59 protein-coding genes (2 of these 59 cut by a window edge) are annotated in these 57,671 nt (G+C 33.6%); 28 read left to right on the forward strand and 31 right to left on the reverse strand.

Going from position 1 to position 57,671, the window contains the following annotated elements; translation table 11 throughout:
• From rpsC to rpsL, 11 genes are all read right to left on the reverse strand, one after another.
• A protein-coding gene (gene rpsC, locus FN795_RS18635; protein ID WP_007803635.1) for a 30S ribosomal protein S3 crosses the window boundary here: on the reverse strand, window positions 1-457 show its 5' portion. The gene continues 305 nt to the left of window position 1, outside the view; 457 of the gene's 762 nt are visible here — the first part of the coding sequence; it begins with the start codon at window positions 455-457; its stop codon lies off the left edge, out of view.
• A gap of 5 nt (window positions 458-462) precedes the next feature.
• A complete protein-coding gene (gene rplV, locus FN795_RS18640) occupies window positions 463-876 on the reverse strand; it encodes a 50S ribosomal protein L22 (protein ID WP_007803631.1) in 414 nt (137 codons plus the stop codon).
• Window positions 877-882: 6 nt separating this feature from the next.
• Window positions 883-1,161 carry a 30S ribosomal protein S19 gene (rpsS, locus tag FN795_RS18645; RefSeq protein ID WP_008464288.1) on the reverse strand — a complete coding sequence of 93 codons (279 nt, stop codon included), beginning with the start codon at window positions 1,159-1,161 and terminating at the stop codon, window positions 883-885.
• A 6-nt stretch (window positions 1,162-1,167) separates the two neighbouring features.
• On the reverse strand, window positions 1,168-1,992 hold the full coding sequence (gene rplB, locus FN795_RS18650) for a 50S ribosomal protein L2 (protein WP_035650459.1): 825 nt from the start codon (window positions 1,990-1,992) through the stop codon (window positions 1,168-1,170).
• A 9-nt stretch (window positions 1,993-2,001) separates the two neighbouring features.
• Window positions 2,002-2,292 (reverse strand): 50S ribosomal protein L23, encoded by a 291-nt coding sequence (gene rplW / locus FN795_RS18655; protein WP_012022489.1) that lies wholly within the window; start codon window positions 2,290-2,292, stop codon window positions 2,002-2,004.
• 7 nt (window positions 2,293-2,299) lie between these two features.
• Window positions 2,300-2,929 carry a 50S ribosomal protein L4 gene (gene rplD / locus FN795_RS18660; protein WP_115889868.1) on the reverse strand — a complete coding sequence of 210 codons (630 nt, stop codon included), beginning with the start codon at window positions 2,927-2,929 and terminating at the stop codon, window positions 2,300-2,302.
• On the reverse strand, window positions 2,929-3,546 hold the full coding sequence (gene rplC, locus FN795_RS18665) for a 50S ribosomal protein L3 (protein ID WP_035650463.1): 618 nt from the start codon (window positions 3,544-3,546) through the stop codon (window positions 2,929-2,931). Before rplC ends, rplD begins: the two co-directional genes overlap by 1 nt.
• A gap of 406 nt (window positions 3,547-3,952) precedes the next feature.
• A complete protein-coding gene (rpsJ, locus tag FN795_RS18670; protein WP_007803605.1) occupies window positions 3,953-4,258 on the reverse strand; it encodes a 30S ribosomal protein S10 in 306 nt (101 codons plus the stop codon).
• Window positions 4,259-4,269: 11 nt separating this feature from the next.
• Window positions 4,270-6,426, reverse strand: a complete 2,157-nt coding sequence (gene fusA / locus FN795_RS18675) for an elongation factor G (RefSeq protein WP_035650464.1) — start codon at window positions 6,424-6,426, stop codon at window positions 4,270-4,272.
• A 10-nt stretch (window positions 6,427-6,436) separates the two neighbouring features.
• Window positions 6,437-6,913 (reverse strand): 30S ribosomal protein S7, encoded by a 477-nt coding sequence (gene rpsG, locus FN795_RS18680; protein WP_026727879.1) that lies wholly within the window; start codon window positions 6,911-6,913, stop codon window positions 6,437-6,439.
• A gap of 23 nt (window positions 6,914-6,936) precedes the next feature.
• On the reverse strand, window positions 6,937-7,320 hold the full coding sequence (rpsL, locus tag FN795_RS18685; RefSeq protein WP_007136570.1) for a 30S ribosomal protein S12: 384 nt from the start codon (window positions 7,318-7,320) through the stop codon (window positions 6,937-6,939).
• Window positions 7,321-7,487: 167 nt separating this feature from the next.
• Between rpsL and FN795_RS18690 the strand changes: the two genes are divergently transcribed.
• From FN795_RS18690 to FN795_RS18710, 5 genes are all read left to right on the forward strand, one after another.
• Window positions 7,488-9,206, forward strand: a complete 1,719-nt coding sequence (locus tag FN795_RS18690) for a BamA/TamA family outer membrane protein (RefSeq protein ID WP_142452008.1) — start codon at window positions 7,488-7,490, stop codon at window positions 9,204-9,206.
• Between the two features lie 85 nt (window positions 9,207-9,291).
• Window positions 9,292-12,537, forward strand: coding sequence for a SusC/RagA family TonB-linked outer membrane protein (locus FN795_RS18695; protein ID WP_142452009.1), 3,246 nt, complete (start codon window positions 9,292-9,294; stop codon window positions 12,535-12,537).
• 11 nt (window positions 12,538-12,548) lie between these two features.
• On the forward strand, window positions 12,549-13,994 hold the full coding sequence (locus FN795_RS18700; RefSeq protein ID WP_142452010.1) for a SusD/RagB family nutrient-binding outer membrane lipoprotein: 1,446 nt from the start codon (window positions 12,549-12,551) through the stop codon (window positions 13,992-13,994).
• 86 nt (window positions 13,995-14,080) lie between these two features.
• Entirely contained in the window at window positions 14,081-14,815 is a 735-nt protein-coding gene (gene rlmB / locus FN795_RS18705; RefSeq protein WP_142452011.1) for a 23S rRNA (guanosine(2251)-2'-O)-methyltransferase RlmB, read from the forward strand.
• Between the two features lie 44 nt (window positions 14,816-14,859).
• Complete coding sequence (locus tag FN795_RS18710; protein WP_142452012.1) at window positions 14,860-15,660, forward strand: DUF2490 domain-containing protein; 801 nt, start codon at window positions 14,860-14,862, stop codon at window positions 15,658-15,660.
• Between the two features lie 3 nt (window positions 15,661-15,663).
• On the opposite strand, the gene FN795_RS18715 is transcribed toward FN795_RS18710, so the two are convergent.
• Window positions 15,664-16,170 carry a hypothetical protein gene (locus FN795_RS18715; protein WP_142452013.1) on the reverse strand — a complete coding sequence of 169 codons (507 nt, stop codon included), beginning with the start codon at window positions 16,168-16,170 and terminating at the stop codon, window positions 15,664-15,666.
• Window positions 16,171-16,237: 67 nt separating this feature from the next.
• Window positions 16,238-17,002: a rhomboid family intramembrane serine protease gene (locus FN795_RS18720; protein ID WP_142452014.1), complete on the reverse strand. Its 765-nt coding sequence runs from the start codon at window positions 17,000-17,002 to the stop codon at window positions 16,238-16,240.
• 170 nt (window positions 17,003-17,172) lie between these two features.
• On the opposite strand from FN795_RS18720, the gene FN795_RS18725 reads away from it, so the two are divergent.
• Window positions 17,173-18,450 carry a replication-associated recombination protein A gene (locus FN795_RS18725; RefSeq protein WP_142452015.1) on the forward strand — a complete coding sequence of 426 codons (1,278 nt, stop codon included), beginning with the start codon at window positions 17,173-17,175 and terminating at the stop codon, window positions 18,448-18,450.
• A 15-nt stretch (window positions 18,451-18,465) separates the two neighbouring features.
• Here the strand turns inward: FN795_RS18725 and FN795_RS18730 are convergent, their stop codons facing one another.
• The 6 genes from FN795_RS18730 to FN795_RS18755 form a co-directional block, all read right to left on the reverse strand.
• Complete coding sequence (locus FN795_RS18730) at window positions 18,466-19,221, reverse strand: hypothetical protein (protein ID WP_142452093.1); 756 nt, start codon at window positions 19,219-19,221, stop codon at window positions 18,466-18,468.
• 2 nt (window positions 19,222-19,223) lie between these two features.
• On the reverse strand, window positions 19,224-19,910 hold the full coding sequence (locus FN795_RS18735) for a YjjG family noncanonical pyrimidine nucleotidase (protein WP_142452016.1): 687 nt from the start codon (window positions 19,908-19,910) through the stop codon (window positions 19,224-19,226).
• A gap of 3 nt (window positions 19,911-19,913) precedes the next feature.
• Window positions 19,914-20,603, reverse strand: coding sequence for a RadC family protein (radC, locus tag FN795_RS18740; protein ID WP_142452017.1), 690 nt, complete (start codon window positions 20,601-20,603; stop codon window positions 19,914-19,916).
• A gap of 126 nt (window positions 20,604-20,729) precedes the next feature.
• Window positions 20,730-22,085, reverse strand: a complete 1,356-nt coding sequence (locus FN795_RS18745) for a UDP-N-acetylmuramate--L-alanine ligase (RefSeq protein WP_142452018.1) — start codon at window positions 22,083-22,085, stop codon at window positions 20,730-20,732.
• Window positions 22,086-22,155: 70 nt separating this feature from the next.
• Complete coding sequence (locus FN795_RS18750) at window positions 22,156-22,842, reverse strand: tetratricopeptide repeat protein (RefSeq protein WP_142452019.1); 687 nt, start codon at window positions 22,840-22,842, stop codon at window positions 22,156-22,158.
• Between the two features lie 84 nt (window positions 22,843-22,926).
• Window positions 22,927-25,071 carry a S46 family peptidase gene (locus FN795_RS18755; protein ID WP_142452020.1) on the reverse strand — a complete coding sequence of 715 codons (2,145 nt, stop codon included), beginning with the start codon at window positions 25,069-25,071 and terminating at the stop codon, window positions 22,927-22,929.
• 312 nt (window positions 25,072-25,383) lie between these two features.
• On the opposite strand from FN795_RS18755, the gene FN795_RS18760 reads away from it, so the two are divergent.
• Window positions 25,384-25,914, forward strand: a complete 531-nt coding sequence (locus FN795_RS18760) for an outer membrane beta-barrel protein (protein ID WP_142452021.1) — start codon at window positions 25,384-25,386, stop codon at window positions 25,912-25,914.
• 118 nt (window positions 25,915-26,032) lie between these two features.
• Here the strand turns inward: FN795_RS18760 and obgE are convergent, their stop codons facing one another.
• The 4 genes from obgE to hpt form a co-directional block, all read right to left on the reverse strand.
• A complete protein-coding gene (obgE, locus tag FN795_RS18765; protein WP_035650497.1) occupies window positions 26,033-27,034 on the reverse strand; it encodes a GTPase ObgE in 1,002 nt (333 codons plus the stop codon).
• Window positions 27,035-27,096: 62 nt separating this feature from the next.
• A complete protein-coding gene (locus tag FN795_RS18770; RefSeq protein WP_142452022.1) occupies window positions 27,097-28,371 on the reverse strand; it encodes a hemolysin family protein in 1,275 nt (424 codons plus the stop codon).
• Window positions 28,372-28,468: 97 nt separating this feature from the next.
• The gene (locus FN795_RS18775) at window positions 28,469-29,041 is read right to left on the reverse strand and encodes an adenylate kinase (RefSeq protein WP_035650501.1); all 573 of its coding nucleotides are present in this window, start codon (window positions 29,039-29,041) and stop codon (window positions 28,469-28,471) included.
• Window positions 29,042-29,114: 73 nt separating this feature from the next.
• Entirely contained in the window at window positions 29,115-29,645 is a 531-nt protein-coding gene (gene hpt, locus FN795_RS18780; protein WP_142452023.1) for a hypoxanthine phosphoribosyltransferase, read from the reverse strand.
• 166 nt (window positions 29,646-29,811) lie between these two features.
• Between hpt and FN795_RS18785 the strand changes: the two genes are divergently transcribed.
• The 9 genes from FN795_RS18785 to FN795_RS18825 all read left to right on the forward strand — a co-directional run bounded on the left by FN795_RS18785 (window position 29,812) and on the right by FN795_RS18825 (window position 39,366).
• Window positions 29,812-31,083, forward strand: coding sequence for a PQQ-dependent sugar dehydrogenase (locus tag FN795_RS18785; RefSeq protein ID WP_142452024.1), 1,272 nt, complete (start codon window positions 29,812-29,814; stop codon window positions 31,081-31,083).
• Window positions 31,084-31,279: 196 nt separating this feature from the next.
• Complete coding sequence (locus tag FN795_RS18790) at window positions 31,280-33,382, forward strand: TonB-dependent receptor (protein WP_142452025.1); 2,103 nt, start codon at window positions 31,280-31,282, stop codon at window positions 33,380-33,382.
• Between the two features lie 19 nt (window positions 33,383-33,401).
• On the forward strand, window positions 33,402-33,956 hold the full coding sequence (locus FN795_RS18795; protein WP_244290005.1) for a hypothetical protein: 555 nt from the start codon (window positions 33,402-33,404) through the stop codon (window positions 33,954-33,956).
• 164 nt (window positions 33,957-34,120) lie between these two features.
• On the forward strand, window positions 34,121-35,269 hold the full coding sequence (locus tag FN795_RS18800) for a 5-(carboxyamino)imidazole ribonucleotide synthase (RefSeq protein WP_142452026.1): 1,149 nt from the start codon (window positions 34,121-34,123) through the stop codon (window positions 35,267-35,269).
• Between the two features lie 90 nt (window positions 35,270-35,359).
• Window positions 35,360-35,845 carry a 5-(carboxyamino)imidazole ribonucleotide mutase gene (purE, locus tag FN795_RS18805; RefSeq protein WP_012022518.1) on the forward strand — a complete coding sequence of 162 codons (486 nt, stop codon included), beginning with the start codon at window positions 35,360-35,362 and terminating at the stop codon, window positions 35,843-35,845.
• 150 nt (window positions 35,846-35,995) lie between these two features.
• Window positions 35,996-36,223, forward strand: a complete 228-nt coding sequence (locus tag FN795_RS18810) for a hypothetical protein (protein ID WP_142452027.1) — start codon at window positions 35,996-35,998, stop codon at window positions 36,221-36,223.
• Window positions 36,223-36,510: a type II toxin-antitoxin system RelE/ParE family toxin gene (locus FN795_RS18815; RefSeq protein ID WP_142452028.1), complete on the forward strand. Its 288-nt coding sequence runs from the start codon at window positions 36,223-36,225 to the stop codon at window positions 36,508-36,510. The genes FN795_RS18810 and FN795_RS18815 overlap by 1 nt, the downstream gene beginning before the upstream one ends.
• A 36-nt stretch (window positions 36,511-36,546) precedes the next feature.
• The gene (locus tag FN795_RS18820) at window positions 36,547-38,574 is read left to right on the forward strand and encodes a M3 family metallopeptidase (protein WP_142452029.1); all 2,028 of its coding nucleotides are present in this window, start codon (window positions 36,547-36,549) and stop codon (window positions 38,572-38,574) included.
• A 132-nt stretch (window positions 38,575-38,706) separates the two neighbouring features.
• Window positions 38,707-39,366 (forward strand): SanA/YdcF family protein, encoded by a 660-nt coding sequence (locus tag FN795_RS18825; protein WP_142452030.1) that lies wholly within the window; start codon window positions 38,707-38,709, stop codon window positions 39,364-39,366.
• Window positions 39,367-39,464: 98 nt separating this feature from the next.
• Here the strand turns inward: FN795_RS18825 and FN795_RS18830 are convergent, their stop codons facing one another.
• Window positions 39,465-40,727: a cation:proton antiporter gene (locus FN795_RS18830; protein WP_142452031.1), complete on the reverse strand. Its 1,263-nt coding sequence runs from the start codon at window positions 40,725-40,727 to the stop codon at window positions 39,465-39,467.
• Between the two features lie 138 nt (window positions 40,728-40,865).
• Here FN795_RS18830 and FN795_RS18835 point away from each other — a divergent pair, with 138 nt between their 5' ends.
• The 6 genes from FN795_RS18835 to FN795_RS18860 all read left to right on the forward strand — a co-directional run bounded on the left by FN795_RS18835 (window position 40,866) and on the right by FN795_RS18860 (window position 44,826).
• Entirely contained in the window at window positions 40,866-41,369 is a 504-nt protein-coding gene (locus tag FN795_RS18835; protein ID WP_035650528.1) for a GbsR/MarR family transcriptional regulator, read from the forward strand.
• 388 nt (window positions 41,370-41,757) lie between these two features.
• Entirely contained in the window at window positions 41,758-42,111 is a 354-nt protein-coding gene (locus FN795_RS18840) for a hypothetical protein (RefSeq protein ID WP_142452032.1), read from the forward strand.
• A gap of 5 nt (window positions 42,112-42,116) precedes the next feature.
• Window positions 42,117-42,503, forward strand: coding sequence for a hypothetical protein (locus FN795_RS18845; protein ID WP_142452033.1), 387 nt, complete (start codon window positions 42,117-42,119; stop codon window positions 42,501-42,503).
• 11 nt (window positions 42,504-42,514) lie between these two features.
• Entirely contained in the window at window positions 42,515-43,336 is an 822-nt protein-coding gene (locus FN795_RS18850; RefSeq protein ID WP_142452034.1) for a thiol-disulfide oxidoreductase DCC family protein, read from the forward strand.
• 1 nt (window position 43,337) lies between these two features.
• Entirely contained in the window at window positions 43,338-44,243 is a 906-nt protein-coding gene (locus tag FN795_RS18855) for a TIGR01777 family oxidoreductase (RefSeq protein WP_142452035.1), read from the forward strand.
• Window positions 44,244-44,376: 133 nt separating this feature from the next.
• Entirely contained in the window at window positions 44,377-44,826 is a 450-nt protein-coding gene (locus tag FN795_RS18860) for an SRPBCC family protein (RefSeq protein ID WP_142452036.1), read from the forward strand.
• A gap of 163 nt (window positions 44,827-44,989) precedes the next feature.
• On the opposite strand, the gene FN795_RS18865 is transcribed toward FN795_RS18860, so the two are convergent.
• A complete protein-coding gene (locus FN795_RS18865) occupies window positions 44,990-45,796 on the reverse strand; it encodes a UbiA prenyltransferase family protein (protein WP_142452037.1) in 807 nt (268 codons plus the stop codon).
• Window positions 45,797-45,992: 196 nt separating this feature from the next.
• Between FN795_RS18865 and gcvP the strand changes: the two genes are divergently transcribed.
• From gcvP to FN795_RS18895, 6 genes are all read left to right on the forward strand, one after another.
• Entirely contained in the window at window positions 45,993-48,842 is a 2,850-nt protein-coding gene (gene gcvP / locus FN795_RS18870) for an aminomethyl-transferring glycine dehydrogenase (RefSeq protein ID WP_142452038.1), read from the forward strand.
• Window positions 48,843-49,151: 309 nt separating this feature from the next.
• Window positions 49,152-50,210 (forward strand): 3-oxoacyl-ACP synthase III family protein, encoded by a 1,059-nt coding sequence (locus FN795_RS18875; protein WP_142452039.1) that lies wholly within the window; start codon window positions 49,152-49,154, stop codon window positions 50,208-50,210.
• Window positions 50,211-50,355: 145 nt separating this feature from the next.
• Window positions 50,356-50,883: a methyltransferase gene (locus FN795_RS18880; RefSeq protein WP_142452095.1), complete on the forward strand. Its 528-nt coding sequence runs from the start codon at window positions 50,356-50,358 to the stop codon at window positions 50,881-50,883.
• Window positions 50,884-50,967: 84 nt separating this feature from the next.
• Window positions 50,968-51,816 carry a glycosyltransferase gene (locus FN795_RS18885; RefSeq protein ID WP_142452040.1) on the forward strand — a complete coding sequence of 283 codons (849 nt, stop codon included), beginning with the start codon at window positions 50,968-50,970 and terminating at the stop codon, window positions 51,814-51,816.
• A gap of 81 nt (window positions 51,817-51,897) precedes the next feature.
• Window positions 51,898-52,644, forward strand: coding sequence for an MlaE family ABC transporter permease (locus FN795_RS18890; RefSeq protein WP_026727919.1), 747 nt, complete (start codon window positions 51,898-51,900; stop codon window positions 52,642-52,644).
• A complete protein-coding gene (locus tag FN795_RS18895) occupies window positions 52,644-53,405 on the forward strand; it encodes an ABC transporter ATP-binding protein (protein WP_035650552.1) in 762 nt (253 codons plus the stop codon). The genes FN795_RS18890 and FN795_RS18895 overlap by 1 nt, the downstream gene beginning before the upstream one ends.
• A gap of 71 nt (window positions 53,406-53,476) precedes the next feature.
• Here the strand turns inward: FN795_RS18895 and FN795_RS18900 are convergent, their stop codons facing one another.
• From FN795_RS18900 to FN795_RS18925, 6 genes are all read right to left on the reverse strand, one after another.
• A complete protein-coding gene (locus FN795_RS18900; protein WP_142452041.1) occupies window positions 53,477-54,082 on the reverse strand; it encodes a hypothetical protein in 606 nt (201 codons plus the stop codon).
• 163 nt (window positions 54,083-54,245) lie between these two features.
• Entirely contained in the window at window positions 54,246-54,842 is a 597-nt protein-coding gene (locus FN795_RS18905) for a SprT-like domain-containing protein (protein WP_142452042.1), read from the reverse strand.
• 94 nt (window positions 54,843-54,936) lie between these two features.
• Window positions 54,937-55,614 (reverse strand): SDR family NAD(P)-dependent oxidoreductase, encoded by a 678-nt coding sequence (locus FN795_RS18910; protein ID WP_142452043.1) that lies wholly within the window; start codon window positions 55,612-55,614, stop codon window positions 54,937-54,939.
• Window positions 55,615-55,649: 35 nt separating this feature from the next.
• A complete protein-coding gene (locus FN795_RS18915) occupies window positions 55,650-56,594 on the reverse strand; it encodes a M20/M25/M40 family metallo-hydrolase (protein WP_142452044.1) in 945 nt (314 codons plus the stop codon).
• Between the two features lie 27 nt (window positions 56,595-56,621).
• Window positions 56,622-57,284 (reverse strand): hypothetical protein, encoded by a 663-nt coding sequence (locus tag FN795_RS18920; protein ID WP_142452045.1) that lies wholly within the window; start codon window positions 57,282-57,284, stop codon window positions 56,622-56,624.
• Between the two features lie 3 nt (window positions 57,285-57,287).
• Window positions 57,288-57,671, reverse strand: partial view of an ATP-grasp domain-containing protein gene (locus tag FN795_RS18925; protein ID WP_142452046.1) — the final stretch only. The gene runs 651 nt beyond the window's last position; only the last 384 of its 1,035 coding nucleotides appear in the window; the start codon falls outside the window, past its right edge; the stop codon is at window positions 57,288-57,290.

Raw genomic sequence — 57,671 nt, forward strand, 5'->3', positions numbered from 1 at the left:
AAATCAAAACTTTGATACCTTCAGCGTTCATACGCATAGAAGCAGCAATAGCCATTTTGATTGCACGTCTGTAAGAAATACGGCTTTCGATTTGACGAGCGATGCTTGTCGCCACAAGATAAGCATCTAACTCAGGTCTTTTGATTTCAAAGATGTTGATTTGAACCTCTTTGTCAGTAACTTTCTTAAGTTCTTCTTTTAACTTGTCTACCTCTTGTCCACCTTTTCCGATAATGATACCAGGTCTAGCAGTAGTGATAGTAACGGTTACAAGTTTCAAAGTTCTCTCGATGATTACTTTTGATACACTAGCTTTTGATAAACGAGCATGGATATACTTTCTGATTTTGTGATCTTCGGCTAATTTATCACCGTAATCATTTCCACCATACCAGTTTGAGTCCCATCCTCTGATGATACCAAGTCTATTTCCAATTGGATTTGTCTTTTGTCCCATGCTGCTTAAGAATTGCTTTGTGTGTTATTGATAGCTCCAAGCACGATTGTTACGTGATTAGAACGTTTTCTGATCCTGTGTGCACGACCTTGTGGAGCTGGACGAAGTCTTTTTAACATCATTCCACCATCTACTCTGATCTCTTTAACAAATAATCCAGCTTCTTCTAAATTACCTTCACTATTTTTTTGCTCCCAGTTGTTGATTGCAGATAATAATAGTTTTTCTAATTTTCTTGAAGCTTCTTTAGAACTGAATCTTAAAATGTTAAGTGCTCTTTCTACCTTCTGACCTCTTACCAAGTCCGCTACTAAGCGCATTTTTCTAGGTGAAGTAGGGCAGTTATTCAATTTTGCGAAAGCAATAGACTTATTAGCCTCTTTTCTCGCATCTGCTGTTTCTCTTTTACGAACTCCCATTGCTTCTTATTTTTTACCTTTATTTTTTGCTCCAGCATGACCTCTAAAAGATCTAGTTGGTGAAAACTCTCCTAATTTGTGACCTACCATGTTTTCTGTTACGTAAACTGGTACAAATTGACGACCGTTATGAACTGCGATAGTTTGTCCAACGAAATCTGGAGTAATCATTGAAGCTCTAGACCAAGTCTTAACAACTGCATTTTTACCACTTTCTACGTTTTCCTGAACTTTCTTGTCTAATTTATAATGAACGAAAGGTCCTTTTTTTAATGAACGTGCCATATCTTATTATTTCTTTCTACGTTCTACGATATACTTGTTACTCGGGTTTTTCTTAGAACGAGTTCTGTAACCTTTAGCTGGCAATCCGTTTCTTGAACGTGGGTGCCCTCCAGAAGAACGTCCTTCACCACCTCCCATAGGGTGATCAACTGGGTTCATCGCTACTGGTCTAGTTCTAGGTCTTCTTCCTAACCATCTTGTTCTACCTGCTTTACCAGACACAACTAATTGGTGGTCAGAGTTAGAAACAGCTCCAATTGTAGCCGAACAAGTTAACAAGATCAATCTTGTTTCACCAGATGGCATTTTAATTGTTGCGTATTTCCCGTCTCTTGCCATTAACTGAGCAAAAGTTCCAGCTGAACGAGCAATAACAGCTCCTTGTCCTGGACGTAACTCAATACAAGATATAACAGTTCCAAGAGGAATTCTGCTTAAAGGTAATGTATTACCAATTTCAGGTTGAGATTCTGGACCAGAAACTAATTTCTGACCAACTTTCAATCCGTTTTGAGCAATTACATAAGTTTTCTCTCCATCAGCATAAGCTAATAAAGCGATAAATGCAGTACGATTTGGATCGTATTCGATTGATTTCACTGTAGCCGGAATTCCGTCTTTAGTTCTTTTGAAATCAATAATACGATATCTCTGCTTGTGACCACCACCCGTATAACGCATGGTCATCTTTCCTTGACTATTTCTACCTCCAGAGTTTTTTATCGGCGCTATCAAAGAGCGTTCCGGCTTATCAGTTGTAATGGCGTCATAACCATTCACAACTCTAAATCGCTGACCTGGGGTAATAGGTTTTAATTTTCTTACTGACATTTTTCTATCTTAGATATTGTTGTAAAAATCAATTGTTTCTCCTTCTTGTACTTGAACAATCGCTTTTTTAATTGCATTTGTCTTTCCACTGATTAAACCACTTTTAGTGTATTTAGTAGATCTATCTGGTCTCACATTCATAGTGTTAACAGAAACGATAGTTACTCCATAAGCAGCTTCAACAGCTTTCTTAATCTGAACTTTGTTCGCTTTTTTGTCAACAACGAATCCAAAACGGTTTAGAACTTCACTTTCTTTGGTTACTTTTTCCGTTACTATAGGTCTGATAATGATGCTCATATTCCTATTATTTACTTAAATTTTCTTCAATTAACTCTAAAGAACCTTCCAAAAGCACTAAATTATTAGCGTTTAATATCGCGTAAGTGCTTAATTCCGAGCTAGTTACGACGTTTGAAGCCTTTAAATTACGTGACGACAAATATACGTTTTTATTTGACTCACCCAATACAAATAGAGATTTTTTATTTTCTAACCCTAAAGCTTTCAAAACGTTAATGAAATTTTTAGTGTTTGGCGCTTCAAAATTAAAGTCTTCAAGAACAACAATATTTGCTTCTTTTGCTTTAATTGAGAAAGCTGATTTTCTAGCCAATCTTTTTAAGCTTTTATTCAATTTGAATGAATAACTTCTTGGTCTTGGTCCGAAAACTGTTCCACCACCTTTAAACAAAGGATTCTTAACACTTCCTGCACGAGCAGTACCAGTTCCTTTTTGTTTTTTAATCTTACGCGTACTTCCAGTTACTTCAGCTCTTTCTTTAGCCTTGTGAGTACCTTGTCTTTGATTAGCAAGATATTGCTTAACATCAAGATATACTGCGTGATTGTTTGGTTCAATTGCGAATACTGAATCAGAAAGTTGAACTTTTCTTCCAGTATCTTTTCCGTTGAAATCTAATACTTTTACTTCCATTACTTCTGAATGATTACGTAAGAGTTTTTGTGTCCAGGAATACACCCTTTAACAACAAGTAGATTCTTTTCAGCCACTACTTTTAAAACTCTAAGGTTTTGAACTTTTACATTTTCTCCTCCCATTCTTCCAGCCATACGCATTCCTTTGAATACTCTAGATGGATAAGAAGAAGCTCCTACAGAACCTGGCGCTCTTAAACGGTTGTGCTGACCATGAGTAGCTTGTCCAACCCCACCAAAACCGTGACGTTTAACAACACCCTGGAAACCTTTACCTTTAGATACACCTTGTACATCTACAAATTCTCCTTCTTCAAAAATAGAAACATCAATAAGATCTCCTAATTTTTGTTCAGTTGCGAAATCTTGGAATTCAACGACTTTTTTCTTAGCAACAGTTCCAGCTTTTTTAAAGTGCCCTAAAGCAGCTTTAGTAGAATGTTTCTCGTTTTTGTCATCGAAACCAAGTTGCAACGCTTCGTACCCGTCAACACCTTTGGTTCTGACTTGGGTAACAACGCATGGACCAGCTTCGATTACTGTACAAGGAATGTTTTTCCCGTTTTCATCGAAAATACTTGTCATGCCGATTTTCTTACCAATTAACCCAGACATAAATATTAATTATTAATTACTAAAATTCCCTTCAATTTGAAAATAACAGAAATTTCCAAACAGGGAGTGCAAAAGTAGATATTAAAATTGAATATACCAAACAGTTACAAAAATTAAATCGCTCATAATCAAAATCCAAGCTCCAAAATGGTAGTAAAAACAACTTTACATATCTCAAAATTTAAAACATTTTTTTTAATCTTAAGACAATTCAGACTTAACAATTACTTAATAAAATTGAAACAAAAAACTTTCGCACCGCCTTAAAACAAAGGCGTTTACACAAAACCAAAAGACTACCAAAATCGTAAAACACTCAAAAAATAAGCAAATCAAAATCATCTTTCAAAAACAAAAAAAGCGAGACAGGAATGTCTCGCTTTTTATATAAAAAAATATAAAAAAATTATACTTTTATCTCTACTTCTACTCCACTTGGCAATTCAAGCTTCATTAAAGCATCAATAGTTTTAGATGAAGATGAATAAATATCAATCAATCTCTTGTATGACATTACTTCAAATTGCTCTCTCGCTTTTTTATTAACGTGCGGAGAACGCAATACAGTGAAAAGTTTTTTGTGAGTTGGCAACGGAATTGGACCTGTTACAACTGCTCCAGTAGTTTTTACTGTTTTCACGATCTTTTCAGCAGATTTATCTACCAACATGTGATCGTAAGATTTTAGTTTTATTCTGATTTTTTGACTCATTTTCTTAAGAATTAAGCGTTACCTTTTGCTTTTTTAATTACCGCTTCCGAAATATTAGAAGGCGTCTCTGCATAGTGAGAAAACTCCATTGTTGAAGTTGCTCTACCAGAAGATAATGTTCTTAATGTTGTTACATAACCAAACATTTCTGATAAAGGCACATCAGCCTTGATAGTTTTAGCTCCATTTCTATCACCCATATCATTAACCTGACCTCTACGACGGTTCAAGTCACCTACGATATCACCCATATTTTCTTCTGGAGTAATAACTTCGATTTTCATGATTGGCTCAAGAATAACAGCTCCAGCAGCACGTCCAGATTCTTTATAACCCATTCTTGCAGCTAACTCAAAAGATAATGCATCAGAATCCACAGGGTGGAAAGATCCATCAGTTAAAGTTACTTTCAAACTATCCACAGCATATCCTGCTAATGGACCAGTTTTCATAGCCTCTCTAAATCCTTTTTCAACAGCAGGGATATATTCTTTAGGAACGTTACCACCTTTTACAGCATTGATAAATTGTAATCCAACTGGAACTTTACCATCAACTTCATCAGCAGGCTCAATTGTAAATACGATATCACCGAATTTACCACGACCTCCAGATTGTTTCTTGTAAGTCTCTCTATGTGTTGCAGATCTTGTAAACGCTTCTTTGTATTCAACTTGAGGTTCACCTTGGTTTACTTCAACTTTAAACTCACGTTTCATACGATCTACTAAGATATCTAAGTGAAGCTCACCCATACCTGAAATAATAGTTTGACCAGAAGCCTCATCAGTTCTAACTGTAAATGTTGGATCCTCTTCAGCTAATTTAGCTAAAGCCATACCCATTTTATCAACGTCAGCTTTTGTTTTTGGCTCAATAGCAATACCAATTACAGGATCTGGGAATTTCATAGATTCCAAGATAATTGGATTCTTTTCATCACAAAGAGTATCTCCAGTTTTGATATCTTTAAACCCTACAGCAGCTCCAATATCTCCAGCCTCAATAAATTCGATTGGATTTTGTTTGTTAGCGTGCATTTGGTAGATACGAGAAATTCTTTCTTTGTTACCAGAACGAGTATTTAAAACGTAAGAACCAGCATCTAAACGTCCAGAGTAAGCACGGAAGAAAGCTAAACGACCAACGAATGGATCAGTAGCAATTTTAAATGCTAAAGCCGCGAATGGCTCCTTAACATCTGGCTTACGCAAGATTTTAGTTTGATCTTCTTCTAATAAATCAGCATCATCAGGGTGAATTCCTTCGATACCTTCTTTATCTAACGGAGATGGCAAATACTTACAAACTGCATCCAACATAAATTGAACACCTTTGTTTTTGAAAGACGAACCAGCAAGCATTGGGATAATTGCCATATCAATAGTAGCAGCTCTTAATGCATTGTTGATTTCTTCCTCTGTGATAGAGTTTTCATCTTCCATGTATTTATCCAAAAGATTCTCGTCGTAAGTAGCAATCTCTTCGATAAGAATAGAACGATATTGTCTAACTTCGTCTACCATATCAGCAGGAATATCAACAATATCAAAAGTAGCTCCTTGAGTTTCATCATGCCATACAATAGCTTGATTTTTAACTAAGTCAACAATACCTTTAAAATCTGCTTCATCACCAATAGGCAAAGTAATTGCAACTGCATTCGATTTCAACATATCTTTAACCTGTCCGCATACTCCTAAAAAGTTAGCACCTTGACGGTCCATTTTGTTTACGAATCCCATACGAGGAACTCTATATTGATCAGCAAGTCTCCAGTTAGTTTCTGATTGTGGCTCAACACCATCAACAGCACTAAACAAGAAAACCAAACCATCAAGTACACGTAAAGAACGGTTTACCTCTACAGTAAAGTCAACGTGCCCAGGAGTATCAATAATATTAAAGTGATAAGGTAATGATTCCGGAAGAGTCTTACCTTGCTCAGTTGGAAAATTCCAAGTACAAGTTGTAGCAGCAGAAGTAATTGTAATACCTCTTTCTTGCTCTTGCGCCATCCAGTCCATTGTTGCAGCACCATCGTGCACCTCACCAATTTTGTGTGACTTTCCAGTATAAAAAAGAATACGCTCAGTTGTTGTTGTTTTACCAGCATCAATATGAGCAGCAATCCCGATATTTCTTGTATATTTTAAATCTCTAGCCATTTCTTACGAATTAAAATCTAAAGTGAGAGAATGCTTTGTTAGCTTCTGCCATTTTGTGAGTATCCATTCTTTTCTTAACTGCAGCACCTTCTTCTTTAGCAGCAGCTAAACATTCTGACGCTAAACGTTGTGCCATAGATTTTTCATTTCTCCTTCTAGAATAAAGTATCAACCACTTCATTGCCATAGAAATTTTTCTGTCTGGACGAATCTGCATTGGAATTTGGAATGTAGCTCCACCAACTCTACGGCTACGTACTTCTACGTGAGGCATAACGTTTGTTAAAGCATCTTTCCAGATCTCTAATGAAGTCTTCTCATCATTTTGCTTTTTAGTTTCAATGATATCAATTGCATCATAAAATACTTTAAAAGCTGTAGATTTCTTACCATCCCACATTAAGTTATTCACAAAACGCGTTACTAATTGGTCGTTAAACCTTGGATCCGGTAAAAGTGGTCTTTTCTTTGCCGCTCTTTTTCTCATGTCTTTTTCTTAAAAGTTTTAAATTACTTTTTTGCTTCTTTTGGGCGTTTAGCACCGTACTTAGATCTTCTTTGCGTTCTTCCTGCAACTCCTGACGTGTCAAGCGCTCCACGAACGATATGATATCTAACACCTGGTAAATCTTTTACCCTTCCACCTCGCACTAATACTATCGAGTGCTCTTGTAGATTATGTCCTTCTCCAGGGATGTAAGCATTCACTTCATTACCATTTGTCAAACGCACACGCGCAACTTTACGCATTGCAGAGTTTGGTTTTTTTGGTGTAGTAGTGTAAACACGCGTACAAACCCCTCTTCTTTGAGGACAAGAATCTAAAGCAACCGATTTACTCTTCTTAGTGATCTGAGTTCTTCCTGTTCTTACTAATTGTTGAATTGTTGGCATAATTAATACTAAAAATTATTATGTTTATTAAATTCCCGCTTTTTACGGGGTTGCAAATGTATAAAATATTTTTCACTATACAAACGTTAAATCATTAATTTTCAAGAACATTATTTAACCTTATGTTTTTACAAACAAACAATAGATATTTGCAATACTATTAACAAATGAAAAAACAGCTTTTGAAACTCTTATTAAAAATATTCCTTCTTTACCTAATAAGCTTTTCAAGCTATGCCCAAAATTTCCATCTAACAATAAAGGGAGCAAACAAAACTGAAACTCAAATCATTGACTCTTTAAACTACAAAAAAGATCACCTAAATATAAAATCGCTATCTGAAGAAGCAAAAAGCACATCCGAAAAGCTATCTAAAATTGGTTATTTAGAAAACAATATTCAAAGCACAACCCAAATAAATGACAGCACTTACAAAACAGAAATTGATTTAAAAGACCAGACAAAATATATACATATATATATAGGTAGAAATAATTCTTTTTTTTATTCGGAAGAAACAAAAAATGATACCATAATTCTTCCTTACACTAAAGTTGAAAATTATTTAAACCAAAAAATTATCGATGCTGAAAAACAAGGCTACGCACTTAGCAAAATCAAACTTGAAAATATTCAAAAAAAGAAATCTATAATTTATGCGGACTTAAATTTCAAATCAGAAAAAAAAAGAACCATAAATTCAATTATACTTAATTATGTAAATTCAAAAGGAAAAGATTTTTTCCCACAAGGACATTTAAAACAACTCAATAAAAAATACCTAAACAAAACATTCAATCAAGAAACAACTCAACAACTCTACGAAGACATAAACAGTTATGAATTTATTTCACAAACAAAATATCCCGAAATACTATTCACAACCGATTCAACCAAAATTTATACCTATATAGAAAAAAGAAAAGCAAACACTTTTGATGGTTACATTGGATTCTCGAACGACGACGAGAACAAAATGAATATAAATGGATATATAGATATTACATTATTAAACACACTTCATGCCGGCGAACAATTTTCTTTGTACTGGAAGAGCGATGGAAATCAGCAAAAAACGTTCAATTCAAAATTAGAGATTCCGTACATTTTCAAATCTCCGCTAGGAATAAAAGCTCAATTGAACATATTCAAACAAGACAGTACATTTCAAAATACAAAAACTGCTATTGACTTAGGATATTACTTAAATTACAATTCCAAAATTTACGCCGGATATCAATCAACCGAATCTAGCGATATCCAAAACATAAACAATTCACAAATCAGCGATTTTAAAAATGCATTTTTCACATCAAGCTTCGACTATAAACAAATTGACTACAAGAATAATCTTCTTCCTCGAAAAGCACTTGTAAACTGGATAATTGGTTACGGAAAAAGAAACACCAACAACGATCCCGAAACAGCCGGATCGAGTACACAATTTTATACAAATTTAAATGCATCGTACAATTTCGAGATTAACTCCAAGAATTTCATTAACATAAATTCACAAAATTTCTATCTACAAAGCAAGAATTATATTTCCAATGAATTGTTCCGATTTGGCGGCATGAATTCCATTAGAGGCTTTTTAGAAAACAGTTTACAATCTAACTTTAATTTTTTAATTCTTACAGAATACAGATATAAATTTACACCAACCATCTACATACATACAATAGCAGATTATGGTATATATCAAGACTTAACATCTATAATTGACCCAAACAAAACAAAGAAATTAATAGGACTAGGAATTGGGGCAGTTTTACAGACTCCAAACGGATTGTTAAAGATAAACCTCACGAATGGCAGTCAAAATATCGAAGAGTTACAATTATATAACACTATCGTAAACATATGTTATAATGTTAAATTTTAGCAGGAACTGAAAAAAGTTTAAACTAATATTAGGATAGTTAACAAATTATTAAGAGTTTTGCGATACTAATTCAAAATATTTAAAAATGAAACTAAAGTTCAATGGATTCTTAGTGCTTTTATTAGTACTAGTAGCGCAACTTACTTTTGCGCAAGAAAGAGCCGTTTCAGGGACAGTTTCTGACAATGCCGGAATGCCTTTGCCAGGTGTGAGTGTATTAGTTAAGGGAACAAAAGCTGGAACGCAAACTGATTTTGATGGTAAATTCACTATCAAAGCATCATCAAGCCAAATTTTGGTATTTAGCTACATTGGAATGAAAACCCAAGAAGTAGCTGCAAGTTCTACTTCATTAAACGTAAAATTAGCAGCAGCCGCTCAAGAACTTGAAGGAGTTGTAGTAACGACTGCTTTAGGTATTAAAAGAGAGAAAAAATCTCTTGGTTATTCTGCTCAAACAGTATCAGCTGAGCAAGTTGGAACTGTACCAACAGGAAACTTCACGAATAACTTATCTGGAAAAGTTGCTGGTCTTAGTGTAACTCAAGGTACTAACTTTGGAGGATCTACTAACGTAGTTCTTAGAGGTTACAAATCTCTTTTGGGTGACAACCAGGCTTTATTCGTAGTTGATGGTGTGCCAATTTTGAACAACAACGTAAACAGTCTTGATCAAAAAAGTGGTAGAGGTGGATACGATTACGGTAACGCTGCATCAGATATCAACCCAAACAACATTGCTGAGATCAACGTTTTAAAAGGTGCTGCTGCAACAGCTCTTTACGGATCTAGAGCACAAAATGGTGCGATCATCATTACAACTAAAAAAGGAAAATCTAGAACTGATTTATCAGTTGAGTTTTCTTCTTCTTACACAATGTCTACTGTAGACAAAACAACTTTCCCAAAATACCAACAGGAGTATGGAGAAGGTTATTTTGGACAAAGATTCTCTACTTATAACGGACAACCAAGAACTAGATCAGGAGATGATGCTTCTTACGGACCAAAATATGATGGTTCTTTAGTTTGGCAATATGATGCTTTTACTCCAGGTTCTCCTAATTATGGAAAACAAACTCCTTGGAAAGTTGCTAGCAATGGTCCAATCGAATTTTTTGACACAGGGACATCTACAATCAACAACATCTCGTTAAATGGAGGTACTGAAAAAGCTACTTACAGATTAACTTACGCAAACACAGACAGCAGAGACATTTTGCCAAATTCATTATTAAGCAAAAACAACTTCAACTTTGCCGGTACTTACAAATTCAACGACAAATTAAGCTCTACTTTCAATGCTACTTATGTTTCTCAAAACACAAGAAACAGAAACTCAACTGGATATGGAGGAAACCAATTAGCTGGTTTCAGACAATGGTGGGCTACAAACGTTGACCTTAACGAGCAAAGAGATCTTTATTTCCAAAGCCGTCAAAACTACACTTGGAACATTAAAAGTGCTGCAGACATTACTCCAGCATACTGGGATAACCCTTATTTCCAAAGATACGAGAACTACAACAACGATAGCAGACAAAGAGTTGCTGCTAACGCAAGTATTACTTACGACGTAAATAAAAACTTAAGCTTTACAGGTAGAGTTGGTACTGACGGTTTCAACTTAAAAACAGAAGATAGAATTGCTCCTGGTTCAACTCCTGCAACTCTAGGTTCTAACGCAAACCTTCAAAACCTTCCAGCGCAACCATCTGGTTATGCATTAGATCTTTATAACTATAGCGAGCAAAACTATGATTTCCTTGCAACTTATAAAAAAGACTTAACTGAAGATTTAAATCTTAATGTGCTTCTTGGTACAAACTACAACGTACAAAGCAAATTCAGTAATCAACAAATGACTTCAGGAGGATTATACATTCCTGGACTTTACACTATCTCTAACTCAGTTTCTGCACCTGCTCTTCCTAGAATCGTAGATACTAGAAAAGAAGTATTAGGTTTATTTGCACAAGCTACATTAGGATACAAAGGAACTTACTACTTAGAAGGTTCTGTTAGAAGAGATCAATCTTCTGCTCTACCTAAAGACAACAACGCATACTGGTATTCTGCAATTTCAGGAAGTGTTGTTTTCTCAAACTGGTTAAAAGATGTTGAGTTCATCAACTTTGGTAAATTCAGAGTTGCTTACGCTCAAGTAGGTTCTGATACAGATCCAAACCAATTATTAGACAACTATACTGCTAGAACTCCATTCGGAACTCCAGTATATTCATTCAATACTACTGCTAAAAATCCAAACTTAAAACCACAACAGTTAGACAACGTAGAGGTTGGTTTGAATATGCAGTTTGCACAAAACAGACTTGGATTTGATGTTGCTTGGTTCCAAAACAAAGCTTTCGATCAAATTTTACCATTGCCAGTATCAACTTCTACTGGATCAAACTTCAACACTGTTAATGCTGGAACATTAACTACAAAAGGTTTTGAGGTTACTCTTACAGGAACTCCTGTTAAAACTGACAACTTCTCTTGGGATATTAGCGTTAACTGGTCTAATCCAAACACTAAAGTTACAGAATTGGCTCCAGGTATTGAGAACATCAACATCAACTCTCTTCAAGGAGGTATCAGTATCAATGCTCCATTAAACCAAGACTATGGTCAAATTTGGGGAACAACTTACGTATTAGATGATGCTGGAAACAGAATTATCGGTGCTAACGGCGCATACGAAGTTTCTACAACTACTGATAACAAATTAGGAACTTACCAAGCTGATTGGATTGGTGGTATTAACAACAAATTCAACTACAAAAACCTTTCTTTCAGCTTCTTAATTGATATGAAAAAAGGAGGAAGTGTTTTCTCACTTGACCAATATTATGGATACGGAACAGGTATCTATGCTAACTCAGTTGGAAACAACGACTTAGGAAACCCTATCAGAAATACATTAGCAAACGGTGGTGGTGAAGTTTTACAAGGTGTAATGTTAAACCCTGCATACACACCTGGAGGAACTCAACCACAATATGTTACAAACACAACAAGATTAGACAGATCTCAGTCTAGCCAGGTTTTAGGTACTGACCCACCTGCTGCTGCATTTGTTTACGATGCTGGATTTGTAAAATTAAGAGAGGTTGTATTGACTTATAATCTTCCTTCAAGCATTTTAGGAAGTGCAATTAAAGGAGCTTCTTTTAGTGTAATAGGTAACAATCTTTGGATCATTGACAAAAGCTTGCCTTATTCTGATCCAGAAGCAGGATTGTCTTCAGGTAACACACAAGGTTACCAATCAGGACCTATGCCGACAACAAGAAATATTTCTTTTAATGTCAAAGTTAATTTTTAAAAAAAATGAAGATGAAAAAAATCATAGCAATATTAGCAATAGGTCTGTCGATGACAGCTTGTGTTAATGAAGATGCAAACACCGATCCAAATAGTGCCTATAGCACTGTACCAGGATCATTGATTACTTACGCCCAAAAAGAATTAAGCGACTATGTTAATACTCCAAGCGTAAACGAGAACAACTTTAGATTGACAATGCAATACTGGCAAGAAACAACTTACGTAAACGAAAGTAACTACGACTTTACAAACCGTAACGTTTCTAACCAAATTTACTCAGATAACTACGTAAACGTATTGAACAATCTTGGTAAAGCTAAAACGATTATTAATGCTTATGCACCAACTGCAGATGAACTAGCAGCTTGGCCAGCAAACAAAAAGACTCAATTAGCTATTATTGATATCATGCAAGTTTACACATATCAGCTTTTAGTAGATACGTTTGGTAATATTCCTTACACTCAAGCTGCAAACCTTGCTCAATATCCATTACCTGCTTATGATGATGGAGCGACTATTTATGCTGATTTAATTACAAGAATCAATGCTGACATTACTGCCTTAAGCAGTGGTACAGCTAATAGCTTCCCAACTTTCTCTAGTGGAGATAAGATTTATGGAGGTGATCCTGTAGCTTGGCGTACTTTTGCAAACTCTTTAAAATTAAAACTTGCAATCGGAATCGCAGATTCAAATCCAACTTTAGCACAAACTAATGCACTTGCTGCTATTGCTGCTGGAGTAATAACATCTCCTGCTGGAAATGGACATTTCCCATACCAAGAGGCTTCACCAAACTACAATCCTTTGTATGAAAACTTAGAAGCTAGTGGTAGAGAAGATTTCGTTGGTGGAAAAACTTTAGTTGATTACATGAATGCATCTAACGACCCAAGAAGACCTGGTTACTTCACAACAAAAGGCGGTCAATATATTGGTCTTCCAATTGGTGAAGGTGGTGAATTTGCAGATTATTCTCATGCTGGAGACTATGCATACACTCCAGATACTCCTGGAAACATCTTGACTTCTACAGAAGTTGCTTTTTATGTTGCTGAAGCAAATGCACGTTGGAATACAGCTGCAGCACCAGCAGCTTATACTGCAGCGGTTACTGCTTCAATCTTAGAATGGGGTGGTTCAGCAGCAGATGCTACAGCTTACCTTGCAACAAAACCATACGATGCTGTTAATTGGAAAAAATCAATTGGAGAGCAAGCTTGGGTAGCGATGTATAATCAAGCTTTAACTGGTTGGAATTTCTGGAGAAGATTAGATTTCCCTGTATTATTAGCTCCTCCTACAGCGATCAACAATGCTGGTGGAAAAGTTCCTGTAAGAATGGCTTACCCAGTTCTTGAGCAACAAACAAATAGCACAAACTGGAAAGCTGCTTCTACAGCAATCGGTGGAGATTTGTTAACTACAAAACTTTTCTGGGATAAATTCTAATTTTAGACCGAAAACATAATACTAAAACCACTCTGTTCATTCAGAGTGGTTTTTTTTTATATAAACAATATAACTATATTTGCATCATGGAAAAAGAACATCAAATATTTGGAATTAGAGCCATTATAGAAGCAATTCAGGCAGGAAAAGAAGTTGACAAAGTATTTATACAAAAAGAAATTTCTGGAGAATTAATGAAAGATTTAATGAAAGTGATGAAACGCGCTAACATTAATTTCTCTTATGTGCCGGTTGAAAAATTAAATCGTCTTACTCCAAATAACCACCAAGGTGCTGTTGCAACAATATCACCTATTGGATTTATTGAATTAGAGCATTTAGTTGAATCAACTATTGAATCTGGTTCAAAACCATTATTTTTAATTCTAGATCAAATTTCTGATGCAAGAAATTTTGGTGCAATTATCAGAACTGCAGAATGTACCGGAGTAAATGGTATCATTATTCAAAAAGCTGGTTCAGCACCTGTAAATGGAGATACAGTGAAAACTTCTGCTGGAGCTGTTTTTAATGTTCCAATCTGTAAAGTTGAACATATTAAAGATGCCATTTTTTATTTACAAGGATCAGGAATCAAAACTGTTGCTGCAACTGAAAAAACAGATCAAAACATTTACGATGTAACGCTAAACGAGCCCGTAGCAATTATTATGGGTTCTGAAGACAGAGGAATCAATCCTTCGGTGCTTAAAATTGTAGATGAAAAAGCTAAACTACCAATGTTTGGTTCTATAGGGTCACTTAATGTTTCTGTGGCTTGTGGTGCGTTTTTATACGAAGCTGTTCGCCAAAGAAGCTAAAGAGCAATATTGAGGATTAAGTGGACTCATAAATTACCTAATGAATGTCTTCAAAAAATACTCATAACATATTTAAAAAAATCAGTTTAATACTTGTAATTTTTTCAATTACAAGTATTATTCATGGACAGACTACCACATACAATCAATTCTGGAACGAGATTCAGCTTAATAGAACCATAAATAAAAAATGGTCTGCAGAATTAGATATTGCCGCAACTTACAGCAGTACAGAATCTTCCTCAAATATATTTGAGCAAAATATTCAGAGATCGCTTCGCGGTTGGGGGCACTATTATTTAACTCCAAGATGGAAACTATCTGCATTTCTTGCGTATTACAACAACAAAGATATTCCCGAAATTGGGCAGTTTGAATCGCCTGAATGGAGATATGCATTACAGGGGATTTATTATTTTCATAAAACCGGCTATACTTTAAGTACTCGAATGAGACTAGAACTTAGACATATGAAAAACCAAGAAGACGATTACGAGAATGTACTTCGGTATCGTCAACAAATTAAATATATAAAACCTATCAATAGCAAAGTTCTTAGAGAAGGAGTCGTTTATGCAATCGCCTCAGACGAAATCTATTTTAAATCAGGAACAAAAGTAACCGGAGAAAGTTTTTTTGATCGAAATAGACTAAATATTGGAGCTGGTTATTTATTTACAGATGACATACAAGTCGAATTAACATATGCTAATGAATATCTTCCTAGAAACAGCGGTAATCAAATTGTAAACGCCGCCTCATTGACCATGACATTCAACAATCTTTTTGAAAATTTAAATAAAAAGTTGTTGCATAAAAATAATCCCCAGACAAGCGACGAATAAACCTCACTTTTCTTCTTCTTTCAAAAAACAAGCAAGTTGTCTTATGATAGCACGTTTATGCAACTTAAAATTATAGTCTCTTACAAATTCAGTCCCTTCCATTTTAATTTCAGCAACTAAAGCTTCAAATTTAGAAAACGAGTCGAGATCTTTATCGTCAATTAAATACAAAACCTGCATTATTGAATCATTTTTAATATACTGTGTATCATAATGTGCCAACTTATATGTTTTGTTATCTGCCAAGTGCATAATTAAATCATCTTTAATTTTCTTACCTTCTTTTTTTGGAGGAAACGGAGTTGGCTGTAGTGCTATAAAATAATGTTCTTTATCGGTTACGATATTAATTTTTAGCGATTTTGATGTGGTCGTGTAAAAAACTTCGGGGTCAAAATAATAGACCATTGATCCATCAGCCAATATTCTATTTTTAATATCGCATTGTGCGGTTGCCTTATTATTTACTAAAAAGAACAAAACAAAAAATACAAATCCTATCTTCTTCATAACAAGTAAAATAAATTAGAATATCTCACACAAAAATAACCTTTTTAAGTCAGAATAGAATTGGTTATTATTCTTTATTCTCTGATTCAGACTTTGTTACAACATAATATACCGGAAAACTTGAAGTGAAATAGTTATTTTCTAAATCAGATTCTTCCTCGGGAATTTCAGTATTTACAAAATTTCCATTTTCATCGAAATGCTTCATAAAAGGATCATTCTCCGGATTAAAATCAGGACGTTGCCAATCGTAGACAATTGGTTTTGCATATTCTGGAGTTTTGTAAAATAACGACAAAACACAACCTGTAATGAAACCGGCCAAATGTCCTTCCCAGGAAATGGTTTTATCTACGTCTGGAAAAACATACCAAATCATTCCGCCGTATAATAAAATTACTGAAAGTGAAAGTGCAACTAAACGATAATAACCAGTTTGAATACCTTTAAAGAAAATAAAACTCACCAAAACATAAATCAGTCCACTTGCGCCAATATGATAATTTTCCCGACCAATAACCCATGTAATTAGACCTGAAAACAAAATTCCATAAGCAATAACCGGAATAGTTTGCTTTGGATAAAAAAATTGCAACGCAGCCAGCAAAACAAGCAACGGAATCGAATTATTATACAGATGTTCTAAATTTTCATGAATAAAAGGACTAAATAAAACACCTTGCAAACCCGAAAAATCCCTTGGATAAATTCCGTTTTGATAAAAATCAAAATCGAAACGAATCTGAAACCAATAAACTATCCATAAAAAAAGGACAAAAAATAAAGGAAGCCCAATTACAGCTGTTGAAAATTTAAAATCTTTATCATTCATATTTTAAGAAATCAATTCAGTTATTGGCATCAAAAAACTGTCCAAATCTAATTTACTGATAATTTGTCATATTATAAAACATGTCTCAGATTGTAACAATCCTTTTCTGAATCATTTGTTTTAACTTTTAAGAGACAAAATCTAAAATTAAAAAATAGTAATTTTGTAAAATGGAAGCACCGTTAGCCGAGCGTATTCGCCCACAGAAATTAGAAGATTATGTAAGTCAAAGTCATTTGGTTGGCCCGAATGGATCTTTGACACAACAGATTTCAAAAGGAATTATTCCGTCTTTAATTTTTTGGGGACCTCCTGGCACAGGAAAAACTACTTTGGCACAAATTATTGCACAAGAATCAAAACGTCCATTTTATATATTAAGCGCTATCAATTCGGGTGTAAAAGATATTCGGGATGTTATTGATAAAGCAAAACAAAGCGGTGGTTTATTTACTGCCAAAAATCCCATTTTATTTATTGATGAGATTCATCGTTTCAGCAAATCTCAACAAGATTCACTTTTGGCTGCAGTTGAAAAAGGATGGATTACACTAGTTGGTGCAACAACAGAAAACCCAAGTTTTGAAGTTATTCCGGCATTATTGTCGCGTTGTCAGGTTTATGTATTGAATGCCTTTACAAAAGAGGATCTAGAAGCCCTATTGCATCGTGCAATGAAAGTGGACAGTTATCTTGCTTCCAAAAAAATTATTTTAAAGGAAACAGAAGCTTTACTACGACTTTCTGGCGGTGATGGCAGAAAGTTGCTCAATATTTTTGAATTAGTTGTAAATGCTTCAGCAGGCGATGAAATCACAATAACAAATGACCGTGTTTTTGAACTCGTACAGCAAAATACTGTTTTATATGACAAAACGGGCGAGCAGCATTATGATATTATTTCAGCATTTATAAAATCGATTCGCGGAAGTGATCCTAACGGAGCTGTATATTGGCTTGCCAGAATGATTGAAGGCGGTGAAGATGTAAAATTCATTGCCCGAAGAATGCTTATTTTATCTAGCGAAGACATTGGAAATGCAAACCCAACGGCCTTTATTATGGCAAATAATACTTTTCAGGCAGTAACAACTATTGGTTATCCTGAAAGTCGTATTATATTGAGCCAATGCGCCATCTATCTTGCAACTTCTCCAAAAAGCAACGCTTCATACATGGCAATTGGAAACGCGCAGCAATTAGTAAAACAAACCGGCGACTTACCAGTTCCTATTCACTTAAGAAATGCTCCAACAAAATTGATGAAAGAATTAGGGTATGGCGATGATTACAAATATTCGCATGATTATGCCAATAATTTTGCAGAACAAGAATTCCTGCCTGATGCCGTAAAAGAAACGGTTCTTTACAATCCTGGGAACAATTCTCGAGAGAATAGTAACCGCGAATTTTTAAAGAACCGTTGGAAAGATAAATATGGTTATTAAAACCCTATTTTATATTTAGAATTTCACTGAAACTTTTTCAGAAACTAATTTATCATTTTGATAATATTCAAAAAACCATTGATTGTCTTTTGCATTCAAAGTTCCCTGAACTCCATCTTTAATAGCAATGAATGAATCTGGACGTGAAGTTTTCAATAATTTCATTACCACTTTTGGCGTTTTGTCGATCAACTGAAATCCATTTTCAGTTGGCTGTGCATAAAGTAAATTTGGATCTGCAACATCGGCAACTGGAGTTGAAATTGGCTGAGATGGTGTTACCGAAGCTGCAACCGCAACTGGAGCCGCAGTAATCATACCCGCTTTTCTACTAGGCGCAACAGTATTACCGCTATATTTATAATGAAGACCATTAATTGAAATAAAAGCCATATTTAAACTCTCTCTATACGCCGCTTCATAATCTTTTTCTTTGCTTTTTCCAATTTCTGAAGTATAAACCACTGTACCATAGCAATCTTTCAGCTCAACAAAAAGTTTCGTAACCAAAAAGCCGTTATCTTTTTTTACATCCATGTATAAAAGCTGACAGCGATCATTAAGTTCTACTGGGAGTTCTTCATTTGCATAAAAAGCCTGAAAACCAGCTTTAGTTAAATTTCCTTTGCTTATTGTTGCCATTCTGTATTGATTCTCTGATTTCATAAAATCATATTTCAACGGCACAATAACCGCTTTGTAGTCATTTACAGATTGTGCAAATCCGATAACTGAAATGAAAAATACAGCCAGCAAAAATTTAATTCTCATCATTATAAATATTTTTTAAGTTCTAATAAATGGTTTACTTGTTTTATATTTTGTGCAACATCAATTTTTTTCTCATTAAAGAAAATCGCATCCAGACCAGCATTTAAAGCTCCGTTTACATCGGCATCTAAACAATCCCCAATCATAATACTATTTTCTTTTGAAGCCTGAGCTAAATTAACAGCATAATCAAAGATAATACTATTTGGTTTTTTTACACCAGCTAATTCTGAATTTGTAATAGTATCAAAATATCCTGAAAGTGATGCGTTATTGATTTTTTTGTCCTGAACTTTTGCAAAACCATTTGTTATAATGTGTAGTCTATATTTTGGTTTTAGGTATTCCAGTACCTCAACAGCTCCATCAAAAAGATGATTATTATCGGTCAAAAATTCGATATAATCAGTAGCAATCTCATTTATATTTTCATCTGAAATTTCATAATTCAAAGCATCAAACGAAAACTTTAATCTGTTGTAACGCAATTCAACGTGTGTTATTTCATCATTTTGATATAACTTCCAGCAAGCCTGATTAATTGGAATATATTTTTCAATAAAATCCTCAGTTTTGATTTCTGGAAATTTGCTTTTGAAAATACGATCAAAAGCCATTTCTGAATTTTTGTCAAAATCCCAAAGCGTGTGATCTAAATCAAAAAAAACATCTGTAATATTGGTGTTCATAATCTAAAAAATTCCTTCGTCTACAAAACTATAATATTTTGTTTCAGTAATAATCAAATGGTCCAAAACTTTAACATCTAAGCTTTCGCCCGCCAATTTAATCCGATTCGTAATGAGTTTGTCAGCCTCACTTGGCTGCGTATTTCCAGATGGATGATTATGACACAAAATCAAGCTAGTAGCTCCATTTTCCAGCGCTAGTTTAAAAACCAGCCGAACATCTACAATAGTTCCTGTGATACCACCTTTACTCAGCTGCGATTTCGAAATTACTTTATTAGAATTATTCAGAAAAAGTACCCAAAATTCTTCATGAGCCAATTCTCCTATAATGGGAAGCATTAATTCAAAAACCAATTTGCTTGAAGTAATTTTTATTAATTCTACTGCATCTTCAGCGCGTCGGCGGCGTCCAAGCTCCAATGCAGCAATAATCGCAATAGCTTTGGCCTCGCCTATTCCTTTAAAATTCATCAATTGAGAAATCGACATTTTTCCCAATGTATTTAGATTATCGGCACTAGCCAAAATCCTTTTGCTCAACTCCACTGCCGATTCATTTCGGCTGCCTGAACCTATCAAAATTGCAATTAATTCAGCATCGCTCAAAGCATTTTTTCCTTTCAGCATTAATTTCTCCCGAGGCCTGTCATCCTCTGACCAATTGGTAATTGGGAAATGAGATTTTTCCATATTAAAACAAATTTTTAAAAGCGAAGATATTTAAAAAGAAAGAAATATCTTTCATTTTTTACTTCAATCAAAAAAAAGTGCCAACTGAAAACAATTGGCACATTATCTAATTTTCTAATTGATTAATTACTCTATCAACCCTTTTACTTCGTCAAAATTTAATCCTCCATAATTTCCGGAACTCATTAATAAAAGTGCCGAATTGTCTAAATTCAAATTGAATAAATATTCTTTGAATTCAGCAGGATTAGTATAAATAACAAGATCTTCACGGTTAAATGCTTTTGCAATTTGCTCGTAAGTTACTTCTTCTAACTGCTTAATTTTTACAGCATCTGGCGAATAAAACACTACTGCAACATCAGCATATTCAAGCGCCCCTTCATATTCTTTTAAGAATTCGGCATTTAAACTACTGTAAGTATGAAGTTCTAGACAAGCCACCAAAGTTCTGTTTGGGTATTGTTCTTTTACCGCTTTTGTAGTTGCAGCAACTTTACTTGGTGAATGCGCAAAATCTTTATAGGCAACTTTTCCTTTGCCTTCAGCTATTTTTTCTAAACGTTTTGAAGCCCCTTTGAAACTTGCAATTGCTTCATAAAAATCAGCTTCGTCGACACCCATATTTTGACAGATCCATTTGGCTCCGGCTAAATTGTTTAGGTTATGAGCACCAAAAACTTCAATTGGCATATCGCCTTCAGGAGTTTCTAATAAAGTTACACCGTCACTTACTGTATAATTTGGAGTTGAATAGGCCAGCTTTCGAATTGGATTTGTAGCTGCTTCAGCAACGCGTTTAACTTCTGGATCATTTTCATTGTAAACCAAAATACCTCCATTTGTAATTTTTCCGATAAAAATTTCAAACTGCTCAACGTAATTTTCATACGTTGGAAACACATTAATATGATCCCACGCAATTCCGGAAATCAAAGCGATATTTGGCTGATACAAATGAAATTTTGGACGTCTGTCAATTGGTGATGATAAATATTCATCGCCTTCCAAAACCATAAAATCATTTTCTTCGGTTAAGTGAACCATTGTATCAAAACCTTCTAACTGCGCGCCAACCATATAATCAACCGCAATATTATGGTAATGCATTACGTGCAAAATCATCGAAGTAATTGTCGTTTTTCCGTGAGAACCGCCAATTACAACTCGCGTTTTATTTTTTGATTGCTCATATAAAAACTCTGGATACGAGTAAATTTTCAAACCCAATTCCTGTGCTTTCAACAATTCAGGATTATCTGCTTTTGCATGCATTCCTAAAATGATTGCATCAATATCAGCAGTTATTTTTTCTGGAAACCAGCCTAATTCGGCAGGCAAAATCCCTTTTTTTTCTAATCTTGATTTTGATGGTTCAAAAATAGCATCGTCGCTTCCTGTAACCTGATATCCTTTGTTATGTAATGCTAATGCTAAATTGTGCATGGCACTTCCGCCTATCGCGATGAAATGTGTTTTCATTTAAAATTCCAATTTATTTAAATACTAAATCCTAATTTATTTTTCAGAATTCAGTTTTGAGATTTGATTATTATGCGTCAAATTTTCGTTTCAGTTCCTGTGCTTTTTTAGGATCTTTTAATTTGTTCAAATATAAATTATATAATTTTTGAAACGTGACTTTTGAATTGCCAATTTCATGTGCTTTTTTATAATTTTTTTCGGCTGCATCATAACGCTTAAAATATTCGTCGATTCTTCCTTTTGATAAATAACCATCAATTGGTGAAAACTGTGCTAATTCGTTAGAATATGAAATTGCTTTCGATTCGCTTCCTCCTAAAATCCCTGGTAATTGCAGATATATTTCAATTAAAGCCCATCTTGCCTGAACATGCTTTGGGTTGAGTTCGATTGCTTTTTCAAAAGCTTCTTTCATATCGCCAACCATTGAAAATGCTTTAATTTTATTTACTTCGACAGCATGCATCGCTAGACAACCTCCGTATTTAAAAAAATAGTCAGCAACTGTAGGTTTCAATTCTTTTAGTTTTTTGAAATATTCGGCGCCTTTTACCCAAGATTTTTGATGTGCCGCGATTTCACCCAAATACTCCAACGTTCTTAAATCTGATGGATTGTTTTTTAATATTCCCTCAAAAAGTAATTGGGCTTCATTGTATTTTTTAGACTGAAATAATTTTTCCGCTTTTTCAAAATTAGATTGCGACCAACAATACATCGGAACAATTAAAAATAATATCAGCAGCTTTTTCATATATCAAAAATAAGGAAATATATAAAACAAAAAACCCGACAAGTTTCAGAAACTGTCGGGTTTAATTTTATAAAGAAATTGAGATTATTTTGCAATCGTCAATTCATCAATAATGTTTTTAGCTCCAGCGTACTTATCGATAATCCAAAGTACGTAACGAATGTCAACATTAATCGTTCTTTGCAATTTTGGATCAAAAATAACATCTCCTGCCATTGCTTCGATATTTCCGTCAAATGCAATTCCGATTAATTCTCCTTTTCCGTTAAGAACTGGCGAACCAGAATTTCCTCCTGTAATATCATTATCAGTCAAAAAGTTGATTGGCATATATCCTGCTTTATCAGCATATTGTCCGTAATCTTTTTTGCTATTTAATTCCAATAAACGAGCTGGTAAATCAAATTCCTGATCTCCGGCTTTGTATTTTTTCACCATACTTTCCATTGTTGTATAGTTGTTGATTTTAGCATCGTTACGAGGATCAGCAGGTAAAGCGCGAACTTTTCCGTAAGTCAATCTCAAAGTTGAGTTAGCATCCGGATATTTTATTGCGTTTAATTTTGACTCTCTTAAACCTTCAACTAATTTGCGGTAAGCAATTGCAAAACCATCATCAGCTTTTGCCTGATCATCCGTTTTAGCACGGAATTTAGTCATAAGATCATTAGAAATAATATACAATGGATCGTGTACAATTGCCAATGGTTTTGGATCAGCTAAAAATGCCAATACTTTTTCTTTATTTGTAAAATAACTAATTTCAGTTGCTTTTGCTACATCTGCAGTAAAATCACCATTATTAGCAGCTTTCATTTTTGCCACCTCTGGAGCAAGTCCATATTCAGAAGCTTTTGCAGCGTATAAATTTAACTGAGCAGTTAAAACATCTTTTTCTAACGGCGCGTAAAAATCTCCATAAATACTTTCTACCAATGCATTGATTTTAGGCAACAGTTCTGCTTTTTTAGCATCGTTTTCTTTGTAGTAAGCAATTAATGCATTTCCAAGATTTGCAGGACCAGTTGCATAAGCTGATGTACGCAAAACTTGTGACAAATAATTATCGTGACGCGCTTTTAAATTCGTTTCTCTATAATAATCATTAATCGTCGGAATTACATTTTCGTATTTATCTTTATTTGCCGGCTTGCTTGCCCACTCATAGAATTTATCTTCTTGTTCTGCTTTTGTATCTGCCGTTCCAGCTTTTGTTAAAGCATCAATCATACCTTGGCGGTTTTTCCAGTAATTTGCTGTTGAAGCATATTTAGAGGCGTACTTTAAACGAACCGTCGCATCTTTATCCATATACTTTTTCATTTGGTCCATGCTAGTTTTAGCACCTTCAACCCATGCAGGATAAGCAAATTTTACATTTTGCTCAATTCCTCCAGCTGGCATCCAACGGTTTGTTCTTCCAGGATAACCTAAAATCATTGCAAAATCATTTTCTTTTACACCTTTAATACTTACAGGCAAATAATGTTTTGGTTGCAATGGCACATTATCTTTTGAATATGTTGCAGGATTTCCGTCTTTATCTGCATAGACTCTGAACATTGAGAAATCTCCCGTTTGACGTGGCCATTCCCAGTTATCTGTATCTCCACCAAATTTACCAACACTTTCCGGAGGCGTTCCAACTAAACGAACGTCTGTGTAATCTTGGTAAACAAAATAGTAATATTCATTTCCTTGGAAGAAAGGACGTACAGAAACAGTATATTTTCCGTTTTCGCTGTTTTCTTTTTCAATTAAACTGATTTCTTGCTGAATGATTTTGTTTCTTTCAGTTTCTGTCATTTGATCATTTACTTTTGACAAAATTCTTTTTGAAACATCGTCCATACGAACGAAGAAACGAACATATAAAGATTTAGGTTTCAATTCTTCTGAACGATTTTTTGCCCAAAAACCATCTTTCAAATGATTTTGTTCCGCAGTTGAAAGTTCTGCAATTGCACTATATCCGCAATGGTGATTAGTCAATACCAAACCGCTGTTTGAAACAATCTCAGCTGTACAACCTCCATTGAACTGTACAATAGCATCTTTTAAACTATGATGATTAATACTGTAGATTTCTTCAGCTGTTAACTGAAGTCCCATTTTCTCCATATCTCTATGGTTCAATCTCTCGATAAACATCAAAAACCACATTCCTTCATCGGCTCTTACAGGAAAAGCCATCAAGCACATGGTTAAGAATAAAACTATTTTTTTCATGTTATTTTATTTAAGTGATGCGAATATAGCGCATTTTCGCAAAAAAAGTAAGCATTCAACACAAAATCAAAACATAATAAATTGAATAAGGCATGATTTTGCGAAATCTTCAATTTTAGCAAGACAAGAATAAGTCATAAATTATTAAAATTTAATTCTTAAAAAGAATTAAAAACCTTCATTAAAATTATTTTAAACTTTAAAGCACAAGATTATTTGTAAAAATAAACTCCCTAAAAAATATTTAACAGATAATATATTTCCTACAAAATGATTTCGTTTAAATTTGCAGTCAAATAAATGAAATTAAAAATGAAAAAATTATTAGTAGCTGTTGTAATATTATTTACAACTATGGCAAGTGCACAAAAAAATTCAATCTTATTGGGTGGAAACATTGGATTCTCTTCAGAAAAGATTGGAGACTCTAAACTTGAAAACTTTGAATTTTCTCCAAAAGTTGGGTATCAATTTGCTGACCGATGGACTGCTGGAGTTGAAGGTTCAATAACGAATGTAAAAGTCATAGGTACTGAAAGAATTGAGAAATATAAAATAGGAAGTTTTGTACGTTATTCAGTTCCATTATCAAATATGTTCTCATTCTACACAGATTTAGGAGCAGGATATCAATCGACTAATGTCAGTGATGGGAAAGGAATGTATGCAAGTCTTACTCCAGCTTTGTTTATTAATATGAAGCAAGGATTTGGTTTAAATTTCTCTATTGGAGGAATCAACTACTCCAATCTTGATGGAAACGGTGATCCAAGACAGGAACGCTTCGGATTTAACTTTGGAAAAACTTTAAACATTGGAATTTCTAAAAACTTCGGATTATAATTTTGGACATATTTTAAGGTTAAATAGTTAAAACATTGTATATGCTTTCTATTTTTTGTCCAAAAGAAAAACCCGACAATGAAAATTGTCGGGTTTTGTATTTTATATAAAATGCTTTTTACTCGTTAAGCATTTTCCAAAGTTTATCTTTTAAATCTGTCAAACCTTGTTGTGCAACAGATGAAATAAACATATACGGAACATCTTTAAAAGAAACATCAAGTTCGGCTTTTAATTCGGCTTTTAATTCATCATCCAGCATATCGCATTTTGAGATCACTAAAAGACGTTCTTTATCCAGCATTTCAGGATTGTATTTTGTTAATTCATTAACTAAAATATCATATTCTGCTTTAATATCCGGAGTATCAACAGGAACTAAAAACAATAAAGTTGAGTTACGTTCTATATGACGTAAGAAATAATGTCCCAAACCTTTTCCTTCAGCAGCACCTTCAATAATTCCAGGAATATCAGCAATTACAAAAGATTGAAAATCTCTATACGCAACAATTCCTAAGTTTGGTTTTAAAGTCGTAAACGGATAATCAGCAATTTTTGGTTTTGCCGAAGTCAATACAGACAATAAAGTAGATTTTCCTGCATTTGGGAAACCAACTAAGCCAACATCTGCCAAAACTTTAAGTTCCAAAATGACATCCATTTCTACACCAAGCAAACCTGGTTGTGCATAGCGAGGCGTTTGGTTAGTCGAACTTCTAAAATGCCAGTTTCCTAAACCTCCCTTTCCTCCTCTTGCAAGAATCTGTTTTTCTCCGTGTTCTGTAATCTCAAAAAGTGTCTCTCCGGTTTCTTTGTCTTTTACAACAGTTCCTAGTGGCACTTCAATAATTTTATCATCTCCATCTGCTCCGGTGCTTCGATCTCCACCTCCATCTCCACCATGTCCGGCTTTAATGTGGCGCGCAAACTTTAAATGAAATAATGTCCAGAGTCCTTTATTTCCCACTAAATACACATGTCCTCCGCGACCTCCGTCACCTCCGTCAGGACCTCCTTTTTCAATAAATTTCTCTCTATGTAAATGCGTAGATCCTTTTCCTCCTTTTCCGGAAGAAACATATATCTTAACGTAATCTACAAAATTTCCTTCTGTCATTTTTTTTGTTTATGTGTAGTTTCAGTCCCGATAGCTATCGGGACTGAAACAAAATTTTATCTCTACTCTTTTAAAGCTTTTACCAAAACTTTGTCAATCTTAACACCATCCATATCGATGACTTCTAAAACGAATTTTTGCCAAACCAATTTTTCACCTTCTTTTGGAATATGCGACAACTCGGTCATAATCATACCACTAACGGTATTTACTTCGTAATCATTTGTCAATTCGTCTAACTCAAAATAAGTTAAGAAATCATGCAATGAATAATGTCCGTCAACCAACCATGAACCATCTTCTCTTTCGATCAATTGAAATTCATCTTTGTAAAATTCGGATGCATCACCAACTAAAGCTTCCAAAATATCATTCAAAGTAATCATACCCTGAAAAACTCCATATTCATCTGAAACTAAAGCATAATGAACACCTGTTTTTTTGAAATTTTCCAATGCTTTATAAGCCGTTGTCTGTTCCATTAAATAAGGCGCATCAGACATAATTGCAGCCAAATCAAAATTATCATTTTCGATGTGGGCAAAAATATTTTTCAAAGTTACGACACCAACAATATCATCATAATTATCATTGTAAACTGGATAAACTGCGTGTAAATCCTGAACAACCAATTCTTTGATTTTCGCTTTATCTTCTTTTAGCGGAAGCATATCAACAGATTTTCTATGCGTCATCAACGAACTTACTTTTCTGTCACCTATATGAAAAACACGTTCCACAATATCTTGTTCAATTTCCTGAACTTCACCAACTTCAGTTCCTTCTTTAATGATCGCTTTGATTTCTTCTTCTGTAACTTTTCCGTCAGCGGTTGGTTTTATCTGAAGAATATTCAACAAAAAATCGGTCGAAGATGTCAAGAGCCAAATAAAAGGCGCCGTAATAATCGAAATTACTTTCATTGGCATTGCAAACATTTTTGCGATCGTTTCCGGATAATTTAATCCAATTCGTTTTGGAAGCAATTCTCCCAAAACCAACGAGAAAAAAGTTAGAACAACCACCACAATTCCAACTGCAAGTGAATGAGCGTAAGGTTTTAAAACAGCAAAGCCGGAAACAAAACTTTCTACGTCTATTGTAATTTTATCACCACTGTAAATACCTGTCAAAATTCCAATTAAGGTAATCCCGATTTGTACCGTTGATAAAAATTTGTTTGGAGAATTAGCCAGATCCAGCGCGATTTTAGCCCCTTTGTTTCCTTTTTTCGCCGATGTTTCTAGTCTGTTTTTCCTAGCTGAAATCAATGCGATTTCAGACATCGAGAAAACTCCATTTAATAGTATTAGAAAAAATATTATTAGTATTTCCATTTTTAAGTTTAAAGTTAAAAGCCAAAAGTTAAATGTTTTTCAGAACTTATTTTAATTTCCTTCCAAACATTTAACTTTTAACTTCAAACAGGTTTTGTTACAAATTATCTATAACCGATGTTAATCTTTCTGTAATTTGTTCAATTGTTCCAATACCATCTACGGCATGAAATTTATTTTGTTCTTTATAATATCCAATTAATGGAGCTGTTTTTTCGTTGTACTCCTGATATCTTACACGAATTTTCTCTTCGTCCTGATCATCAGCTCTTCCGCTTGTTTTTCCTCTTTCTAGTAAACGTGCTACTAAAATTTCATCATCAGCTTCTAAAGCAATTGTAGCAGTTACGCTTGAACCAATTGTTGGCAAAAATTTGTCTAAAGCCTCAGCCTGATCGATTGTTCTTGGATAACCATCAAATAAAAATCCTGCTGTGTCAGGGTGTTTTTTTACTTCATCAATTAACATTGCAGTTGTTACTTCGCACGGAACTAATTCTCCGTTGTCCATAAAAACTCTTGCTTTTTTTCCTAGTTCAGTATCATTTTTTAAATTGAAACGAAAAATATCTCCCGTTGAAAGGTGTGTTAAATTGTATTTTTCTTTTAAAAATTCTGCCTGAGTTCCTTTTCCTGCACCAGGCTTTCCAAATAAAACGATGTTAATCATAATGACTGTTAGTGTTGCGACTTCTTACTTTTAAGAAGTTTAAAATGAATATATAGTTGTGTTTGTTTTTAAATTATTCAGCTAATTTATAAATCTCTGTCAGGTTTCTTCCAAGACCATCGTAGTCTAATCCGTAACCAACAATAAATTTATTCGGGATTCTGATTCCGATATAATCTATTTTAATATCTTTTTTATATGCTTCTGGCTTAAAGAATAACGTTGCAATTTTAAAATGCTTTACATTTCGTTCTTTAAATAAATGTTTTAACTCTTCGATTGTGTTTCCGGTATCAATAATATCTTCAATGATAACAACAGTTCTGCCTGTCAAATCCTGATTGATTCCTATTAATTTTTTTACTGAATTTGTGCTTTCAGTACCTTCATACGATGCCATTTTTATAAATGAAACTTCGCATGGTTTTTTATATTTTTTCAAAAAATCGGAAACAACCATAAAGGCTCCGTTTAAAACTCCAATAAAAATTGGCGTATCATCTCCAAAATCGTCTTCTACCTGAGCCACTAATTTGGTTAAAGCAAAATCAATTTCTTTAGCCGAAATAAACGGAACAAATTGTTTATCGTGAAGTTGTATCATTATTTTTAAATTTAAAATAATGGACAAAGATACAGAATTACAACTTAACTGTAAGTATCAAAATAAACTGTCTGAGTATTTTTTAAGCACATTAAGCATATGTTTTCGAAAAAAATCTTTTAAATTTTAGTAAATTGAGGCCTTTTAAACTTTAATACAAACCTCAATGAAAACCACAATACAAATCTTTTCAGCATTCCTGATATTAACAGCCTGTCAAGGACAAGTAACAAAGGAAGAAAAAGAAACTTTAGCTAAACAACCTGCAATTGTTGTAAAAACTGCAATAGGCGACCTCACCCTGCCACCTCCATACGCAACCGAATCAAAAACGAAAAACAGTAAAGTTATTGGCTGGCCAGAAGGAAAAACGCCAATAGCACCAGAAGGTTTTACCGTAACAAAATTTGCTGATGGTTTTAGTAATCCTCGCTGGAGTTATATAGGTCCAAACAATGATATTTTTGTTGTTGAAAGCGGAACAAGAACGAGTAAAAATCAAATTATAATTTTGCGCGACACTGACAAAGACGGAACTTATGAAACTCGAGAAGTTTTTTTAAAAGACCTTAACCGACCTTTAGGAATGTTAATTTTAAAAGACTTTTTTTATGTTGCCAATACTGACGGACTTTACCGTTATCCTTATAAAAATGCACCTTTAAAATTAGAAACTCAAGGAACCAAAATTGTTGAATTACCAGCTGGCGGATACAACAATCACTGGACGAGAAGCTTGCTTACAAATCCTGAAGAAACAAAAATTTATATTGGTGTTGGCTCAGGAAGTAATGTTGGAGAAAACGGAATGGATAAAGAAATTCGCCGTGCTGCCATTTTAGAAATCAATCCTGACGGAACCGGCGAAAAAATTTATGCTGACGGACTTAGAAACCCAATGGGAATGGATTGGAATCCGGCCAATAAAAAAGAACTTTGGACTGCAGTAAACGAAAGAGATGAACTTGGCGACGATTTAGTTCCAGATTATATTACGAGTGTAAAAAGAGGCGGTTTTTACGGATGGCCTTATTCGTATTTTGGAAGTATTCCTGATCCAAGATTAAAAGGCGAACGAAAAGATTTAGTGAAAAAAGCTATCGTTCCTGATGTTCCAGTTGGTTCCCACACCGCTTCTTTGGGATTAGCTTTTTATACCAAAGATGCTTTTCCTGCTAAATATAAAAATGGTGCTTTTGTTGGTCAACATGGTTCTTGGAATCGTTCTAAAATTTCAGGATATAAAGTTTTATTTGTTCCTTTTAAAGATGGAAAACCTTCAGGAAAACCAGAAGATTTTTTAACCGGATTTATTTCTGATAATGATAAAGCGGAAGTCTACGGACGCCCAGTTGCCGTTACAGTTATGAAAGACGGTTCACTTTTGGTGAATGATGACAGCGGAAATACGATTTGGAAAGTTACGGCGAATAAATAAATTCCAATTTTATTCTTTTTTGTCATTTCGACGAAGGAGAAATCACACTAGAAACTCCAAAATGAAAATCGCCAATCTTTGTCGAATCCCGAGTGTGATTTCTCCTTCGTCGAAATGACAAGATTGTTTTTAAACTTTGTGCTCCGCACCAAACCTATACATTTTCTGCATTTTTTTCATATTTAAGAAACCTTTTATGTTTTCAAAAAAATATTGCTTTTTTCTTCTTGTTCTAATTGTTTGTCAAAACATTTTTGCACAAGATGGAAAAAGCAACTCTATTGATTCAGTAAAAACCCAAAAACTAAACGAAGTTTTAATCAGTCCGCTTCATATTAATCGGGATTTACAGAATAGTCCGGCTTCGATTGGTATTTTATCGGAAAAAGAATTGCTTCGAAATAATACCACAGATATCAGTAATGTCATTAATACTATTCCAGGCGTTTTTATGCAATCGTCAAATATTACCACAACCCGAATTTCGATTCGCGGGATTGGTGCGAGAACTCCATACGGAACCAATAAAATCAGAGCTTTTTACGGAACTATTCCGCTGACTTCTGGAAACAGTGAAACCGTAATTGATGATATTGATCTTCAAAACATCAATCAAATTGAAGTTATAAAAGGTCCGCTTTCGAGTATTTACGGCGCTGGATTGGGTGGAGCAATTTTAATTTCACCTCAAACATTAAAAAAAGAAAATTATCAGGCTGAAGTAAGTTCTGTGTTTGGTTCTTTTGGATTATTAAAAAACAGAATCAGTTTTGAGTTGAATGAAAAAAGTAGTTCTTTAAATCTTAGTTATCATAATTTAAAGACAGACGGCTGGCGACAAAATAGTGCTTACGATCGGGAAGGAATTACGCTTGGCGGAGAATTATTTAGAAAGAAAAACAGCAAACTGACTTACTTTTCTAATTATACTTATTTGAAAGCTTACATTCCGAGTTCGATTAATAAAACGACTTTCGATAATAATCCACAAGCGGGAGCGCCGACTTGGGTTGCTTCAAAAGGATTCAAAGAATACAAATCGACTTTAGGAGGATTAGCTTATGATTTTTCAATTAATGAAAACTTAAAAAATTCGACTTCAGTTTTCATCAATTATAAAGACAGTAACGAACCACGTCCTTTTGATATTTTGCGCCAATATACTTTTGCTTCGGGCGCGAGAACTCAGTTTTCAGGAGATTTTAATATCGGAAAAATCAAAAATCAATTTATTGCTGGTCTGGAATATTTCAGAGACAATTACAGCGGAAATACTTTCCAAAACTTATATCAACAGAATAATGGAAATGGAAGTTTACAAGGTAATCAGCTTACTGCAACCAATCAAAAAAGAGATTTTTACAATGTTTTTTCTCAAATCAGAACTTTACTTTCGGAACATTTTGAGATTCAAGCAGGATTAAATTACAACAAAACCAAATTTGAATTGCAGAATGATTTTCCTGCTTCCGCAAATAATCCAACGGAACATTATAGTTATGACGGCATTTTTTCGCCACAACTTTCCTTTTTATTTAAACCGAATGAAATCCAAACCTTTTATTTTTCTATAAGCCGAGGATTTTCTCTTCCTGCGACCGAAGAGACTTTAACCTCAACAGGAAATATCAATCAAAACATAAAACCAGAAACAGGTTATAATTTCGAACTCGGAACTAAACTTCATTTTTTCAATAAAAAACTTTATACCGAAATTGCAGTTTACCGAATGGAAATTAAAGATTTATTAGTTGCCAAAAGAATTGGTGATGATCAATACGAAGGTGTAAATGCCGGAAAAACGTTTCATGAAGGAATTGAGATTTCATTACATCACAATTGGCCAATAAATCGAATTTTTACTTTAAATTCTTATGCAGGAACATCAATCGGAAATTATGAATTTAAAGAATTCGTCGACAACGGAAATGATTTCTCTGGAAACAAACTAACCGGAGTTCCAGCCAATACAGCAAACGCAGGTTTTATTCTAAATATGAATTCTGGATTTTATTTTTCAGCCGATTTTCAGTTTACCGATAAAATCCCAATGAACGATTCGAATGCTAATTTTTCTGATTCTTATTCGCTTTTGAATTTAAAAACGGGTTATCAATTCGAAATTTTATCTGGTTTAAAAGCGCATTTAGACGCAGGAATCAACAATGTCACAAATGAAAAATACGCTTCGATGATTTTGACCAATGCAACCGCAGTCGGAAATGCTCAACCAAGATTTTATTATCCAGGTTTACCTATTAACTATTACGGAATTATCTCATTAAATTACTTATTTTAGCTTAGTATTTAAATATTAAATGATGCTTTCTGAATTGCAAAAAAAACTCGATTATGTAAATGCTTATAGAGAAAATCGTCTCAAAACGGCACAAGATGTTTTAGAAAATCCTTCCCTTTTTAGTGAATTGGTTTCGATTTGCTTTTCGCCCGAAGACAAAAACAATCATAAAGCCTGCTGGATTTTAGAATTTGTGTCTTATGAAGAATTGCTTTGGCTTCAGCCGCATCTTGATTTTTTCTGTTCGAATCTAAAAGTTTTAAAAGATGAAAGTTCCATGCGTCCAATTGCAAAAGTTGTTCAGCTTTTGGTAAAATCACATTATAAAAAAAACGAAAACTCTATAAAACTATCTGAAGAAAATCTGCAAGACTGTATCGAAGCTTCTTTTGATTGGTTAATTAATGATACCAAAGTCGCCACAAAAGCATATTCCATAAGAACTTTATATGTTTTAGGAAATCATTACGACTGGATTCATCCCGAACTAAAAGTGATTATTGACAAAGATTTCGGAGATCACTCTGCCGCGTACAAAGCCGTTGCCAAAGAAGTTTTGAAGAAAATAAAATAGTTTTTTTGATAGCCGCTAATTCACGAATTTTTTCTTTCACTTTTCGTATAAAAATATAATTCGTGAATTGCTTCGCCAGTCGCTATCGCTCGAGTCGTGGCAAAAAAAACTAAATTTTGGCTAAAAAAAGATTAAAAGGTATCTTTGCAAAAACACAACACAAAATGAATTATTTTTCTTCTGATTTTAAATTAGGAATATTAGGCGGAGGACAATTAGGCAAAATGCTTTTGTTTGATACCAGAAAATTTGATATACAAACTTACGTTCTTGATCCGAGCGATGAAGCGCCGAGTAAAATTGCCTGTAACAAATTCTTTCAAGGTGATTTAATGGATTATGAAACGGTTTATAATTTCGGAAAACAAGTCGATGTTTTGACTTTTGAAATCGAATTGGTAAATCTTGAAGCTTTAACGCAATTAGAAAACGAAGGTCTAAAAGTATATCCGTCTCCAAAAACTTTAAAAGGAATTCAGAATAAAGGTGTTCAAAAAGATTTTTACGCTAAAAACAATATCCCAACCGCGCCTTTCGAAAGATTTGAAAATTTAGAAAATCTAAAATCTAAAATCAGCGATCTGAAATTACCATTTGTGTGGAAATGTACCGAATTTGGTTATGATGGAAATGGTGTAAAAATAGTTCGCCAAGTTTCAGATTTAGATACGCTTCCAAATGTAGAATGCATTGCAGAAACTATGGTTCCGTTCAAAAACGAACTGGCGGTAATTGTGGTCAGAAATCCATCCGGAGAAATGAAAACCTATCCTGTTGTAGAAATGGAATTTCATCCAGAAGCCAACCAAGTTGAATACGTAATCTGTCCTGCAAGAATTGACGAAAAAGTAGCCGAAAAAGCCAGAGCAATTGCTCTACAAGTTTCAGAGAATTTTAATCACGTTGGCCTTTTGGCTGTTGAAATGTTCCAGACTCAGGACGATGAAATTTTAGTAAACGAAGTTGCTCCTCGCCCACACAATTCTGGACATTATTCTATTGAAGCAAGTTATACGTCACAATTCGAAAATCATTTACGCGCTATTTTAGATCTTCCTTTAGGAAACACAGACAGTAAAGTTGCCGGAGTTATGGTAAATTTAGTAGGTGCCGAAGGTTTTTCAGGAGATGTAGTTTATCAAAATATTGAAACCATTTTAGGATGGAATGGCGTAACACCACATATTTACGGTAAAAAGCAAACGCGCCCTTTTAGAAAAATGGGTCACGTGACAATTGTGAATGAAGATATGCAGGAAGCAAGACGAATTGCTGAGGAAGTTAAAAATACTATCAGAGTGATTAGCGCTTAGTAATTAGTGATTAGTCGCAGTCACAGTTTTCAGTTCCCAGCAAAAACTTGAAACTTTAAACCTGAAACAAAACACAACAAAAATAAAAACATGAGCAAAGTAGCCATTATAATGGGAAGCATCTCAGACATGCCAGTTATGCAGGATGCAATCGACATATTAAAACAATTTAATGTAGAAGTTGAAGTAGATATCGTTTCGGCACACAGAACACCGGAAAAATTATTCGATTTCAGCAAAAATGCACATACTCGCGGTATTTCGGTAATTATTGCGGGTGCGGGTGGTGCAGCACATTTACCAGGAATGGTGGCTTCAATGTCTCCGCTTCCTGTAATTGGAGTTCCTGTAAAATCAAGCAATTCGATTGATGGCTGGGATTCGGTTTTATCAATTCTTCAAATGCCGGGCGGAGTTCCTGTAGCAACTGTAGCTTTAAACGGAGCAAAAAATGCTGGAATTTTAGCAGCACAAATCATCGGAAGTCATGATAAAAAAGTTTTAGATACTATTATTTCTTATAAAGAAGAATTGAAAGCGGCAGTTAATAAAGCTGCTGAAGGTTTAAAAAAGTAATTTCACAGAGATACACAAGGAAGACACAGAGACACACAAATTTTTGTGTATCTCTGTGTTTTACTTTACGAAATAATCTGCATCGGAATTATTAACTAATCATTATAAAAATTTCTAAAAGAAAAACTTAACTTTGGAAAAAAAGCAAAAATGAACATTCAAACTTCTAAAATAGAACTTGCTAAAATTGTTTTAGACATCGATAATCCTGATTTAATTCAGGAAATTGTGGAGTTCATTCAATCTAAAGAAAGCCTTTCTGAAGAACAAAAAAACAACATAAACGAGGCTATTTATTCTTTAGACAATAATCAAGGAATTCCTCATGATGTTGTTATGGAAGAAACCAAAAATCGTTATTCAAAATATTTTAAATAATGAATGTAATTTGGGCTCCACAAGCTAAACAAGACTTTTGGAACAACATTGATTATTTAGAAGCAGAATGGTCTGAAAAAATTGCTCTTAGTTTTATCGAAAAAGTAAATACCACAATAGAACTTTTAAAAAATGACAATGTTTTATTTCTCAAAACAAATTATAAAAACGTTTATAAAATTGTCATTACCAAACACATTTCACTTTATTATCGTATCGAAAACACTAATTTAGAGTTACTTCGATTTTGGAATACTTTTCAGGATACGGAGAAATTCAAATTATGATTTTCTAATTTTATATTTTTAAATAGCATAAACAATATGAGCGTATTAACCCAATATTTCAACACTAAACATAACACAGCGCCTTTTTCGCAAATTAAAATCGAAGATTATGTTCCTGCTTTCAACGAAGGAATTGCTTTGGCTAAAGCCGAAATCGATGCAATTGTAAATAATCCGGAAGTACCAACTTTTGAAAACACGATTGTGGCAATGGATTATTCGGGCGATATTTTAGATCGTCTTTCTAGTGTTTTCTTCAATTTGAATTCGGCGGAAACGAATGACGAAATGCAGAAAATCGCTCAGGAAGTTTCGCCTTGGCTTTCAGAATTTGGAAACGATATTCGTTTGAATGCTGATTTATTTGCGAAAGTAAAAGCGGTTTACGATCAAAAAGAAAGTCTGAATCTGAATCCGGAACAAACAACTTTATTAGATAAAAAATACAAAAGCTTTTCAAGAAACGGAGCGAATTTGCCAGAAGACAAAAAAAATCAATTAAGAGAAATCGACAAAGAATTATCGAAATTGAGTTTGCAATTTGGCGAAAACGTTTTGGCAGAAACCAACAACTTCGAATTGCATTTGACTGATGAAAAAGATTTAGCCGGATTACCAGAAGGAACAATCGAAGCAGCAAGATTATTAGCCAAAAATCAGGAAAAAGAAGGCTGGATTTTTACTTTAGATTATCCAAGTTATGTTCCGTTTTTAACTTATGCTGACAATCGTGAATTGCGTAAAAAAATGGCAATTGCTTTTGGTGCAAAAGCATTTCAAAACAATGAATTCAACAATGAAGAAAACGTTCTGAAAATTGCCAAGCTTCGTCATGAAAGAGCGAATTTATTAGGTTATAAAACGCACGCACATTTTGTTTTGGAAGAAAGAATGGCCGAAAGTCCTGAGAAAGTTTTTTCTTTTCTGAATGATTTATTGGCAAAAGCAAAACCAGCAGCTCAAAAAGAATTTGCAGAATTGACTGCTTTCGCAAAAGAGTTAGACGGAATCGAGCAATTAGAAAAATGGGACGGCGCTTATTATTCTGAAAAATTAAAACAACAGCTTTTTAATTTAGACGATGAAAAACTGAAACCTTATTTTCAATTAGAAAAAGTTTTAGACGGTGCTTTTACAGTTGCTAAAAAATTGTACGGATTAACTTTTACGGAAGTTTTTGATATCGATAAATACCACGAAGAAGTTACAACTTATGAAGTTCGAGACGCTGAAAACAATTTAGTTTCGATTTTCTATGCTGATTTCTTCCCAAGAAAAGGAAAAAGAAATGGTGCATGGATGACTTCATTCAAATCACAATATGTGAAAGACGGCGTAAACGAAAGACCTCATATTTCTAACGTTTGTAATTTCACGAAACCAACAGAAACAAAACCTTCATTATTGACTTTTAATGAAGTAACAACTTTGTTTCACGAATTTGGACACGGTTTACACGGAATGTTGGCAAACACAGTTTATCCAAGTTTATCCGGAACATCTGTTTATTGGGATTTCGTAGAATTACCAAGTCAGATTATGGAAAATTGGTGTTATGAGCCGGAAGCTTTGGCCTTGTTTGCAAATCATTATGAAACTGGAGAAATCATTCCGATTGAATATGTTCAGAAAATTAAAGAAAGTGCAAGTTTTCAAGAAGGTTTAGCAACATTGCGTCAATTGAGTTTTGGATTATTAGATATGGCTTGGCACGGGCAAGATCCAACAAATATTACTGACTTAAAAGCTTTCGAAACAGAACAATTTGCCAATACACAATTGTATCCTGATGTAAAAGAAAATGCGATGAGTACCGCTTTTTCTCATATTTTCCAAGGCGGATATTCTTCTGGATATTACAGCTACAAATGGGCAGAAGTTCTAGATGCAGATGCTTTCGAATATTTCCATGAGAACGGAATTTTCAACGAAGAAATTGCAAAAAAATTCAAAGACAATGTTCTTTCAAAAGGAGGAACAGAACATCCGATGACTTTGTATAAACGTTTCAGAGGACAAGAACCGAAACCGGAAGCTTTATTGAAAAGAGCGGGATTATTATAGACTTTCTTAGATTATTAGACTTCTTAGACTATTAGATATTTTGAAACCGAAGCTTTCCTACTTCGGTTTTTTTATTTGGTTTTACTTTAACTATCTTCGTATTTTTAAATCATAATCTTACAAATACAAGCCGTGAAAAAATATTTCAAAATAGCGCTTTATCTTGCAATTATTGGACTAATTGTAATTGTTTCTGTGAATTATTACGTAAAATCTTCAACTAAAACTAAGATTTATTATTCGGTAAAAAAGTTCCCAAAAAATGATGTCGGAATTATTTTTGGTGCGGGAATTAATGGAGATCAACCAAGCAAATATTTAAAAGATCGTCTGGATGCTGGGATTATGCTTTGGAAAGCAAAACGAATCAATAAAATTTTACTTTCGGGAGATAACGGACGTGAAGAATATGATGAATTAACGGTTATGAAAAATTACTGTTATAATCATGGCGTTGATACAACAAAGATTTTCATTGATTACGCAGGTTTCGACACTTACTCAACAATGTATCGTGCCAAACATATTTTCAAGATTAAAAAAGCAACTTTAATTTCTCAGGAATATCATTTAAACCGAGCGATTTATATTGGGCAAAAATTAGGAATTAAATCGTCTGGATTTTCTGCAAATAATGGAGAATATTTAGGATATAATTATGTTCGGTTTAGAGAATACGGTTCAATTTTTAAATCGTTTTTTGATGTTTTGAGAAATCGTGAACCTCATTTTTTAGGTGGAGAAATTAATATTAACGGAGAATCTAATTATTCGAAAGAAGATAAACGATAAAAAAAGCCCGAAACATTTCTGTTTTGGGCTTTTTTAAAAAACTTAATGACAAAGAATAAAAATCTTGCTTCTTTGCTCTTGTTTCCATTTCTAGATCTTTACTCTTTCTCCAAAACCCTTTTTGCCAATTTCCCAACAGTCAGTCCTTGTACGACTATTGAAAACAGTACAACAATATAAGTTACCTCAAGTAACAAGTTTTTGTATTCTCCTTCAGGCATTGAAAGTACCAAAGCAATAGAAACTCCACCACGAATTCCACCCCAAACCAAAACCATCAAAGAACCTTTATTATAAGCAGATTTGATTCCGAAAAACTTAAATATATCGAAGAATTTCCATGGTAAAACTATAGACGTCAATCTTGAAAATAATACTATAAAAATAGCAACAACTCCTGTCAATAACTGTTTGTCCAAATTTGGAAGCAATAATAATTCGAAACCTATAAATAAGAATAAAACTGCATTTAAAATCTCATCGATAAGTTCCCAAAACTTGCCAAGATAATCTTTAGTTACTTCGCTCATCGCAACTTTTTTACCATAATTTCCAATAATCAATCCCGCAACAACCATTGCAAGCGGACTAGAAACATGTAAAGCCTGAGCGACTAAAAATCCTCCTGTTACAATAGAAAGCGTGATTAAAACAGAAACTTTATAATCATCAATTCTCTTCATAACCTTTGATGCAGTAAAACCAAAAACAGCTCCTAATAGAAGTCCGCCAATTCCTTCTTTTGCAAAAAGCCAGGCAATAGAACCAAAACTTACATCAAAAGTTGGATCCGTAGCCATTTTTAAAACAACGGCAAACATTACTACCGCTACTCCATCATTAAATAACGATTCGCCAACGATTTTGGTTTCGATTCTCTTCGGAACTTTCGCTTCTTTTAAAACGCCCAAAACCACAATTGGATCGGTTGGAGAAATTAATGTTCCGAAAACCAAACAAAATATATAAGGGATTTTTATTCCTAAAAGTGGCGAAATATAATAAACCAACATCGAAATAATTAAAGCTGATAACACTACGCTTATTGTCGAATAAATCATAATTGGAACTTTCTGTTCTTTAAGATCAGAAATGTTTACATGCAGTGCGCCCGCAAATAAAAGAAAATTCAACATCGCTCCCATTAAGATTTCGTTGAAATCAAATTCTTTTATCAAATCAAAAAAATGTTTGGTCGTTGCGGGAAAATAAGAATCTCCCAAAAGGCGAATTCCAACAGAAACTAACATGGCAATAATCATGATTCCGATAGTTCCCGGAAGTTTTAAAAATCTTAAATTCAAATAGGCGAAGAAAGAAGCCAATACAATTAGTATTGAAAATGTGTAGTATAATTCCATATAATTCGATTTTTACAAAAATAGCTGTATCATTATTTAATCGAAAATTTCAAGGGTTGAATTAACACAACTTTATAATTTGTTAAATAAGTTTCAAATATTTTTGAAAGTTTAAAAACTTTTACTTACATTTGATCCATGGAATTCAAAGAAGCAAAAAATAAGTTTGTACAAACCTGGGGAGCATTAGGTTCTCAATGGGGAATTAATAAAACGATGGCACAAATCCACGCTTTATTAATGGTCTCAAACGAAGCTGTTTCTATGGAAGATATCATGGAAGAATTGCAGATTTCGCGCGGAAATGCCAGCATGAACCTAAGAGCTTTAATGGATTGGGGAATTGTGTACAAAGAATTTAAAGCCGGAGAAAGAAAAGAATTCTTTACAGCCGAAAAAGATTTAGACGAATTAGCAGCAAAAATCTCCAGAGAGAGAAGCAAAAGAGAAATCAAACCTGCTCTTAAAATATTAAAAGAAGTTTCGACAATTGAAGCTAAAGATTCGGCAGAAGAAAAACACTTCGTCGATCAGACAACTAAACTTTATGATTTCGTTTTAAAAGCAGATAATATGTTAGATAAAATGACTGAATTCAACGAAAACTGGTTAGGAAAATTAGTCATCAAAATGATGAAATAAAAAAATTTAATTAAAACTTTCATTTTTTTCTGAAAGTTTAAAAAGAATAGATAGTTATGAAAACAATAAATTACCTTAATTACTTTTTTGTTGGCTTGCCACTATTGCTTTGCTTTTTAGCAATAATAAACATCTCATTTATATATTTTGCAATGGTGTCATTAATTCTAACAGGATTATTTCAAATTACAGTTGCAATAAAAATGATATGCAAAGAACCTCATAACAAACATCTTCAAATTTATACAATTAGTGTAATTCTATTTTTTCTCTTGGTCATAATGATTTATAAATTAGAATTATATCATTTCGTGAATTTCATAATCTTTGGCATCCCTCCATTTCTTGCAATTTATCTTTCTATAATAATTTATAAAAAGGCACAATTATGAACCTCAATATTATTGGATATCTAATTTACCTCGGCATTACAACTTTCATCATTCTAAAAGTTGGGAAAATCTGCTATAAAAATGGGAATATATACGTCGCCGATTTAATTCCGAACCATGCTGAGATCTGCCAAAAAATAAATCAGGTTTTGCTTTTGGCTTATTATCTCTTGAATATTGGCTATTGCGCGATGACATTGATTTCCTGGCAAAAAATTATTTCTTCTACTCAATTGATCGAAACGATTTGTATCAAAACAGCTGTCATCATTTTTATTATTTCAATTCTACATTACCTCAACATTTTAATTATAACTAAATACATCCAAAAATTAATTAATAAAAACTAAATATTATGGAAACTACAAAAATCTTAATCGGATACGGAATTTACTTGCCAGTTGCTTTATTTCTAACTTATTATGTTTCTAAAACGCTATTCAAAAACGGAAAAATCTTTATGCTTGACATTTTTAAAGGCCGAGAAGAAATCGCTGAAGCAACCAACAAACTTTTTGAAACCGGATTCTATCTTTTAAATATTGGTTTTGCTTTAATGATTCTTGAACTGCAATTAAACCAAGACAGTTATCAGGAATTAATTGAAAAACTAAGTTATAAAATTGGAGGATTTTCTATTTATCTTGGTATCATGTTATTCTTCAATTTATATTTCTTTTTTAGAGGAAAAAGAAAAGCTAAAGAAGCGCAGCGAGAAGAAAGATTAGTTTTTACAGCTTAAACTTGAAAATCATGAAAACGTTAGAAAACCAAACTTTACTTTATGATGAAGATTGTCCGCTTTGCAGTTTGTACACCACTGGATTTGTAAAAAGCGGAATGCTTGATGAAAACGGAAGAAAATCTTATTGTCAATTATCTGCCGAAGAACAAAATTTTGTGGACTTAAAACGCGCTCCAAACGAAATTGCGTTAGTTGATAATAAAACCAAAACTGTTATTTACGGAATTGACAGTCTCATAAAAGTGGTTGGATTTTCTTTTCCTTTGATCGAAAAAATAGCAACGGTAAAACCGATTCATTTTATCCTGAAAAAAATGTATTCTTTTGTTTCTTACAATAGAAAAGTAATTATTCCGGGAAATGTAAAAGAAGAAAACAAATTGCAATGTACTCCCGATTTTAATTACAAATACAGATTTCTATTTATCGGATTTGCTTTAACGGTCACAACTTTTGTTTTGTTTGGATTTTCAAATTTGATTCCGATTTTACCGAAAACAAGTATTTTGAGAGAATTCATTTTAGCTTTTGGACAAATTATTTTTCAAAGTTTGTTTCTTATGAAATTTGATAAACAAACAATTGTCAATTATGCTGGAAACTTAATGACTATTTCTTTAATAGGATCTTTGATTTTAGTTCCAATTTTGATTTTAAATCAATTTATCAATCTTCCTCAATTTCTAGTTTTAGGTTGGTTTGGAATAACTTTTTTTATCATGTTTGCAGAACATTTCAGAAGAGTTAAAATTCTAAAACTTCCTTTTTATTTGTGTTTTACCTGGGTTCTTTATCGAATGATTGCTTTACTATTTATCTTAAATTTATAAAATGAACAAACTCATAATCGCAGCCGGAACAGGGTTTTTAGGACAAGTTTTAATGAATCATTTCAAAGATAAATTTGAAGAAATTGTAATTCTGACTCGAGGAAAATCTCAAACCGTAAACGGACTTAAATATGTAAACTGGAATGCCAGAACTTTTTCTGGCTGGGAAAAGGAGTTAGAAAACGCAACTGTTTTAATTAATCTCGCAGGAAAATCTGTGGATTGCCGTTATACGAAAAAGAATAAAAAAGAGATTTTATGGTCTCGAATTGAAAGCACCAAAATTCTAAACAAAGCAGTTTTAAATTGCAAAAATCCACCGAAACATTGGCTGAATTCATCAACATCGACTATTTATAGATTTTCTTTAGACAAACAAATGGATGAAATTAATGGCGAAATTGGAAATGACTTTTCTATAAATGTTGCTTTATCTTGGGAAAAAGCATTCTTTAAAACCGAAACTCCAAAGACTTTAAAAACGGCTTTGCGAACTTCTATTGTTTTAGGAAAAAACGGCGGTGCTTTAATTCCGTTGAAGACTTTGGCTAAAATTGGTTTTGGAGGAAAACAAGGAAACGGAAATCAGTTTATAAGCTGGATTCATGAAGAAGATTTTGCGAATGCGATTGATTTTATTATTCAAAAAGAAATGTCTGGAATTGTAAATATCGTTTCTCCCGAACCTATTCGCAATGTTGATTTTATGCAGAAACTTAGAAAAGCAATTGGTTTTCCTTTCGGAATTCCGATGAATAAATTCTTTCTGGGAATTGGGTCTTTTTTTATTCGAACAGAAACGGAATTGGTTTTGAAAAGCCGAAACGCAGTTCCGAAAAGACTTTTAGAAAATGGGTTTGAGTTTAAGTTTGGAAATATTGATGAAGTTTTTGAAAACTTACTTTAAGCATTTTTGTCATTTCGACGAAGGAGAAATCTTCGCGAGAAGCTCGACAAAGATTAGATTCTCGTTGCGGAGTTACTAGTGAAGATTTCTCCTTCGTCGAAATGACAAGATTGCGCTAAAACAAAATTAACCAATGACAACAATAAACCTCACAACAAAAATAAAAGCATCAAAACAAATCGTTTTTGATGCTTCACGAAATATCGATATTCATCAGCAATCTGCAAGTCCTTCAAAAGAAAAAGCAATTGCTGGCGTAACATCTGGCTTGATAAATTTAGGTGAGACGGTAACCTGGCGCGGTAAACATTTCGGATTTTACATCACTCATAAAAGTCGAATAACAGTAATGAATCTTTATGATTATTTTGTTGACGAAATGGAAGAAGGCAAATTCAAATCGTTCAAACATGAGCATATTTTTGAAGAAGAAAATGGCGTAACAATTATGAAAGATAAATTGCAATATGAAACTCCGTTTGGCATATTCGGAGAGCTTTTCGATATTTTGTTTTTAGAAAAGCATCTTACGAATTTCCTTTTGGAAAGAAATAAGGTTTTGAAAGAGGTTTCGGAAAATTAACAGTTAATAAAATTCTCTTTGAAAATGAATTTTCTCGTTTTACGGTTTGCGTGAGGGATAGAAGTGGAAAGCCCACAGCCTGACGAAGGAAGTGCGAGGACTTGAAACGGATAGCCCGACCCGCCGCGGCGGGCACGCCCATATTATTTAGAAACTTTTACTTCTAAAGAAACAAAATCATCAACCACCAAAAAATCGGTACGCTTTCAACCCAGAAAGAAGTATAATATTTGGAGCGATTTGTATTAGCAAAGAAAATGAAAAGCATTAATGTCACAACCATTATCAGATTGATAATAAGATCATGAAGTGTAAAAGACAATATTCCTAAAACCCAAAACGGAACCAAAAGTGAAAATCCTAAAATCTTAGTTTTTTTTACGCCAATTGTCTGCGGAACGGTTTGCAAATGCGGATCATCATTGGCCAAATCCAGAATTTCGAAAACCAAAATAAGTACAAAAACCAAAACAAAACGCTGGACGCATTTTATAAAAAAGTCGGCCGTAAAAGGAATTTCGGCATTTATATACGGTAAAACCAAACTTGCTCCTACCCAGCAAATCGCTACAATGTAGATTTTTACTCCTGCCCAGTTTCGGGCATTTTTTCTGTTTGGAAAAAACGGTAATGTATAAAGCGCGGTTATGGCAAAAATTACAACGGAAACAATTTGCGTGATTCTTTTTAAATGGAAAAAATAATATCCGACTAAAATCAGCGAAATAAAACTTAAAACAGCGATAATTTTTAACTGATTCCCGACAGGTTTTCTTTTCACCCGAACCAAGGCATCATATTTTACAAAATTATATCCTACAATTGTTCCGAAAAAAACGAACAGCGCCATTGGTTCATCATACTGAATATGAAAGAAATGAAAAGTAATGCGAACCAAAGCATAACACGATAAAGCCACGTGAATACTGCTGTTTAAATAAAAATCTAATATTTGTTTTAGAAGTTTCATGCCTCAAATCTAATCAATTGGTAACAAATCAACTCTTTAGTTAGAAATTTGATAAAAATTGAAGTTAAAAATACCCATTAAATTATTAATAATACTTAATTTTGCGCCACAAAAAAACAACACATTTACTTTTAAATGTGATTCGTACAGCAAAATGGTGCACGAACACATTAATTTAAAAAACTTAGATAGCTACATGAAAACAGATGCTTTTGCTTTAAGACACATTGGTCCAAGAGAAACAGATCTTCAGCACATGCTGAAAACTATTGGAGTTGATTCGATTGAACAACTTGTTTATGAAACCCTTCCGGACGATATTCGTTTAAAAGCGCCTTTGAATTTAGATCCTGCAATGACAGAATATGAATTTGCAAATCATATTCAGGAATTAGGAAAGAAAAATAAAGTATTCAAATCATACATTGGTTTGGGTTATCATCCAACTATTGTTCCTGCGCCAATTCAGAGAAATATCTTTGAAAACCCAGGATGGTATACAGCTTACACGCCTTACCAAGCAGAAATTGCTCAAGGTCGTCTTGAAGCAATTTTGAATTTCCAGACTACTGTTATCGAATTAACAGGAATGGAAATTGCAAACGCATCTTTACTTGATGAAGGAACTGCTGCTGCAGAAGCTATGGCTTTATTATTTGATGTTCGTACGAGAGATCAAAAGAAAAACAATACACACAAATTCTTCGTTTCTGAAGAAATTTTACCTCAAACTTTATCTGTACTTCAAACACGTTCAACTCCAATTGGAATTGAATTAGTTGTTGGAAACCACGAAACATTTGATTTTTCAAATGAGTTCTTCGGAGCTATTTTACAATACCCAGGAAAATATGGTCAGGTAAACGATTATAGCACTTTTGTTGCTAAAGCAAAAGAAAATGAAATCAAGGTTGCCTTTGCTGCTGATATTTTATCATTAGCAACTTTAACTTCTCCAGGAGAAATGGGAGCTGCTGTAGTGGTTGGAACAACACAACGTTTTGGTGTACCAATGGGTTATGGTGGTCCTCACGCTGCATACTTTGCAACTAAAGATGAATACAAACGATCTATGCCAGGTCGTATCATTGGAGTTTCTGTTGACACAAATGGAAACCGTGCTTTGCGTATGGCATTAGGAACTCGTGAACAGCACATCAAACGTGAAAAAGCGACTTCTAACATTTGTACTGCTCAGGTTTTATTAGCAGTTATGGCTGGAATGTATGCAGTTTACCACGGACCAGAAGGTTTAAAATATATTGCAAATAAAGTTCACGCGTCGGCGGTTACTACTGCTGAAGCTTTAAATAAATTAGGAGTTTTCCAAACCAACACAGCTTATTTTGATACTATTTTAGTAAAAGCAGACGCTCAAAAAGTAAAAGCTGTAGCGGAGAAAAATGAAGTAAACTTCTTCTATGTTGATGCTGATACGATTTCTATTTCATTCAACGAAACAACTTCAGTTGCTGATATCAACCAAATTATTGCGATTTTTGCTGAAGCTTTAGGAAAAGAAACTTTCACAGTTTCTGAATTAACTGAAGCTAGTCAATTACCGGCTTCATTAGAAAGAACATCTTCTTTCTTAACGCATGATGTTTTCAACAATCATCATTCAGAAAGTCAGATAATGCGTTATATCAAAAAATTAGAGCGTAAAGATTTATCATTGAATCACTCGATGATTTCATTAGGTTCTTGTACGATGAAATTAAACGCAGCTTCAGAAATGTTGCCTCTTTCAATGCCAAACTGGAACAGCATTCACCCGTTTGCACCAGTTGAGCAAGCTGAAGGTTATATCACAATGCTTAAAAAATTAGAGGAGCAATTAAATGTAATTACTGGATTTGCTGGAACAACATTACAGCCAAACTCTGGAGCGCAAGGAGAATATGCTGGTTTAATGGCTATTCGTGCTTACCACATGTCAAGAAACGAAGGTCACCGTAATGTATGTTTGATTCCTTCATCAGCTCACGGAACAAATCCTGCTTCTGCAGCGATGGCTGGAATGAAAATCATCGTTACTAAAACGACTCCAGAAGGAAATATTGATGTTGAAGATTTAAGAGAAAAAGCGATTGAACATAAAGATGATTTATCTTGTTTAATGGTAACGTACCCTTCTACTCATGGAGTTTTCGAATCTTCAATTATTGAAATCACAAAATTAATCCACGAAAATGGAGGATTAGTGTATATGGATGGTGCAAACATGAACGCGCAAGTTGGATTAACAAATCCTGCTACAATTGGTGCTGACGTTTGTCACTTAAACTTACACAAAACATTCGCTATTCCTCACGGTGGCGGTGGACCTGGAGTTGGACCAATCTGCGTGAACGAAAAATTAGTTCCCTTCTTACCGACAAATCCAATCTTAAAAGTAGGTGGTGAACAAGCTATTACAGCAATTTCATCTGCACCTTACGGATCTGCTTTAGTATGTTTAATCTCTTACGGTTACATCACAATGATGGGTGCTGAAGGATTAAAAAGCGCTACTGAACACGCGATTTTAAATGCTAACTATATGAAATCTCGTTTCGAAGGTCACTACCCTATTCTTTATACTGGAGAATGCGGAAGAGCGGCTCACGAAATGATTTTAGATTGCCGTTCATTCAAAGAAAACGGAATTGAAGTTGGTGATATCGCAAAACGTTTAATGGATTACGGTTTCCACGCTCCTACGGTTTCTTTCCCAGTAGCTGGAACTTTAATGATTGAACCAACTGAATCTGAAGATTTAGCTGAGTTAGATCGTTTCTGTGATGCACTTATTTCAATCAGAAAAGAAATCGAAGCTGCAACTGCCGATGATAAAAATAATGTATTGAAAAATGCACCGCACACATTAGCAATGTTAACTACTGATTCTTGGGATTTCCCTTATACAAGAGAAAAAGCAGCTTATCCATTAGATTACATTGCTGAAAATAAATTTTGGCCATCAGTTCGTCGTGTAGACGATGCTTACGGTGACAGAAACTTAGTTTGCAGCTGTGCTCCTATTGAAGCTTATATGGAAAATTAATCACATATTATTTCATAAAACAAACCCGATAACATCATCGTTATCGGGTTTTATTTTTTTATAACATTCTTAAAAACTTTTTTAATTTTTATAACACTTTCGAATATTCAGTCGAAATAAAAATACGTTCCTAAATCAATCTCAAACGTTTGAAATCTCGGAAAAATTAAAAAATCATTAGTAAATAATCAGTTTATCATTAAAAAATCTTTTATTTCACAATTATATGCATGCATAGTATTTTTTATGATAGTTATCATTATTTTATTTCTATTTTAGCATCAAATTTATCGGATAATTACGGGAAAAATGAAAATAAAAATTATTGGTATTGGGAGCTACATTCCTAATTTAGAAGTAAAAAACACAGATTTTGACAAACATGTTTTTTTAAATGAAGATGGAACTCCTTTTGGTTATCCGAACGAAGTTGTTATTAAAAAATTCAAAGGCATTACCGGAATTCAAAACCGCCGTTATGCTGAACCTCAATACACAGCTTCTGACTTAGCATTCTTTGCGGCACAAAAAGCAATTGCAAACGCAGGAATCGACGCTGAAACTTTAGACTATATTATTTTCGCACATAATTTTGGCGACGTAAAAACCGGAACACATCAAACAGATGTTTTACCAAGTTTAGCAACACGTGTAAAAAACAAATTAGGCATCAAAAATCCTAAATGTGTGGCTTATGATATTCTTTTCGGATGCCCAGGCTGGATTGAAGGTGTTTTACAAGCCAACGCTTTCATCAAATCAGGAATGGCAAAAAGAGTAATGGTAATTGGAGCTGAGACTTTATCAAGAGTTGTAGATGATCATGACCGTGATTCAATGATTTATTCTGATGGAGCTGGTGTTTCAATTTTAGAATTATCAACAGATGAAGCTGGATTATTATCATATGAAAGTGCCACTTTTGCAAATGACGAAGCAAACTATCTTTTCTTCGGAAAATCATACAACCCAGATCTAGATCCGGATATCAAATACATTAAAATGTATGGACGTAAAATTTACGAATTTGCTTTAAGCAATGTTCCGTGCGCTATGAAAAGTTGTTTAGACAAAAGCGGAATCGGAATTGATGAAGTGAAAAAAATCCTGATTCACCAAGCAAACGAAAAAATGGACGAAGCGATTATCGAACGTTTCTACAAACTTTATGATAAAATGCCACCAAAAGATATTATGCCAATGAGTATTCACGATCTAGGAAACAGTAGTGTCGCTACAGTTCCTACGCTATACGATTTGATTTTACAAGGAAAAATCGAAAACCATGAAATCAACAAAGGTGATGTTCTTATTTTTGCTTCAGTAGGAGCGGGAATGAATATTAATGCTTTTGTATATCGATATTAAATTTATATTCGCAATTCACAGCTACTGAAAACTGTGATTGAATACTGAAAACTAAAAAAGTCCGCATCTTATAGTGCGGACTTTTTTAGTATATTTGCGACCTAATTAAAATCAAGAACGAGAGATTGATTCGTTCGCAATGACTATGTACGAAAAAACGTTTCCTAATAAAAGATTCAAGCTTACTTTAGAATTTTTACAAAAACACGTAAATACTTCAGAGACCATTTTTGATTTTGGCGTACCAAATCCATTTTCTAAAATAATGGAAGAAAATGGCTATACTGTAAAAAATACAAAAGGAGAAGATTTAGATAACGATCACACTGCTTTACAAACAGAAGAATATACTGTTTTTACGGCATTTGAAATTTTCGAACATTTACTAAATCCATACACCGTTTTAGAAAACGTAAAATGCGATAAATTGTTAATTTCGATTCCGTTACGTTTGTGGTTTTCGCCAGCATATCGTTCTAAAACAGATATGTGGGACAGACATTATCACGAATTTGAAGACTGGCAATTGGACTGGCTTTTAGAAAAAACAGGCTGGAAAATTACAGATCGTTTACAATTTACGCATCCTGTGAAAAAATTTGGATTAAGACCTCTATTAAGATATTTTACTCCGAGATACTATCTTGTTGTTGCGGAGAAAGTTAAAAATTAAGATTGCAGATTAACGATTTTTGATTTTTGATTTAGATATTCCAAAAAATCTAAAATCTAAAATTTAAAATCTAAAATTTTTTAAATGAAGTACTATATCGTCATTCCCGCGCACAACGAACAAGATTTAATTGGCTTGACTTTGCAATCTTTGGTTTCTCAAACCGTTTTACCTTCAAAAGTTGTGGTTGTAAATGACAATTCAACTGATAAAACAGAAGAAGTCGTTTTAGAATTTGCAAAAGAAAACCCATACATATCTGTTGTGAACAAAACTTCAGATGCGATTCATATGCCGGGAAGTAAAGTAATTCAAGCTTTTCAGAAAGGTTTTGAAACTTTAGATTCTGATTACGATATCATTGTAAAAATTGATGGCGATTTAATTTTCCCTCCAAATTATTTTGAAACCATAATCAAACATTTCGAATCAGATACAAAAATCGGAATGGTTGGCGGATTCTGCTATATTGATAAAAATGGCGAATGGGTTTTGGAAAACTTAACCGATAAAGATCACATTCGCGGGGCTTTGAAAGCTTATAGAAAAGAAACCTTTCAGCAAATTGGTGGATTACGACCTGCAATGGGTTGGGATACCGTTGATGAATTACTTTGTAAATATTACGATTGGAAAGTTGTTACCGACGAATCTTTACATGTAAAACATTTAAAACCGACAGGCGCAAACTACAACAAAACAGCTCGTTATAAGCAAGGCGAAGCTTTTTATACATTAGGATATGGTTTTTGGATTACTGCAATTGCTTCGGCAAAATTGGCAATGATGAAGAAAAAACCATTCTTATTTTTAGATTATATAAGAGGATTTTGGAAAGCTAAAAAAGCTAAAACTCCTTTATTAGTAACTCCGGAACAGGCTAAATTTATTAGAAATTATCGTTTTCAAAAAATGAAAGAAAAGTTAATTTGATTGCTAAAACACTCGAAAAACTGGAACTCATTACCCAAAACTCATAACTTATTTTTACCTTAGCCAATATTTGTAAAACTTATGATGCTAATTCGTTATTTATCCCAAATAGGAAAATATTTTTTAATGCTGAAAGAAATTTTCAATAAACAAACCAAATGGTCTGTTATGAAAAAATTAATTTTCAAAGAAATCGACGATTTAATTATCGACTCACTTGGGATTGTCTGCTTTATCTCTTTTTTCATCGGAGGAGTTGTTGCCATTCAAACAGCGCTAAACTTAACAAACCCTTTAATTCCAAAATATCTAATTGGTTTCGCTACACGTCAATCTGTAGTCTTAGAATTTGCACCTACTTTTATTTCGGTAATTATGGCCGGAAAAATGGGATCTTACATTACTTCAAGTATTGGAACAATGCGTGTTACAGAACAAATTGATGCTTTAGAAGTTATGGGAGTTAACTCTGTAAATTATCTTGTTTTCCCAAAAATCATAGCTTTATTAATGTATCCATTTGTAATTGGTATTAGTATGTTTTTAGGAATTTTTGGAGGATGGCTTGCGTGTGCTTACGGAGGATTTTCAACAGGCGCAGATTTTATTATGGGAGCGCAAAAAGATTTCATACCCTTTCATATTACTTATGCCTTTATCAAAACTTTAATTTTTGCCATGTTATTGGCAACAATTCCGTCTTTTCATGGATATTATATGAAAGGTGGCGCATTAGAAGTTGGTAAGGCTAGTACAACATCATTTGTATGGACATCTGTTACTATTATTCTCCTAAATTATATATTAACTCAATTATTACTAGGATAATGATAGAAGTAAAAAACATAGAAAAATCATTTGGTGACAGCAAAGTTTTAAAAGGCGTTTCAACGGTATTTGAAACTGGAAAAACCAATTTGATTATCGGACAAAGTGGATCTGGAAAAACAGTTTTATTGAAAACTTTATTAGGAATTCACACGCCAGACTCAGGAACAATTGAATTTGACGGAAGAGTTTATTCTGATTTAGACAAAGATGAAAAACGTGAGCTAAGAACTGAAATCGGAATGGTATTTCAGGGAAGTGCTTTATTTGACTCGATGACCGTTGAAGAAAATGTGGCATTCCCGCTAAGAATGTTTACTAACAAAAACAAAGCTCAAATTCAAGAACGTGTTGATTTTGTTTTAGAAAGAGTAAATCTGATAGATGCTCATAAAAAATTACCTTCTGAAATTTCTGGAGGTATGCAGAAACGTGTTGCTATTGCACGTGCTATTGTAAATAATCCAAAGTATTTGTTTTGTGATGAACCAAACTCTGGTCTTGATCCAAATACTTCAACTTTAATCGATAACTTAATTCAGGAAATTACCAGAGAATACAACATTACAACCGTTATCAATACACACGATATGAACTCTGTAATGGAAATTGGTGAAAATATCGTTTTTCTAAAAAAAGGCTTGAAAGCATGGCAGGGAAATAAAGAAGAAATCTTTAGAACTGACAACAAAGACATTGTTAAATTTGTCTATTCTTCAAATCTGTTCAAAAAAGTTAGAGAAGCTTATTTGAAAGGATAAAACCTTTTAAATCTCAACATTTAAAATCCCAAATTCCAAACTATTAAAAGTGGAATTTGGGATTTACTTTTTTAATAATGTTTGCATAATCCAAAACCTACTGATACGCCAACACCTACAAAAGTATATTTCCCAATATCTCCAAAAAGCTTGAACCCAACACTTGGAATCAGCACATTGTAGATCAAATTAGATCTTTTTTTGGAGTAAAATCTTTTATAATTGGCTTCAAAAGGAAATCCATAAAAACCTGCAGTTGAAACTGTACGAATTCCGTCAAGATCACGACTTTCTAATTCAAAATTATTTCGGCTAATTCCTGCTGAAATACTATATGAATGATGCTCTTTTACCCAACGTCTCCCGTACATTAAGGCAAGTTCAACATTATCTTCTGACTTGTAAACCGATGGAGCAATAATAACCGGACCATCATTTTTCCTTCTATAGCCAGCCGAATTAATATATCTAAAAGTAAACAGGCTTTCTCCCAATTGATAATTGAGTCCAACACCACCAGAAACGCCAAGATTCTTCACTACTGATGGTCCACCAAAACCTTCAAAATATATAATCGGATTCGTTTTTTCTTCTTTTTCCGAATTAGAAGTTTCTTGTGCTAAAACAAAATTTGAGAAAACCAACACAAAAAATAAACTGAGTAATATTCTTTCCATAAAAAATTAATTTTTTCAAATATAAAGTAATTCTACAAATGTAGAATAAATTGCATTTAAAATTAATATTAAATTTCTTATGACAAATCCCAACAAAAATTCCAAACCCCAATCTTACATAAAATCGGAATTTGGAATTTTCTATTTTGAAATATTTAAACCTTTAATCTATCAGCTCAACTTCAGCATTTGGATTAAAAAGATAGGTTTTTCCTGTGCTTATTTCGAGGCATTCGAAACGTTTTGTTCTAACGGCAATCTTTTTAAATACCTTGCCATTTTTTATTCTGAAAACACTTCCGTAAGGAATTTCAAAAACATAATTCTTATCACTATTTGAATCATATTGTTTTAATGCCAATGACAAAGTGGTATCAGTATCACTACTCGCCGATGGATTTTTAAAATGTCTCGCCAATAAAGGCAATATCATACTAGGAAAAATTTCTGGACGAATAAACGGAATCATCAAACGCTGAAACGTATATTTCCACTCATTTCCATGTGGTTTTATATTTCTTCCAAATTTTTCGAATGCAACCAAATGCGAAATTTCATGAATCAGCGTGATCAAAAAACGGTATTTGTTCAAACTGGCATTAACCGTAATTTCATGTTTGCCATTCAATGCTCTTCGATAATCACCATGACGCGTCTGACGTTCATTTACGATTTTCAAATGAACCTGATTGGCTACAATCAAATCAAAAACAGGCTTTACAGCATGTTCAGGAATATATTTTGCTAATGTCTCGTTCAATTTAAAGTCAAATGTTATTTGTTAAATGTTAGAAGTTTTCTCCCGACATTGGAATTTGTCCCGATAGCTATCGGGATTAATAATTGAAATTTAATTATGGATTAGTAGAGGAAACCTCAAGTACTTTTCCATTAAAATATTTATTTCCATTTAATGTAAAATCATAAATATAAGTCGCCATTCCTTCAGCAGAAATTGGCGCCTGATATCCTGGAAAAGCTTCATTCAGCATTTCGGTCTGAACAGAACCTAAGGCTAAAACATTAAATGAGATTCCTTTTTCTTTGTATTCTTCAGCTAATAATTCTGTTAAAGTAATTACAGCGCCTTTGCTTGAACTGTAAGCAGCTAATCCGGCAAATTTCAAACTTCCTCTGACACCACCAATCGAACTAATTGTTACCACGTGACTTCCTTTTTGCAAATACGGAAGACAAATTCTGGTAAGATTAGCAACTGCAAAAACATTCACTTTATAAATATTTTCAAAATCGGCCTGAGTTGTCTCTGCAAAAGGCTTCCAGATTAAAGCACCTGCATTATGAACAATTGCATCGACCTTTTTCCAAGTTGATGAAAGAAAGCTTTCTACTTCTGTTAAAGCAGATTCATCTGCTAAATCAATTGATAAACATGCAACATTTTCATGTTCTAAAAGTGCTTTTGGAATTTTTCGTGAAATGGCCAAAACCTGATTTCCTGCATTTGCAAATTGCAATGCTAATTCATAACCAATTCCTCTACTCGTTCCGGTAACAATAATATTTTTCATGTAGCAAAAATAAACAAATCCAATAAAAGGTTGTGTTATAAATTCATTGTAATTTCTTCTGTTGGTGTAGAAGCAATCATAGTAACAGCCGGCAAAAATTCCTGAATGAATGAAGTTATATGGGAAATATCCATCACCTTGAATTCATCTGAAACGTGATGATAAAAATCAAAATTCTCAAAATCGAAAGTACTTATCGATTGACATGGCTTTCCGAAAGCTTCAAAAAACGAATAATTATCAGATCTAAAAAACAACTTATATTCTGCTTCTTTTGGTAAAAACCCGATTGTATTTTTCCCGGTATATTCATTTATTTTTTGCGCCATATTTGATTTATCAAAACCAGTAACATAAGCCAGATAATCACGCTTCATTGGCACGCCAATCATTTCGATATTCAGCTGTGCGTACAAATTAAAATTTCTCTTTTTTAATTTCTCTACTAAACTTTTAGATCCTAACAATCCTTTTTCTTCACCTGCAAAAAACACAATAAGAATACTGCGTTTATTCGATTTTGTCTTTGCAAAATATTTCGCCATTTGCGCGACAGCTGTTACGCCAGAGGCATCATCATTAGCGCCATTATTAATTTTATCGGCCTGCTGTTTTGTATCCAAACCAATATGATCATAATGTGCACTCAAAACCACAAATTCCTTTTTCAGGAGAGGATCTGTTCCTTCTAAAACACCAACAATATTATAAGCAGGAGATTTAAAATTCGTTAGAGTATCACGATACGATGTAAAGTAAGGTTTGATTTTATTCTTCTTAAAAAAGTCTTCTAAAAAAACAGCTGCTTTTTCAATTCCTTTTGTTCCAGTTTCGCGTCCTTCTAATTCATCTGAAGAAAGATATTTTAGGAAATCTGAAACTTCTGTCTGTGAAACTTTATAATTTATATCATTTACAGAAGAAGTATTTGATTTACAACTCAATAAAATAAACGGAAGAAGAAAGTATAGTTTTTTCATAAATGAAAATTTGATGCACTTTAACTTTTAAATTTCTAAAGCTGCTGATTTAAAATATTTTTTATACACTTTAAATACCTGAATACTTCCCAGAATCATAAAAAACCCTGGAATAAAAACTGGCATTATGTACTTTGAAAACTGATTTGTTTTTTGAAAAAAAGTCTGCAAAACTACAATCAAGCTAAGCATCCCAAAAAAAATACCAATCAAAGTTCCTGCAATATAATAATATTTTAACTGCCTTTCAATGGCAATATACTTTCCGTTAAGCAAATATAAATTCCAGCTGGCCCAAAAAGGAAGCTGTAAAAAATTAAAGCAATTCAAAATAATTCCGATTACAAATGGCGAATAGATTAGATAGTTTGATAAAATTCCATCTGATTTTATTTCTTGATTAAAATTAAAATTGAAATAAAATGCAAAGGCCAGAACAAACATGAATCCTACCGCAAAAAAATCAATTATCTTCATTAATTTTTTATTGTTGATGAGCTGTTTTGCAAAAAGAAGCGTGAAATAAATAACAAAAGTTTCTACTACAATAACTCCGAATAAAAATAAAGCTAAATCACGAAATCCTGATTTGGTGTAAATTTCTAATCCGACAAGATTTAAATATCCTAACGGAATTGATCCCAAAAAACTTACGAGAAATCCAACTAAGATATTTTTTAAACTTTTCATTTTTTAAAAATTCATGATTTTATTGTTTTGAATCAAATGTAATTTGTATTCGCGCATCCCCACTTTATAATCTAAATAAGGAACTCCCATTTTATGGTTTTCAACGCTTATTTCATACATATAAGTAATATGTCTGGCCAATTCTTTCCAGGCAAACCATACGGAATGTTTGGGGTCGTAAATGTGTGTAGGCTCGCTCGCGGCTCCGTTAAGTTCGACAATTTGAAAATTTTCTCCTCGTTCTAATTCTTCAAAAGTATTATACATGATATCAAAACGTCCGAAATAGAATCCCGGAATTTGAGTTGCAATTTCATTAATTGTCTTTGTCAATTCTGGCGTAATCCAATCGCTGCCGTCAAGGAATTTTGCACCTCGGGCATGATT

The sequence above is a fragment of the Flavobacterium resistens genome (assembly GCF_900182645.1).
GTDB lineage: Bacteria > Bacteroidota > Bacteroidia > Flavobacteriales > Flavobacteriaceae > Flavobacterium > Flavobacterium resistens.

Excerpts from the sequence above, each read along its gene's own strand:
- rplV (WP_007803631.1), bottom strand. The coding sequence starts at position 876 with ATGGGAGTTCGTAAAAGAGAAACAGCAGATGCGAGAAAAGAGGCTAAT.
- rpsS (WP_008464288.1), bottom strand. The coding sequence starts at position 1,161 with ATGGCACGTTCATTAAAAAAAGGACCTTTCGTTCATTATAAATTAGAC.
- rplB (WP_035650459.1), bottom strand. The coding sequence starts at position 1,992 with ATGTCAGTAAGAAAATTAAAACCTATTACCCCAGGTCAGCGATTTAGA.
- rplW (WP_012022489.1), bottom strand. The coding sequence starts at position 2,292 with ATGAGCATCATTATCAGACCTATAGTAACGGAAAAAGTAACCAAAGAA.
- rplD (WP_115889868.1), bottom strand. The coding sequence starts at position 2,929 with ATGGAAGTAAAAGTATTAGATTTCAACGGAAAAGATACTGGAAGAAAA.
- rplC (WP_035650463.1), bottom strand. The coding sequence starts at position 3,546 with ATGTCTGGGTTAATTGGTAAGAAAATCGGCATGACAAGTATTTTCGAT.
- rpsJ (WP_007803605.1), bottom strand. The coding sequence starts at position 4,258 with ATGAGTCAAAAAATCAGAATAAAACTAAAATCTTACGATCACATGTTG.
- fusA (WP_035650464.1), bottom strand. The coding sequence starts at position 6,426 with ATGGCTAGAGATTTAAAATATACAAGAAATATCGGGATTGCTGCTCAT.
- rpsG (WP_026727879.1), bottom strand. The coding sequence starts at position 6,913 with ATGAGAAAAAGAGCGGCAAAGAAAAGACCACTTTTACCGGATCCAAGG.
- rpsL (WP_007136570.1), bottom strand. The coding sequence starts at position 7,320 with ATGCCAACAATTCAACAATTAGTAAGAACAGGAAGAACTCAGATCACT.
- FN795_RS18690 (WP_142452008.1), top strand. The coding sequence starts at position 7,488 with ATGAAAAAACAGCTTTTGAAACTCTTATTAAAAATATTCCTTCTTTAC.
- FN795_RS18695 (WP_142452009.1), top strand. The coding sequence starts at position 9,292 with ATGAAACTAAAGTTCAATGGATTCTTAGTGCTTTTATTAGTACTAGTA.
- FN795_RS18700 (WP_142452010.1), top strand. The coding sequence starts at position 12,549 with ATGAAAAAAATCATAGCAATATTAGCAATAGGTCTGTCGATGACAGCT.
- rlmB (WP_142452011.1), top strand. The coding sequence starts at position 14,081 with ATGGAAAAAGAACATCAAATATTTGGAATTAGAGCCATTATAGAAGCA.
- FN795_RS18710 (WP_142452012.1), top strand. The coding sequence starts at position 14,860 with ATGTCTTCAAAAAATACTCATAACATATTTAAAAAAATCAGTTTAATA.
- FN795_RS18715 (WP_142452013.1), bottom strand. The coding sequence starts at position 16,170 with ATGAAGAAGATAGGATTTGTATTTTTTGTTTTGTTCTTTTTAGTAAAT.
- FN795_RS18720 (WP_142452014.1), bottom strand. The coding sequence starts at position 17,002 with ATGAATGATAAAGATTTTAAATTTTCAACAGCTGTAATTGGGCTTCCT.
- FN795_RS18725 (WP_142452015.1), top strand. The coding sequence starts at position 17,173 with ATGGAAGCACCGTTAGCCGAGCGTATTCGCCCACAGAAATTAGAAGAT.
- FN795_RS18730 (WP_142452093.1), bottom strand. The coding sequence starts at position 19,221 with ATGAGAATTAAATTTTTGCTGGCTGTATTTTTCATTTCAGTTATCGGA.
- FN795_RS18735 (WP_142452016.1), bottom strand. The coding sequence starts at position 19,910 with ATGAACACCAATATTACAGATGTTTTTTTTGATTTAGATCACACGCTT.
- radC (WP_142452017.1), bottom strand. The coding sequence starts at position 20,603 with ATGGAAAAATCTCATTTCCCAATTACCAATTGGTCAGAGGATGACAGG.
- FN795_RS18745 (WP_142452018.1), bottom strand. The coding sequence starts at position 22,085 with ATGAAAACACATTTCATCGCGATAGGCGGAAGTGCCATGCACAATTTA.
- FN795_RS18750 (WP_142452019.1), bottom strand. The coding sequence starts at position 22,842 with ATGAAAAAGCTGCTGATATTATTTTTAATTGTTCCGATGTATTGTTGG.
- FN795_RS18755 (WP_142452020.1), bottom strand. The coding sequence starts at position 25,071 with ATGAAAAAAATAGTTTTATTCTTAACCATGTGCTTGATGGCTTTTCCT.
- FN795_RS18760 (WP_142452021.1), top strand. The coding sequence starts at position 25,384 with ATGAAAAAATTATTAGTAGCTGTTGTAATATTATTTACAACTATGGCA.
- obgE (WP_035650497.1), bottom strand. The coding sequence starts at position 27,034 with ATGACAGAAGGAAATTTTGTAGATTACGTTAAGATATATGTTTCTTCC.
- FN795_RS18770 (WP_142452022.1), bottom strand. The coding sequence starts at position 28,371 with ATGGAAATACTAATAATATTTTTTCTAATACTATTAAATGGAGTTTTC.
- FN795_RS18775 (WP_035650501.1), bottom strand. The coding sequence starts at position 29,041 with ATGATTAACATCGTTTTATTTGGAAAGCCTGGTGCAGGAAAAGGAACT.
- hpt (WP_142452023.1), bottom strand. The coding sequence starts at position 29,645 with ATGATACAACTTCACGATAAACAATTTGTTCCGTTTATTTCGGCTAAA.
- FN795_RS18785 (WP_142452024.1), top strand. The coding sequence starts at position 29,812 with ATGAAAACCACAATACAAATCTTTTCAGCATTCCTGATATTAACAGCC.
- FN795_RS18790 (WP_142452025.1), top strand. The coding sequence starts at position 31,280 with ATGTTTTCAAAAAAATATTGCTTTTTTCTTCTTGTTCTAATTGTTTGT.
- FN795_RS18795 (WP_244290005.1), top strand. The coding sequence starts at position 33,402 with ATGATGCTTTCTGAATTGCAAAAAAAACTCGATTATGTAAATGCTTAT.
- FN795_RS18800 (WP_142452026.1), top strand. The coding sequence starts at position 34,121 with ATGAATTATTTTTCTTCTGATTTTAAATTAGGAATATTAGGCGGAGGA.
- purE (WP_012022518.1), top strand. The coding sequence starts at position 35,360 with ATGAGCAAAGTAGCCATTATAATGGGAAGCATCTCAGACATGCCAGTT.
- FN795_RS18810 (WP_142452027.1), top strand. The coding sequence starts at position 35,996 with ATGAACATTCAAACTTCTAAAATAGAACTTGCTAAAATTGTTTTAGAC.
- FN795_RS18815 (WP_142452028.1), top strand. The coding sequence starts at position 36,223 with ATGAATGTAATTTGGGCTCCACAAGCTAAACAAGACTTTTGGAACAAC.
- FN795_RS18820 (WP_142452029.1), top strand. The coding sequence starts at position 36,547 with ATGAGCGTATTAACCCAATATTTCAACACTAAACATAACACAGCGCCT.
- FN795_RS18830 (WP_142452031.1), bottom strand. The coding sequence starts at position 40,727 with ATGGAATTATACTACACATTTTCAATACTAATTGTATTGGCTTCTTTC.
- FN795_RS18835 (WP_035650528.1), top strand. The coding sequence starts at position 40,866 with ATGGAATTCAAAGAAGCAAAAAATAAGTTTGTACAAACCTGGGGAGCA.
- FN795_RS18840 (WP_142452032.1), top strand. The coding sequence starts at position 41,758 with ATGAACCTCAATATTATTGGATATCTAATTTACCTCGGCATTACAACT.
- FN795_RS18845 (WP_142452033.1), top strand. The coding sequence starts at position 42,117 with ATGGAAACTACAAAAATCTTAATCGGATACGGAATTTACTTGCCAGTT.
- FN795_RS18850 (WP_142452034.1), top strand. The coding sequence starts at position 42,515 with ATGAAAACGTTAGAAAACCAAACTTTACTTTATGATGAAGATTGTCCG.
- FN795_RS18855 (WP_142452035.1), top strand. The coding sequence starts at position 43,338 with ATGAACAAACTCATAATCGCAGCCGGAACAGGGTTTTTAGGACAAGTT.
- FN795_RS18860 (WP_142452036.1), top strand. The coding sequence starts at position 44,377 with ATGACAACAATAAACCTCACAACAAAAATAAAAGCATCAAAACAAATC.
- FN795_RS18865 (WP_142452037.1), bottom strand. The coding sequence starts at position 45,796 with ATGAAACTTCTAAAACAAATATTAGATTTTTATTTAAACAGCAGTATT.
- gcvP (WP_142452038.1), top strand. The coding sequence starts at position 45,993 with ATGAAAACAGATGCTTTTGCTTTAAGACACATTGGTCCAAGAGAAACA.
- FN795_RS18875 (WP_142452039.1), top strand. The coding sequence starts at position 49,152 with ATGAAAATAAAAATTATTGGTATTGGGAGCTACATTCCTAATTTAGAA.
- FN795_RS18880 (WP_142452095.1), top strand. The coding sequence starts at position 50,356 with ATGTACGAAAAAACGTTTCCTAATAAAAGATTCAAGCTTACTTTAGAA.
- FN795_RS18885 (WP_142452040.1), top strand. The coding sequence starts at position 50,968 with ATGAAGTACTATATCGTCATTCCCGCGCACAACGAACAAGATTTAATT.
- FN795_RS18890 (WP_026727919.1), top strand. The coding sequence starts at position 51,898 with ATGATGCTAATTCGTTATTTATCCCAAATAGGAAAATATTTTTTAATG.
- FN795_RS18895 (WP_035650552.1), top strand. The coding sequence starts at position 52,644 with ATGATAGAAGTAAAAAACATAGAAAAATCATTTGGTGACAGCAAAGTT.
- FN795_RS18900 (WP_142452041.1), bottom strand. The coding sequence starts at position 54,082 with ATGGAAAGAATATTACTCAGTTTATTTTTTGTGTTGGTTTTCTCAAAT.
- FN795_RS18910 (WP_142452043.1), bottom strand. The coding sequence starts at position 55,614 with ATGAAAAATATTATTGTTACCGGAACGAGTAGAGGAATTGGTTATGAA.
- FN795_RS18915 (WP_142452044.1), bottom strand. The coding sequence starts at position 56,594 with ATGAAAAAACTATACTTTCTTCTTCCGTTTATTTTATTGAGTTGTAAA.
- FN795_RS18920 (WP_142452045.1), bottom strand. The coding sequence starts at position 57,284 with ATGAAAAGTTTAAAAAATATCTTAGTTGGATTTCTCGTAAGTTTTTTG.